Origin of the sequence: Pseudomonas petroselini (genome assembly GCF_045037875.1) — a bacterium.
Lineage (GTDB): Bacteria > Pseudomonadota > Gammaproteobacteria > Pseudomonadales > Pseudomonadaceae > Aquipseudomonas > Aquipseudomonas petroselini.
Map to the genome: position 1 here is coordinate 6487004 of NZ_CP173614.1, position 54948 is coordinate 6541951.

Consider the following 54948-nt stretch of genomic DNA (forward strand, 5'->3'; position numbering starts at 1 on the left):
ACCGGACTTGATCCTGTTGGGTAAAAGCATCGCGGGCGGTGTGCCGCTGGGCGCAGTCGTCGGACGCAAGGCGCTGATGGACAACCTGCCCAAAGGCGGCCTGGGCGGAACGTATTCCGGCAACCCTATCGCCTGTGCGGCGGCCTCGGCCACGCTGGATACAATGACCGATGAGCACTTGAAAACCTGGGGTTCACAACAGGAAGAGGCCATCGTCCGCCGTTATGAAACCTGGCGCGCACAGGGCCTGACACCCTACCTCGGCCGGCTCACCGGCGTCGGCGCCATGCGCGGTATCGAGCTGGCCAACGCCGATGGCACCCCAGCGCCAAAACAGCTGGCTCAATTATTGAGCCTGGCGCGGGACGCCGGGTTGCTGCTGATGCCCAGCGGCAAGGCGCGGCACATCATCCGTTTGCTGGCACCGCTGACCATCGAGCCGGCGGTGCTGGAGGAAGGCCTGGATCTCCTCGAGGCCTGCTTCAAGCAGTTGGACTCGTAACGCTTATCGACGGGTTTGCCGCCCTGCCCGACGGGAATGTCTCATGAACGCCGATCGGCAAACCGCCGGCCATCGCCTTGGGTTGCTTGGCGTTGTGGCAGGCGATGCCGTCGCCCGCCAGTTGAGGGCATTGTGCTGCCTTGACCTGATCCCCCTGCGCGCTGAAAATGCGCGACGCTTTTTTGTCCTCGTTTACTGAAGTAGTGAAATTTCAATGTCCGATTCTTACACCGAAAAATCCGCCCCCGAAGAATCCGTAATCGCCTTGCAGTCCAAAGCCGAGTACGAAAACGCCATCAATCTTTCACAGCATGTGCCGGCCGCCAAGATCATCAGCGAGATGGTGCTGGACGCTTTCCACACCTCCAAGGAAAGCGACCAGATCCGCGAGCTGCGCGTGGCGATCCGCCAGGCCCACGACGCCTTCGACGACGACAAGGCCTATGACCTGATGGGCCAGCTCAAGCAACTCAAGGATGCAGAAGCCGCGGACAACGCCGCCCTGGAAAACCTGAGCAGCCAGTTTTCCATCAGTCGCATCCTGTCCAGCTTCAAGGACGACCCCGAGTTTCAGGAGTTGGTCTACGGTTTGGCGTTGAAGGTGCTGAACCAGAGCCACCAGGCCATCAGCAACCCGAGCGCCGGCAAGAGCAAGGCGTCACGGCCCAAGAAAGAAGCCGAGGTGTTTGTGATCAGCAAGGATGGCATCAGCGTCACCCTGCCGTTGCGCACGCCGCGCTCGAAGCTGAACGTTGACCGTGAGGCGTTCGAGTTTTTGGGCTTCAGCTTTGTGGGTGAAGGCGATGAAGCGGAGCTGGAGGTGGAGAGCTTTGTGGATAACGCCGGCGCCGAGCAGCCGTTGAGCCGCAAGAGCGTGATCACTGCGTTGCAGCAGCAGACGGCGTTTGAGGGGTACAGCATCGCTCAGCAGTAACTGACACCACGGAGTAACTGTGGGAGCAAGCCCCCTCCCACAGTTTGAACGGTGTTGTGTCAGTTGATCGGTTCGATCTGCGCCGCAAACACTTCGCGAAACCGCTCCATCTCCCGCTTGTTCCCTACCGTCACCCGCACCCACTGCGGCCAGTCTTTCCACACCCGTCCGATCAGCACGCCTTGCGCGGCCAGTTTCTCGATCACCTGCGCCGCCGGTTGTTTCACGTCGATCATGAAACAGTTCGCCTGGGAGGCCGTGCAGGTGAACCCACGCCCTTTCAGCCAGGCTACCGTCTCGTCGCGCAGTTGGTTATTGAGCGCCTTGCGTTGCGGCAGCAGTTTCACATCTTCAAGGCTGGCGAGGCCGCCGAGCAGGGTGCAGCCCGCCGGGACGTTGTCGCCGCCAAACACGGCCAGCCGCTCCAACAGCGCCGGGTGGCCGATCGCCAAGCCCAAGCGAGCGCCGGCCATGCCGTAGATTTTCGAGAAGGTGCGCAGCACCAGCAGGTCGTCGTGGTCCTTGACCCAACTGACGACGCTGGGCACGTCGGCGAAGTCGATATAGGCCTCGTCCACCACCAGCACGCTGCCTTTGGGTTTATCCGCCAAGGCTTGGCGGATGGCGTCGATGGGAGTCACGGTGCCCGTGGGGTTGTTGGGGTTGCACAGGTAGAGCATGCCGGCCTGTGGATCGGCGGCGAGCATGGCCGGGATGTCGTGGGCGTGGTCGGCGTTCAGGCTGACCTCCTTCACCGGCGCCCTGCTCGACTCGGCGGCCTGGCGCGGCACTTCGTAAGACGGCGTGGGCATTACCAGGCCACGGGTTTCGCTGGTGAATGCCAGCACGGCATAACGCAACGCGGCCATCGAGCCTGCGAAAACGGCCACGTGCTCCTCGGCAATGCCTTGCTGCTGGGCAAACAACCCGGCCAGGGCGTACATGTGTTTGTAGGGATAACGCCCGGACGTGGCGATCCCTTGCTGCATTGCGTCACGGGCGGCGCGTGAGGGCCCGTAGGGGCTTTCGTTGTAGTTGAGCAGCACCTTGTCAGTCTTGGTCGGCGGTGGGCTGGCAACGGCCCAATCCAAGCGCCCCAGCATTGGCAGGGCTGCGCCCAAGGCGAGAAGGGACCGGCGACTGACGGTGACCATAGGGCTACTCCTTGTAAAGACGTCCTGGTAGACGGGCGATGGATTCGCACAACTCGTACAGAGGGGTATGACGAGATAAACCTGCGCAGATTTAAACCCGCGCCCAAGAAAAAGCCCCGCGCTTCTCTCGAAGGCGGGGCTTTTTCACTGCCAGACCACTCAGTGAGCGTAGGTCAGCAACAGCTCTTTCGGCACTTGGAAATCCAGGGACATCATCACGCTGAGCGCGGTGATGGTGAAGATCGAGAACACGAACAGCTTGCGGGCCCAGACGGTGTCGTCCACCGCCTTATAGCCGGTCCAGGCCATGTACAACCAGTACATGCCCATGGCCGCCGCGACGGCGAGGTAGCTCATGCCGGCGTAGCCACTGAAGGTCAACATCAAGGTCGCCACGAGGAAGGCCAGGATGTACAGCAGGATGTGTTTCTTGGCGACCTGGATGCCACGCTTGACCGGCAATACCGGAATCGACGCAGCCAGGTAGTCGTTGAAACGGAAGATCGCGATGGCGTAGGAATGCGGCATCTGCCACAGGCTGAACATCACCAGCAGCACCAGCGCAGCCATGTCGAAGCTATTGGTCACAGCCACATAACCAATCACCGGCGGCATCGCCCCCGACAGACTGCCCACCAGCGTGCCGTGAACCGACTTGCGCTTGAGGTACAGGCTGTAGAGGCCGACGTAGATGACAAAGCCGATCACGGCAAACAACGCCGCCAACGGATTGGCCACCTTGTACAACAACACCACGCCGGCAACACCCAGGACGGTTGCGAAGATCAGTGCCAGCTTCAGGGAGATCAGGCCCTGGACCAGCACACGATTCTTGGTGCGCTCCATCTTGATGTCGATATCGCGGTCGATGCAGTTGTTGAATACACAACCGGAAGCTACCACCAGGGACGTACCGATCATCGCAGCCAGGAAGATGGCCAGATCGACATGTCCCTGGGAGGCCAGGAAGAAACCGCCCGCCACAGAAAGCACGTTACCGAAAATGATCCCCGGTTTGGTGATTTGGATAAAGTGCTTAAGCGACATCGGGTCTTACCTCACTTCGCCATCATGAACGTATGGATGCTGAACATGATCCATATCGACAGGCCAACCAGCAGCAGGATTACTAAGCCTGCGAACACGAACGCAATCACGTTATCGCGCTGCTCTTTAGAGCGGTCCAAGTGCAGGAAGTACACCAGGTGAACCAGCACCTGAATCACCGCGAACGCCAATACGATCATCAAGGTGATCGACTTCGGCAGGGTCGGGTACATCACCAGACCGAACGGGATGAGCGTCAGGATTACCGACAGGATGAAGCCGATAGCGTAAGACTTAACGCTGCCGTGGCTCGCATCATGGCTGTCATGGTCATGGGAGTGTGCATTAGCCATTACAGAGTCCCCATCAGGTAAACAACGGTGAAGACGCAGATCCAGACCACGTCCAGGAAGTGCCAGAACAGGCTCAGGCAGCTCAGGCGAGTCTTGTTGGTGTTGGTCAGGCCGTGTTTATTGACCTGATACATCATCACCGCCATCCACAGCAGGCCGGCCGTTACGTGCAGACCGTGGGTGCCGACCAGCGTGAAGAACGCCGACAGGAAACCGGAACGGTGCGGGCCGTAGCCTTCGGAGATCAGCAGGTGGAACTCGTTGATCTCCATGCCGATGAAGCCCAGGCCGAACAGGAAGGTCAGTGCCAACCAGCTCAGTACGCCTTTTTTGTTGCCCTTGTAGAAGGCCAACATGGCGAAGCCGTAGGTGATCGAACTGAACAACAGCAAGGCGGTTTCGCCGAGCACGTAAGGCAGTTCGAAGATGTCGTGGCCCGACGGGCCACCCGCTACGTTGTTTACCAGTACCGCGTACACCGCGAAGATCGACGCAAACAAGATGCAGTCGGTCATCAGGTAGAGCCAGAAACCGAAAACGGTCATCGGCCCCGAGTCGTGGTGATGGTCATCGTGCCCATGGTCATCGACATGGGCGTGTCCAGCATTGGTCACTAAGTTCGACATGGTTTAAGCCTGTTCCAACGAGGTTTCTACACGGTTGGCCGGGATTTTCTTCTCGGCGACCAGACGAGCGTGTTGCTCGGCTTCGATGCGTTCGATCGTTTCGACCGGCACCATGTAGCCTTGATCATCACGTGCAGCGTGGACGATGAAGTAACCGATGGTGCCCACCAGGCCCACGATTGCCAGCCACCAGATGTGCCAGATCATCGCGAAACCGAACACGGTCAACAGCGCACCCATCACCACGCCAGTGGCGGTGTTGTTTGGCATGTGGATCGGTTCGTAGTGCTTAGGACGCTGGTACGCAGTACCGTCTTCCTTGGCTTCGGTGAACGCATCAATGGTGTTCGCAGTCGGGATCACGGCGAAGTTGTAGAACGGTGGTGGCGACGAGGTCGACCATTCCAGGGTGTGGCCATTCCATGGGTCGCCGGAGTCGCAAGCGTTCTGCTTACGGTCACGGATGCTCACGTACAGCTGGATCAACTGGCAGGCGATACCCACAGCGATCATGATTGCACCGAACATGGCGACGTACAGGTACGGCACCCACTCAGGGTTGGTGGTGGCGTTCAGACGACGGGTCATGCCCATGAAGCCCAGTGCATAGAGCGGCATGAACGCGACAAAGAAGCCCGAGATCCAGAACCAGAATGCAGCCTTGCCCCAGCCTTCGTGCAGCTTGAAGCCGAACGCTTTCGGGAAGTAGAAGCTGAAACCAGCGATGTAACCGAATACCGCACCACCGATGATCACGTTGTGGAAGTGAGCGATCACGAACAGGCTGTTGTGCAGGACGAAGTCAGCACCCGGGATGGCCAGCAGTACGCCGGTCATGCCGCCGATGGCGAAGGTCACCATGAAGCCCAGGGTCCACAGGACCTGGCTGGTCATGCGCAGACGGCCGTGGTAGATGGTGAACAGCCAGTTGAATAGCTTCACCCCCGTCGGGATGGAAATCAGCATCGTCGCCAGGCCGAAGAAGGCGTTGACGCTGGCCCCCGAACCCATGGTGAAGAAGTGGTGCAGCCACACCATGAAGCCCAGTACGGAGATTGCGCCCGATGCGTAAACCATCGAGTGGTGACCGAACAGGCGCTTGCCGGTAAAGGTCGAGATCACTTCGGAGAAGATACCGAACGCTGGCAGGATCAGGATGTACACCTCAGGGTGACCCCATGCCCAGAACAGGTTCACGTACATCATTGGATTGCCACCAAGTTCGTTGGTGAAAATGTGGAAATCCAGGTAACGGTCAAGCGACAGCAGCGCCATGGTAGCGGCCAGGATCGGGAACGAAGCCACGATCAGGACGTTGGCCCAGGTGCAGGTCCAGGTGAAGATCGGCATGTCCATCAGTTTCATGCCAGGGGCGCGCATTTTCAGGACGGTGGCCAGGAAGTTGACCCCCGTCAGTGTCGTCCCGAGTCCTGATAACTGTAGCGCCCAGATGTAGTAGTCCACACCCACGCCAGGGCTGTATTGCAGGCCCGACAATGGCGGATACGCAACCCAACCGGTCTTGGCGAATTCGCCGACACCCAGGGACACGTTGATCAGCACAACGCCGGAAACCAGCAGCCAGAAGCTCAGGGAGTTCAGGAACGGGTAGGCAACGTCACGGGCGCCAATCTGCAGCGGCAAGGCAAGGTTCATCAGGCCGGTGAAGAATGGCATCGCCATGAAAATGATCATGATCACACCGTGGGCGGTGAAGATCTGGTCATAGTGTTCAGGTGGCAGGTAGCCAGGCGAACCCTCGGTGGCCATGGCCAACTGGGTACGCATCATGATGGCGTCGGCAAAACCACGCAGCAGCATGACCATGGCCACGATGACGTACATGACACCGATTTTCTTGTGGTCGACCGACGTCAACCACTCGGTCCACAGGTAGGTCCACTTCTTGAAATAAGTGATTGCTGCAAACAGTGCCAGACCACCCAGCGCGATCATGGCGATGGTAATCATCACAATCGGCTCGTGGAACGGGACCGCATCCCAACTTAATTTACCAAACATCGTTTACTCCTCTGCCCCAGCAGTTGAATGCGAGCCCGTGTCAGAACCTTCAACCGCGGCCACTTCTTTCTTCTCGTGCTTGACCGGCTTGCCTGGTTTCATGCCTTCGTACTTGTCGACGATTTTCTGAAACAGGTTCGGCTCATACGTGGAGTACAGGGCGACTGGGTTGTTCTGGCTTGGTTTGGTCAGGGCGTCGTATTCAGCTTGATCAAGCTGTTTAGGTGCGGCCTTGACTTCGGCTACCCAGGCGTTGAAATCTTCCTGGCTCGTCGAGATGGCTTTGAATTTCATGCCGGTGAAGCCAGCGCCGCTGTAGTTCGCGGAGATGCCTTCCATTTCAGCTTTTTCGTTGGCGATCAGGTGCAGTCGGGTCTGCATGCCTGCCATCGCGTAGATCTGACCGCCCAAGGCAGGGATGAAGAACGAGTTCATCACGGCGTCGGAGGTGATCCGGAAATTAAGCGGGGTGTTTTCCGGGAAGCGGATCTGGTTAACGGTGGCGATACCCAGGTCCGGGTAGATGAACAGCCACTTCCAGTCCAGCGCGACCACTTCGATGTTGATCGGCTTGACGTCGGACTCCAGCGGACGGTACGGGTCCAGCTCGTGGGTCGACTTATAGGTGATGTAACCCAGGGCGATGATGATGAGGATCGGAACCAGCCACACCGCGATTTCGATCTTGGTGGAGTGCGACCACTTCGGCGCGTAGGTCGCGTTGGTGTTCGACGCGCGGTATTTCCAGGCGAAGGCGAAGGTCATGATGATCACAGGCACCACGACCAACAGCATCAGCAGGGTGGCGGTGATGATCAGGTTTCGTTGATCCAGACCGATCTGTCCTTTTGGGTCCATCAAGGTCCACTTGCAGCCTCCCAGCATTAACATCATGCCCAGCAGCGGCAAAAAGCCTAGTAATCGGGGGTACCTGTTTTTACTCATCTCACGACCTCTAAAGCAGCTTGCGCAATGCAGTTGGGTTTTGATCGCCAACACTTCACCCTGCCAAGGGTTGGCATTTCTCTTCGATTGAATAAGAGCCTGCCCGTCACGCCATAACTGTACGTTTCACGGACCTGCGGTGAGTTCTTATTCGATTTCGTGGTTAAAGGCCTTGTTACAGACCAATTCCATTTGGTGCGGATAGTTGAAAGGCTGCCGGAACCTTGGGGTCGCACAGAGCCATCCATCTGCCCCTCGACCGCTCCAGTGCTCAAATATTGAACAGCACAGGACATTCAGTGCGGGCGATTGTAGTTAGCTAGCGATGTATAAACCATGTCTTATAAAGAAATAATTTTTATCGATTACAGCAATAATCCTTCACCATTATTGCAAAGGTTCGCGATCTTATCGCGTTCAATTCTCAACAAAAACCACAAAAATTGCCGTGTTATAGGGCAATCCGCCACAGCCCTTACAGCGCGTAAGGGCATGCCAAACCGATGCAACCCCCCATAAAACAAGGCATTCGGACATCACCGAATCGCTGGTTCGGCGTGAGGTGCGTGGCATTGGCGCAACCACAAACTGACAGCACAACTTGGCCGCTTGATGCAAATTTAAGCAGCCGTTTGGCCGGTCAGAAACGTCCTGCGGACGCTTCCGTGTGACAACATGTCGCACGCTGCGCGCACCTGAAATTGTCCGGCGTCACGTTCTGTTCACAAATCCCCACACGCAAAAACGCCCCGGCCTTCCGCTAAGAAAGACCGGGGCGATTGGGTGATGGTCTCAGGCTGTGTGCTGGCGATTCCGGTAGATACCCAGCGGTACCAGGATCACCGTCAGCACGAAGGCGACCAATGCCCACTGCGCCAGGGACAGGCCGAGTACGGGTGGATAAGGGGTACTGCAGAAGCCGTCGACCTGGAAGCCCAGGGGAAACACCTTGGCCAGGGGCAGGTCATCGACAATCGGTTGCAGCACATCGATGCCGCAGCTCACCTGAGGGAAGAACTGGGTGTACACATGGTGGCCGGCGGCGGCCACCCCGCCGAGGGCGCTGAGTATCACCAGGCCTTCAAACAGCGTGAGGGCGCCTTTGGTGCGCATGGCTGCGCCGATGAACGCGAAGATCGCGATCAACAGCAAGGCGTAGCGTTGCAGGATGCACAGCGGGCATGGGGCCTCGCCCAGTACGACCTGCATGTAGAGCGCACCACCGATCAGCGCCAGGCAGATGATGCCCAGCAACACCAGAAAGCGCCGCTCCCTGCCTAAACGCAATTCGTCACTCATCTCCGTTTCCCTTTGCCTGATTATGGTTGTGGCGTATGGCCGCAAGTTTACACACAGGGAGTGGTTTAAACAGAGGGGGTTAACGGGGGATTAATCATGGGAAATGTTGTGGCGGACCTGTGGCGAGGGAGCTTGCTCCCTCGCCACAGGTTATGTGTACCTATTCCAGGGCCGCCGCTGGGCCGAAGAATTCATAGCGGCTTTGTTTTTCGGGGACACCCAAGGCTTTGAGGTGGCGTTTGATCGCGGCCATGAAGCCTTTAGGGCCGAGGAAGTAGGCATCGATGTCGCGCTGCTCGGGCAACCAGGCGGCCAGCTGTTCCTGGCTCAGCAGGCCGACGTTGTCCGCTGCGGGGCTCACGCCGTCGTCTTCGGCGTAGCAGTAGTAACGCTTGAGTTGCGGGTGCTGGGCCGCCAGGGCATCCACCCAGTCGCGGAACGCATGCACGGCGCCATTACGTGCGCAGTGGATAAAGTGCACCGGGCGCTCAGTGGCCAAGGCCGCTTCGAGCATCGGCAAGGTCGGCGTGATGCCTACCCCGCCGCTGATCAGCACCAACGGTTTGTCGCTGGCCGCCAGGGTGAACTCGCCCGACGGTGGGAACAGGTCGATGGTCGCCCCGACGTGCAGTTGGTCGTGCAGGTAGTTGGACACCCGCCCACCCGCTTCGCGCTTGACGCTGATGCGGTACTGGCCCGCATCGGTCAGGGCCGACAGCGAATAGTTGCGGCGTACTTCTTCACCCTCCAGCACCAGCTTCATGCCGATGTACTGGCCAGGCGCGGCGGCGAGGACCGGGCCGTTATCCACCGGGGCGAAATAGAAGGAAGTGATTTCAGCACTCTCCTCCACGCGCTTGACCAGCGTGAACGGCCGCGCACCGCGCCAGCCGCCGGGGGCCTGGGCTTTCTCTTCATAGATCGCCGCCTCGGCGCCAATCAGGATATCCGCCAATTGGCCGTAGGCTGCACCCCAGGCATTCATCACCTCGGGGGTCGCGATCTCGCTGCCGAGCACTTCGGAAATGGCGCGCAGCAGGCAGGCACCGACGATCGGGTAGTGCTCCGGCAGGATCTGCAGCGCCACGTGCTTGTTGATGATCTTGGCCACCAAATCGCCAAGCTGGTCCAACTGGTCGATATGCCGCGCGTACATCAACACGCCGTTGGCCAGGGCGCGAGGTTGGTCGCCGCTCGCCTGGTGCGCCTGGTTAAACAGCGGGCGAACCTCCGGGTACTCAGAGAGCATCATGCGGTAGAAATGGGTGATCAGCGCTTCGCCACCGCTTTCCAGCAGCGGCACGGTGGATTTGACGATGGCACGGTCTTGGGCACTAAGCATGGGAGCCTCCTGGGCTTCTTCACTGATTACCCTGACGCACTCAGTATTCGTGCCAACTTATAAACCTATATTTTTCAATGACTTAAATGACTAGTAGTCAATATGACTTCCTACAATCTATAGTCATAAGGACTACAAGGAGTCATTATGACTGCGAAATCACTGCTCACCACCCTGCTGCCCTTGGTCGCCGACCTGTCCCGCGAACTGCCCGAAGGCGAGCGTTACCGCCGCCTGCTGCAAGCCATGCGCGCCCTGCTGCCCTGCGACGCCGCCGCGCTGTTGCGCCTGGACGGCGACTCGCTGGTGCCGCTCGCCGTCGACGGTTTGAGCGCCGATACCCTGGGCCGGCGCTTCAAGGTCAGTGAACATCCCCGCTTCGCCGTATTGCTGAGCAGCCCCGGCCCCACGCGCTTCGACAGCGACAGCGAATTGCCCGACCCCTACGACGGCCTGGTCGATGGCCTGCACGGCCACCTGGAAGTGCACGACTGCATGGGCTGCCCACTGTTTGTCGACGACCATCCCTGGGGCTTGCTGACCCTGGACGCGCTCGACACCGAACGTTTCGAACGCGTTGAGCTGGATGCCCTGCAAGCCTTCGCCAGCCTCGCCGCCGCCACCGTCAACGTCGCCGAGCGCATCGAGCGCCTGGCCCTGCGTGCCGAAGACGAACACCAGCGCGCCGAGATCTACCGCCAAGCCAGCGGCCAGCAGCACAAGGAAATGATCGGCCAGAGCAAAACCCACAAACGCCTGGTGGAGGAAATCAAGTGGGTGGGCGGCAGCGACCTCACCGTGCTGATCACTGGTGAAACCGGCGTGGGCAAGGAACTGGTGGCCCAGGCCATTCACGCCGCCTCACATCGCGCGGACAAACCGCTGATCAGCCTCAACTGCGCCGCCCTGCCGGAAACCCTGGTGGAAAGCGAGCTGTTCGGCCATGTACGTGGCGCTTTTACCGGTGCGCTGAACGAACGCCGGGGCAAGTTCGAGTTGGCCAATGGCGGCACGCTGTTCCTGGATGAAGTGGGCGAGCTGTCGTTGACGGTACAGGCCAAGCTGCTGCGGGTGCTGCAAAGCGGCCAGCTGCAGCGCCTGGGGTCGGACAAGGAGCATCAGGTGGATGTGCGCTTGATCGCCGCCACCAACCGCGACCTCGCTGACGAAGTACGCAACGGCCGCTACCGCGCCGACTTCTACCACCGCCTCAGTGTGTACCCGCTGCAAGTGCCGGCGCTGCGCGAGCGCGGGCGCGATGTGTTGCTGCTGGCCGGTTTCTTCCTTGAACAGAACCGCTCACGCATGGGCCTGGGCAGCCTGCGCCTGACCAGCGATGCCCAGGCGGCACTGTTGGCCTATAACTGGCCAGGCAACGTACGAGAGCTGGAACATTTGATCGGACGCAGCGCGCTGAAAGCCCTCGGCAACTGTCGCGAGCGTCCGAAGATTCTCAGCCTGAGTGCACAGGACCTCGACCTGCCCGATGTCAGCGCGCCGGTGGTCGAAGCGCCGGTCGACACCGGCCTCGCCGTCACCGGCGACCTGCGCCAGGCCACCGAGCAATACCAACGCCAAGTCATCAGCGCCTGCCTGGAACGCCACCAGCACAACTGGGCCAGCGCCGCTCGCGAGCTGGGCCTGGACCGCGCCAACCTCGGCCGCATGGCCAAGCGCCTGGGGATGAAATAAAAGGATGCACCCCATCTAAATGGGGGCTTGCCTGCGATGGCGGTGAACCAATCAAAGATAAGCCGGCTGTCACACCGCCATCGGGGGCAAGCCCCCTCCCACACTAGACTGCCTTCGCCTCGAAAACCGGGCTAGTAACCTTAGGCTTACGAAACACCAACACATTCCCCACCATCACCAGCACCAACCCCGCCAACGCCGGCGCGGTCCACTGATAGCCCTCGGCAAACGCCGACACATTCAACGCCACCACCGGGAACAGCACCGTGCAATACGCAGCACGCTCCGGTCCCATGCGCCCCACCAGCGTCAGGTACGCCGTGAACCCGATCACCGACCCTGGGATCACCAAGTACCACAACGCCCCGACATACCGCGCACTCCAGTCCATCTCGAACGGGATCCCGCGCACCGCGCAATACGTTGCCAACATCGCCGCGCCATACGCCATGCCCCAGGCATTGGTGGTCAACGGCCTGAGCCCAGCCTTCTGCTGCAGACTCGAGAGCATATTGCCGGCCGAGAAACACATCGTCCCCAACAACGCCAAGCCCAGGCCAAGCAGGGTCTGCGGGCTAGCGGTATGCCCCACCACTTCCGGCCAGAACAGCAAGCCCAACCCGGCCAACCCCAGGCCGCCGCCCATCAACACATTGCGCGCGACCCGCTGGCCGAAAAACACCCGGGCATTGAGTGCATTCCACAACGTGGCCGTGGAAAACACCACCGCCACCAGGCCGCTGGGGATCCATTGGCTGGCGGTCAGGAAGCACATGAAGTTAACGCAGAACAGGCACAAGCCCTGGGCGACGCAGATCAGGTGCCCGCGGCGGTTCATCACCTGCAACTTGCGGCTCAGCAGCAACAGCGCAAACAGCACCAGCGCCGCCAGGCCGAAGCGATACACGATGGACACAGGAATCGCCACCACGCCCAGCTGCCATTTGAGGGCAATCCAGGTGGTGCCCCAGATCAGCACGGTGAGTAAGTAGAGGGAAAGGTTCATGACGGGCTCCGGTGATTGAGCCCCAGTGTCACCCTGCCCCCGTGGAAGGGTCTTGCACAATCTTGCGCTTTTGTCGGGCAGCGGGAGCACAGCGCCAGCATCGCGGAGTAGGATGCAAGGCGTCGGAGAGTATTCACCATGCCAGATCTGGAATCCCTGCAAGTCTTTCAAGCGCTTAACCGCTCGCCCAACGCACGGCTCGAAGCCTGCGCCGAGCTCGGTGACGGCTTGTCTGCAGCCTTGTGGAGCAACCACCACGACTCGCAGGATTACCAGGCGCCCAGCCATCACACCCTGTCGTGCTACATCGGCGGCGGCACCGGCACGTTCCGGCGCGACCAGCCCGGCACCAAGGGTGGGCCGGACAAGCTGTGCATCCTGCCCGCCGAGCATCAGTCGGCGTGGGTGATCAATGGCGAGATTCGCCTGGCCCATGTGTATTTCAGCCCGGAGCAATTTGCCCTCGGTTGCGTCACTCTGCTCGACCGCGAGCCCCGCGCGTTGCAACTGCGGGAAAGCACCTTTCTGGAGGACGCCAGCCAGGCCCGACGCTTTCACCAGTTGATCGCCCTCAACTGGCACGAACCCGCCGAGCGCCTGCTGACCAGCAGCCTGGCCCATGAAATGCTCAGCCATACCTTGCTCAGCCAGGTAGGCGCGCGCGAGGGGCTGCGTTTGAAAGGCGGGCTGGCGGCGCATCAACGGCGGCGATTGGTGGAGTACATCGACCAGCACCTGGAAGACCCGATCAGCCTGGGCCAACTGGCCGGGATGTGCGCGTTGTCCGAGTACCATTTCGCGCGGATGTTCCGCCAAAGCTTCGGCCTGCCGCCCCATCAATACCTGCTGGCACGGCGGCTGACCCGCGCCCAGGCGCTACTGCGCAGCGGCGCCTTGCCCCTGGGCGAGATCGCGTTGCTGTGCGGTTTCTCCAGCGCCAGCCACTTCACCCATCGTTTTCGCCAAGCCATGGGCGCCACGCCCGGCGAATACCGCCAGGCGCTCGGCACTTAGGTCATCAACCCCAGGGCCTTGGCCTTGGCCACCGCTTGTGTACGTCGCTCCACACCCAACTTGCTGTGGATGCGCCGCGCATGGGTTTTGACGGTGTGCAGGGAGATAAACAGCCGATCGGCGATTTCCAGGTTGGAGTTACCAAGGGCGATCAACTGCAGCACTTCCAATTCGCGCTGGCTCAGGGGATTGTCCACCGCGCCCGGCGTTGACGCCTGCGGCTCCATCCCCAGCTCACTCAACAACCCCGGGGAACGCAAACGCAGTTCACGAATCGCCTGCTGCACCTGACAACGACCGGCCAGTTCCAAGCCGGTTTGCAGCGAGCGACGCGCCAGGGCAGCGTCGCCCAATTGCCAGGCCACTTCACCCAACACCAGGTGCAGCTCGGTTTCCAGGCAGAGCATGCCGCGCTGGTGGGTGGTTTCCAGCAAGGCACTGAGCCGCGCCACCGGTTGCTCGGCGCAGCCCAGTTTGACCTCTGCCAGCACCAGCAAGTATTCCAGGCGCGGAATCAATTCCAGGGTGGCCGGCGGCGCCTGTTTGGCCAGGGGCCCACGGAAGTGGCGGAGCACACGGCGCACCGCTTCTGCCGTCAGTTCGGCGCGACCTTGCTGCAGCCAGAAATGCCCGCTGACCAACAGCAGCACCGCACGGTACACCGTCTCGGGCACCTGGCGTTGCTGCATCAGCCGTTCCGCGTCGCGCAGCTGCACAAAGGCCTGGGCGTAGTCGCCACGGTTGGCGGCCAGCAGGGCCAGGCCGAGAAACCCATAAAGGACGCGCTTATCCTGACTGTGCAGGCACATTTTCAAGCCTGCCTGGAAACAGGCGTCCGCCAGGCTGTCTTGCCCCTGGCGCAATGCCAAGTGCCCGCGCCGCAGGGCAATACGCCCCACCAATGGCCCGGCCTTGAGCCGCTGTTTGAGCAACATCGCCTGCACGTTTTCCAACAAACTCTGTGCCCGATAGGGTGCACCGCGCTGTTCCAGCAACTGTGCGTGATCCAGTTCGAGCAGGGCCTCGAGCAACAATGAACCCTGGGCGCGCGCCAGGCACAGCGCTTCACGGTTCAGGGCCTGGGCAACGTCCAGCTCGCCGCGCAGCAAGGCTTGCTGGGTCAGGCCCGACAGGCACATCAACCGTGAGGTCCAGGCGCTGTCGGGCAAGGCTTGCAACGCTTCAAGGAAATGCTCGCGGGAACGCTCGGCGTCACCGCCCAAGTGCAACAGCCAGCCCCACTGCGCTTGCCAGCGCGCGAGTAAATGCCGCTGCAGTGCCGCCGTCGGTTGCGGAGCGAAGCGCGCCAACTGGTCGATGCATTGCGCGGCCTGGTCGAAGCGCCCGGCGAACAGCAGCGCCGCCGTCACCAGCCCCACCAGTTGCGCCGAGCCGAGCATCAATTCGTCGCCGTGCTGTTCATGCAGGCGCAACAGCAACACCGCGTTCTGCTGACGGAACAAGTCCTCGAAACTGAAATGCTGTAACAGGCTCACCGCCACTTCATATTCTTCGGCCAGCAGCGCGTGTTCAAACGCAGCCTGCCAGTCCTGCTCGGTGGTGAACCACTGGCAGGCGCGACGGTGCCAGGAACGTTTGGCCGGCCAGGGCTCGTCGCGCAGCAATTGGGCAAGCGGTGGAAAAACCTGCAACCAGTCGGTGTCTTCCCAAGGCTGGATAAACGCACCGAGGGCCTGCAGGTCGCGCAGGTAGTGGTCACCGTCGCCAAAGCCGAACAGGTGCTCGCACAATCCGGTGTTGAAGCGCGGCAGATGGGCGAGCACGCGCCAGGCTTCGGCCAGTTCCGGCGGCAAGGTACTGAACAGTTCGTGCTGCAAATAGTCGAGCAAGGTCTTTTCCGGGTGCCCTTCCCCGAGCAAAGCGATACGCACACCGGCACACCAACCGCCGCTGAACTGCAGCACGCTGTCGACAGAAAGCCCCAGCGCCGGATTGAGCAATTGCTGAATCTCCTCTGGGCTGAACGCCAGATCGGCACCGCACTCCAGCAACTCATCGTCGAGCAGCAACCGTGGCCAATTGCACATCGGCCGGCGCCGCGCCCCCAGCCACCACGTCAACGCCGGGCTGCTGACGGTGAGCAAGCGGTCGAGCAACGCGTCGGTGTCGGGGGTGGGCAAGCGACAGAAGTCATCGAGAAACACCCACGCCGGCGTCTGCCACTGAGTGAGGTCCAGCAGCAGCGTCGCTTCATCGGTGAATGACAGGCCGAGGTTCTGCGCCAGGCGTCGGCAAACGTCGACCGGGCTTAAGGCAACACCGTTGAACGGCAGCCAGTACACCTGGCACCCCACCGGCGCCTGCAATGCACACTCGGCCAGCAACGCACTCTTACCGCTGCCACCCGGGGCGCACAGCAATTTGACCCTGACCTGCGCCGCCAGCAAAGGCTCGGCCAGGCGTGGGCGCAGCAGATGGTGGGCGGATAGCCGAGGCATGAATCCAGGACGGTCCAGGCAGCGTGTCATGGCGGTCATTGCTGCATCCTGCGTTCTTATTGTTATGCAACCAGGCACCTACCCTAGTCCTGTGGTTGGCGGTTGTTGAAGAAGTATTCAGCGGGGTGATTTCCAGCCATGCATAAAACCCCATGTGGGAGTTCAGGCTTGCTCCCGATGGCGGTGTATCAGTCGACCCATCCATTGACTGACACGCCCTCATCGGGGGCAAGCCCCCTCCCACCTGTTTGACCCTGCTTCGATCCGGATCAGCGCACCCCCTCAGCCCTCAGCGCAGCCGGCGTGTAGTCCGCCGCCTTGGCATTGAAACCAAACACAAAGCTGCTCTTCTCCTCGTTCTTCATGCCCAGCGCGATGTAGCGCCCGGCGATGATGTCGTAGAGGGTTTCCACGGTGTACGCCGGGGTCTGGTGGTTGTAGTAGAACTGCGCATGACCTTCGGCAACCCGCCACAGTTGGCCACGGCCGTCGTAGTGGTCCACCAGCGCCACCTGCCAGCTGTCCTCGTCGATGTACATGTGGCGCTTGGCGTAGATATGCCGCTCACTCGGCTTGACCGTGCCCACCACTTCCCACACGCGGTGCAGCTCATAGCGGGTCAGGTCCTGGTTGATGTGGCCGGCCTTGATGATGTCGTCGTACTTGAGCGTCGGTTGGTCGAGTTTGTAGCTGTTGTAGGGGATGTACATCTCCTTCTTGCCCACCAGCTTCCAGTCGTAGCGGTCCGGGGCGCCGGAGAACATGTCGAAGTTGTCGGAGGTGCGCAGGCCGTCCGAGGCGGTGCCCGGCCCGTCATACGCCACTTGCGGCGCACGGCGTACGCGGCGTTGGCCGGCGTTGTAGATCCAGGCCAGGCGCGGCTCTTTCACCTGGTCGAGGGTTTCATGCACCAGCAACACATTACCCGCCAAGCGCGCCGGCGCGGTCACCGACTGCTTGAAGAAGGTCAGCACGTTGGCGGCCTTGGCCGGGTCCATGTCGGGGATCAGTTGCGGCACGGCCACTTCTTCCTCGAAGCGGATCGGCGTGTAGCTGCCGTTGGTCTGCGGCGTGGCCTGGGTGATGATGCGCCGCAGGTTGCCGCCGTGATAACGGGTGATGTGGTTCCACAGCACCTCCACGCCATTCTTCGGAATCGGGAACGCGTAGTAGCGGTTGCCGGTGAAGTTCTCCAGGCCGTTGCCGTCGTTGATCGGCTTGACGTTCAGAGCGCTGCGCTTGATCGATTCGTAGATCTCCGGCGGCAGGTTGACCGTGCGGTGGGTCGGGTACACCGGGATCTTGTAGGTCTCGGGGTAGCGCTTGAACATCGCCACCTGGCCGTCGGAGAGTTTGTCCTTGTACTTGTCGACGGTGGCGGCGGTGATCACGAACAGCGGCTTTTCACTGGCAAACGGATCGGCCAGGAAACCCTTGCTGTCCACCGCACCGGCGTTTTTCGGAATGCCACCGGTCCAGGCCGGAATCGAGCCGTCGGCGTTGCCGGCTTTTTCGGCGCCTACCGGGGTCAGGGTGGTGCCGAGCTTGGCGGCTTCTTCCGGTGACACGGCGGCCATCACGTTGGCTGCCAGCAGGCTGAGGGCCATTACCGCAAATATCTTACGCATAGAGTCTTGTCCTTCTTTAAGCCAGATCAGAAGTTCACGCCGAAGCTGAGGGCGAGGAAGTCACGGTCGGTCAGGGTGTTGTAGTCGCCACCAAAGAAGTCGGTGTAGCTGAGGCTCGCGGTGTAGGTGTTGCGGTAGTCCGCATCCACGCCAACACTGATGGCCTTGGCGCCTTTGTTGAACAGGCCGTTGGGGCCGTAGCCGGCAACGTCGTGGGACCAGGAGAGGTTGGGCTTGAGGTTCACCCCGGCAATCGCGTTGTTGTAGTCCAGGATCGCCCGTGCGCGGTAGCCCCAAGAGGTAGAGGTGACAAAGCCGTCGGTATCACCCTGAAAACCGTAGGCACCGTAAACCGAGTCTCGGCCGTAACGCAGCTTGGATTTATCTTCCAGGCCGGCGACATGCACAACAGCCGCTTCGCCCACCAACGTCAGGCGCTCGGCGCCCAGGACCTGGTCGAAGAACTGGGTCATGGTGCTTTGGATCTGGGTGATTTCCTTGCGGCGGTAGCCTTTGTTGTCGTCGCCGAAATTGCTGCGAATGGGTGAGGCCAGTTGGCCGGAAGTGGGGTTGATCAGGGCCAGGGTGAGGTCGGTTGTATTCAGTTGCACCGGTGCGTTTGGCCGGTAGCTGATCTCGCCAGTCCACGCCGTACCGGTGGGCAAGGTGGTGGAGAAGCTGGCACCAAACAGGCGGATATCTTCCGGGTATTCAAGGTAATACTGGCCACGGCCGAGCATAGTGCTGGTGACCAAACCGTCTCCGGTTCCCGGCCGCAGGAAGTTGGCAAGGTTACGGATGGAAGTCATCGTCGTCGCGTTAGAGTTGTTGGTAATCGTGCCTACCGTGGGCGTTCGACTGTGGTAATTCATGAAGTACACGCCGTACTCGGTGTCATCGCCCAACCAACGCAGGGCGGCACCAAATTGGCCGGAGTCGCGTGCGTCACGGTCTCCGGCGCGGCGCACGATTACCCCCTCGTTGGTCACACTGAACCCTTGGCCAAAGTTCGCTGCCACCGGCTGCAAAGGCGCAATCGCCGGGTTCCCCACGGTGTAGTTGTTGGTGCAGCCGTCCGCCGCCACATCGCCACCAAAGAAGGTGCCGCAGTTGTCCAGCACCGTCTGGTCCCACTCCAATTGGTAGAAGCCTTCCAAGGTCAACTGGTTGGTCAGGCTCTGGGAAGCGAACAGCATGTTGACCGGAATCAACCCCTCCTTGATCTCGGCGCCCGGCCGACGAAATGCCGAGACGTCGATGGGGTTGATGCTGTTGATGGAGTTACCGATGAAGGTACTTTCGCCCCAGCTCACCACCTGCTTGCCCGCACGCACCGTGCCCGGCAAATCACCCAGCGAATAGTTGTGGTAGACGAAGGCGTCGAGGATTTGCGCGCCGCTGGACTTGGCGCCTTCCTTGCGGTTGTGGTTGCTGATCGGCTTGAACTCGCGGTCTTCGTCCTGGAGCTCGAAGTCGTACCAGTATTTACCCCGCACAAACACGCCCGTATCGCCGTACTTCAATTCAAGGTCGTGCAGGCCCTTGAAGATCTTGGAAAAGGTTTCGCCCTTCTTGAAGTTCAGCCGGCCGTCATCCCCGGTGGACGCTTGCCCGGTGCCGCCATTGACGGTGCCCACCAGCTTCTTGTCCGCATTGCGCATGCCCCAACTCGCGCCCACCGACAGCGAGGAATCGAATTGCCCTTCGATCTCGCCAATGTTGAACGAAACAGCCTGTGCCTGCGCACAGCAACCCAACGCAACCGCAGCGGCCAGCGCCTGTGGCTTGAAGATGGCGCGCATTGTTGTTTTTGTCATGCGTCTTCCCCGGTGAGTGACAGAAGGCCCCACCCTACTGCCGACTATCGGGAGCGATAAGCGCACCAAGGAGGGATTCGTGTTGTCGCTCGAAAGGATGACAAGGCGCTCTGGCCGGGGTCTGGGCGCACGCATGCGTCGGGTGGATGGCGGGCTATCAGGAGAATGGATGGAGCGCAGCGTGATTGTTGCCGATTCAGCAACAGTCCTTGTCATGAATGGGCATTACTCATTTTGTTACAAGCAGCTATTCTTGCCGGGCTTTCAGGGCACACCGCTCGCTTCCGCCTCCGGAAGAAAAGCCAGCCTCAAGATGGATTGATGTCTCTATTCAATCTGTTACCTGTGTTAACGGACGTTGATTTGTCGCTCCTTGATCCAACGTCTTACTTCAGCCGCTGCCTTTGCAGCGGCTTTTTTTTGCCAAAAATAAAACGGGGCGCTATCAGCGCCCCGTAGGATTAAAGCTTTTTCAAGCAATGATCACAGGCTGTACTTCTGCAAATTGGCCATCATTTCCTTCAAGGCCTCGATGTTGTCCTTGGGGTGAGCCGCCCCTTCGAAGTCGCAGATCTGCTGCCAGTGCGCCGCCACATCCTCGGGTGAAAAACCGGCCTCTGGATCAAAGCCTACACCCAGGCTGCGCTCCCAGCGGGTCTTGCCGATCCAGCCGCCGCCCACTTCAAACAGGCCCGAAGTTTCCTGGCACGCCTCACTGCCCAGGTACACCACCAATGGGCTGACCAGCTCCGGCTTGAGGCGCTCGAATACTTGCGGCGGGATCAGGCCTTCGGTCATGCGCGTTCCGCCTGTTGGGGCAATGGCGTTGACCAGGATGTTGTTCTTGCGCCCTTCTAGCGCCAGGGTGCGGGTCAACCCATACAGCCCAAGCTTGGCCATGCCGTAGTTGGACTGACCGAAGTTGCCGTAGATGCCCGAGGTGGACGCGGTGAAGATCACCCGGCCATACCCTTGCTCGCGCAGATGCGGCCAGGCGGCGCGGGTGACTTTGTAGGCGCCTTCGACATGCACCCGGTAAACCAGGTCCCAGTCGCTGTCGTCCATTTTGTGGAAGGTCTTGTCACGCAGAATACCGGCGTTGTTGACCACCACGTCGACACGGCCGAAGGCGTCGAGGGCGTTCTGCACGATCTTGTCACCGTCGGTGACAGAGTCATGGTTGGCTTCGGCGATACCGCCGGCTTCGCGAATCTCAGCCACCACGCGGTCGGCGGCCGAAGCATTGGCACCTTCGCCCTGGGTGGAGCCGCCCAGATCGTTGACCAACACTTTGGCGCCATGCCTGGCGAACAACAGCGCATGTGCCCGGCCCAATCCGCCGCCGGCACCGGTGACGATCACGACCTTATCCTGGAACTGCACTGAATCACTCATACCAAACTCCAATGGCGACAATGGGAATGGGTCGAGTGTCAGGCACAGGGGCCATGGTCACAATAACCACGACTGAGCCTGAATGGTGCTCGATAAGGCAGAGGGATGATCATGCGGGCGCAGGCGTACCTACGATGCAAGCGCCTCGGTCTTTCAGTTGAACCGCCGCGATGCTATCGCAGGCAAGCCACACCCCACACTGGGCCAGCAATGCGCTCACGAAACACCAGATAGTGCTTGAGCACCTGCACCGGCGCCTCGATCTGCGGGTAGTGACCGATATTGGCCAGCAGCACCGTATCCGCGTGGGGCACCAATTCGCGGTAACGCTCGACCATATGGGCACCGGAGATCGGGTCGATCTCGCCATCGATCACCCGCAGCGGCACGTCATCCCGTTGCATCGCCTGCACCCAACGCTCACGCAAGCGGCGCCGTTGTGGGATGTAGGCGATGAGTTTGTGCAGGATGCGCGTGCCTTCGTGACTATTGATCAGGCTCCAGAAGTCATCCAGGGCGCTCTCACTCGGGCGGGTATTGGGGCCGAATATCTGGCTGAAGCTGTCCGCCAGGGCATTACGCCCGAAGGCTCGGCCGATCATCCAACCCAGCGGGCTGAGCAAAAGCTTTTGCACCAGCGCGGTGCGATGAGTTTCAGGGAACAACCCACCATTGAGAAACACACAGCTGGCCATGTGAAAACGGCCCTCGTAGTGCCGAGCCAGCAACTCCTGGGCGACGCTGTCGCCGTAGTCGTGGGCCAGCACGTGCACCGGTTGCTTGACGCGCAGGTGTTCCAGCAGCGCCTGTTGCAAATCCGCCTGTTCCAACAGGCAATAACCGTGGTCCAGGGGTTTTGCGGAATCGCCAAAGCCGAGCATGTCGCAGGCGATCACCAGGTTGCGCTGGGCCAGCGGTTGCCACAGGTAATGCCAGTCCCAACTGGCGGTGGGAAAACCATGGATCAACAGCAACGGCTCACCCTGCCCTGCCACCCAGTAACGGATGGTGCGGCCATGGAAGTCGAAGGTCTGGCTGCGTTTGCGCCAGACACTGAGGGGGATCTCGGCGAGTGGCATCAGGTTTTATACTCAGGATCGACGCGGCCCAATTTGCGCAGCAACGCCGGCCAGGCCAGCGCGCCCCCCATACCTTGAGCACTCTTGGTGACCGCCGCCGCCATCACCTTGGCACCGGCGAGTATCTGCGGCCCGATGGCGATCAATTCGGCACCGCCGTTTTGCGCCAGCACCTGGATATCGCAGGCGCGCTGGAAGATAAACATCATCAAAAAGGTGTCGGCGATGGTGTCGCCGCAGGTCAGCAGACCGTGGTTGTGCAGCATCAGGAAATTGTTGTCGCCCAGGTCGGCCTGCAAACGGGCCTTCTCTTCGTGGTTCAGCGCCACCCCTTCGTAGGCGTGATAGGCCAGGCTCGACAAGACAAATATCGACTGCTGGCTGATCGGCAATACGCCCTGTTTCTGCGCCGCCACCGCGACACCGGCAGCGGTGTGGGTGTGCAGCACGCAGGTCACGTCGTGACGCACTTCATGGATGGCGCTGTGGATGGTGTAGCCCGCAGGGTTGATCTCGTAGGGGCTGTCCATCAGCTTGTTGCCGGCCTGATCGACCTTGACCAGGCTCGACGCAGTGATTTCGTGGAACATCAGCCCATAGGGGTTGATCAGGAAATCATCGGTACCCGGCACCTTCGCCGAGATGTGGGTGAAGATCAGGTCATCCCAGCCATGCATCGCCACCAGGCGATAACAGGCGGCCAGGTCGACGCGGGTTTGCCACTCGGCGGCGCTGACCTGATCTTTGAGACTCAATGACGATAGGACCGGGGCTAGACTCACAATAATGACCTCCTTGGCGCATTTTCTTATTGTTTTTTTGACTGATGGGCCAGTCTAGTCAGAGGTCGTGGCTGGAGGAGTTGCCTTGGCAGCCAGCTTGATGACCGTGCGGGTCAGCGTTGAGAATAGTTTAAATCCTCACAAGCGGCGTCAGAGAAGTGCCGCCAATAAAGGCGCGGCGCGGGCGGTTTCCATGGGCACCGTCACCGCCAGCAACCGCACTGGATGCCTGAGAATCAAGCGAACTTACGCTAAAGCGCGCAGTGCAGTGACCAGCTCAGCCAGCCAGGGCTCGGCGTCGGTTTCCGGGGTGACGCTTTCGCTGGCATCCAGGCGCAGCATCGGCAGCACTTCACGCACGCCCAGTTCGCCGAACAGCTCGCGCATCTGCTCGCCGCCACCACAAAAGGTATCGCCATAGCTGGCGTCGCCCAGGCCGATCACCGCACCGGGCAGGCCGCGCCAGGCGGCGGGCAATTGGTCGCGAATGCTCGAATACAGCGGTTGCAGGTTGTCGGGCAGTTCGCCCATGCCGGTGGTAGAGGTCACCGCCAGAAAGGCCTGCGGGGCAAACGCCTGTACATCCGCCAGGCTGGCACGGGGGTTATGCCAGGCTTCGAAGCCGGCCTCTTTGAGGAGGTCGGCAGCGTGACGGGCGACTTCTTCAGCGGTGCCGTAGACCGAGCCGGAAAGGATGGCGACTTTCATCAATCTAATCCTGTAGTTGAGCGAAAGCCTGGGATATTAACAGCTGACGCAAATATTTCGGCGCACCCCGTGCAACATTCAGAGCATGTCATAAACTGCCAACTCCAATCACAAGCCATGGACCGCTCAATGATTAACGCCAAGCTGATGCAACTGGTCATCAACGCTTCCAACGACGGCATCGTCGTCGCCGAACGCGAAGGCAAGGACAAGCCGCTGATCTATGTCAACCCGGCATTCGAACGCCTGACCGGCTACACCCTGGATGAAATCCTCTACCAGGATTGCCGCTTCCTGCAATCGGGCGACCGCGATCAGCCGGCCCTGATGGCAATTCGGGAAACACTGGAGAGCGGTGGCGCATGCCGGGAAATCCTGCGCAATTACCGCAAGGACGGCAGCCATTTCTGGAACGAACTGTCGCTTTCGACGGTGTATAACGAAGCCGACAAGCAGACGTATTTTGTGGGTGTACAGAAAGACGTCACCTTGCAAGTCAAGGCCCAGCAGCGGGTGGGTCAACTGGAAGCCGAACTGAACCAGGTAAAAGCCGAACTGGCTGCGCTCAAAGCGACGAGCGGATTCAACAAAATTTAGGAGATGTCATCATTAGAGGCGATAATGGCATTTTAACACCTCCTACCATTGAGCAAGAGCGATGCAACGCGACGCGCTTCTGACCCAGGATGAGTTGGATTTCATTCAGAATATGCAGCACAACCCGCAGCTCAACCTGCGGGATACTTCGTCGAGCCTGACAGTCAACGGTGGTGCACAGATTCGCGATTTGCTCACGCGACTCGCCGCCCACGACCATCTCACTATCCAGGCGCAGTTCGATAACCAGCAACTGACCTTCCCGCTGCACCTGGTGGAAGATGAGTTTCACGCCGTGCACCTTCGCCTGGGGGTGCCGAGTATCTTCGAAGACGGGCCCATGATCCGTCCGTGGCGTCTCGCGCTTGAGGCCCCGGTGGCACTGGAAAACGTCAACGGCATCGCCGGCGCACTGTGGGTGCACGAAGTGTCATTCAAGGGCGTACTGGTGGAAGTTCGTGGTCGGGTCAAGCCGCCGAAGACCTTTTCGCTTTGGTTCAGCCCATCCGGCTACGAGCGCATCGCATTGCGCGGGACACTGGAGCGGGAAACCGCCCGGGGCTTGTTTGCCTACCGCCTGAGCCAAAGTGATGCAGATGAAATCGAGCGCCTGCGCCAATTCATTCTGCATCAGCACCGCATGGTGCACCCGCAGGCGCACGCCTGATTTCAGGTATCCAGGTTACCGCTGAGAAACTGCTGCAAGCGGCGCTGCATCAGGCGCCCTTCACTGCCCAGGCAACCGATCGACGAACCTGCCAGCTCTTTCTGCGCCAGGTCTGACGCAGCACCCGCCAGGAACAGCGGGCAATCCAGGGTCAATGCCAGGCGATTGAGGCGCCCAGGCAGGTCATGGTTATGTGCGTGGTTGGAAAAGATGATCAGTGCCTGGGGGCGAGTCTTTTCACAGACCAGGGTTAATTCATCAAAAGGCTGGCCCATGCCCAGCACCTTAACAGCCAGATCATCCCGACTGATCAACAGCGCCGCCACCAGCAGCTCCAATTTGCGGCACTCGCCAGGCATGGCCGTCAGCAATACACGGGGCGCAGGCGACAGGGTCGCGGTTTGCAGGCGCTGGAAGGTATGGATACGCAGGAAGGCGTCGAAGAACAGCCACTCACTGGCTTGGCCAAAACGCCCCTGGTGACGCAACAGCTCGTTCCATAAGGGCATAAGAATGTCCTGGAACGCCACGCTGATGGGGTAGAGCGCAAAAATCTGGCCGTACAGGCTCTCCAGTTGGCGGTCGTCAAAGGCGCTGACGGCGTGTAACAGCCGCGTCCGCCATTGTGGCAATTCACCTTCCTCGATCACATCGTGCCCAGCGCGAACCACGCTGGCCTGCAAATCGTCGCGGGCGAGAATCTTGCCGACCTTGCTCACCGATACACCTCGCTCGATCCAATCGAGGATGCCATTAACGGTCGCAATATCGGCCTTGGAGTAGAGCCGGTGCCCACTCTCGGTGCGCACGGGCTGGATCAGACCATAACGCCGCTCCCAGGCACGCAGGGTGACTGGATTGATGCCTGTCATTCTCGAGACTTCACGAATCGGAAACAGCTCATCCGAATCGAGCGATTCTAGATGCAAATTGCTATCACTTGAGGCAGTAATCACGGGTATGAGAGACCAAAAGACCAACGAAAATTGGATCCTCATTTAACGCCTTTAGACCTGTCTTTTTCAAGGTCCCTGCTTATTCGGACCAATGCCGCTGGTGTATTTCTACAAAACGGGAATAATCCTTGCGTGTTTTTACGTAGCGGCAACACCCCGCCGCTATGTTTGTGCGCCCCCTACCCGGCCCAGCGCACCCGAATACTTGGAGATACACAATGTCTACCTCTCCCGTCACCTTGATGGTTGCGCGTCGCGTGGCCAAGGGTCGCTACGAAGAACTCATGGCCTGGCTGCGCGAAGGCGAGCAATTGGCCACGGACTTTCCCGGCTACCTGGGCTCAGGCGTACTTGCCCCGCCGCCCAACGATGATGAATTCCAGATCATTTTCCGCTTCGCCGATGAAAAAACCCTGCATGCCTGGGAGTTTTCAGCCTCGCGCAGTACGTGGCTGAGCCGTGGCAGTGAACTGTTTGCCGACCCTTCCGAGCACCGCGTACGCGGCATTGATGGTTGGTTCGGCGCGGCAGGTGCACGCCCTCCTCGCTGGAAACAGGCCGTGGCGATCTGGCTGGCGTTTTTCCCGGTGTCGCTGCTGTTCAACTTTGTGCTGGGACCACTGCTCGGCGGGCTGGACCTGGCGCCGCGCGTACTGGTCAGCACCCTGGCGCTTACGCCGCTGATGGTTTATTGGTTCATCCCATTGTCGACCCATCTGCTGGCAAACTGGCTGCATCCTGCCCCGGCACCGCGCAAGGCCACTGAAGCTGCGGCGTGAATACAGGGGCGGCCGGTCGCTGGTATAGTTTCAATCTGCCAGCGATTCGAGCTCCCCATGACCGCAACAAACGCCCCGATCCTGATCACCGGCGCCGGCCAACGTGTCGGCCTGCATTGCGCCCAGCGCCTGTTGGACGAGGGCCACTCGGTTATTTTCAGCTACCGCAATGAGCGCCCCGGCGTACATGCCCTGCGTGAACGCGGCGCGATCGGTGTGTATGCCGACTTCTCCAGCGAGGCCGGGATTCTGGCGTTTATCGCTGAGCTCAAGACCCGGACCGACAGTCTGCGCGCGATCATCCATAACGCCTCGGCCTGGGTCGCGGAAACGCCTGGCGACGAAAGCCGCGCTTTTACCGACATGTTCAGCGTACACATGCTTGCACCGTACCTGATCAACCTGCATTGTTCGCCTTTGCTGCAACGCTCTTCACCCGCCGATATCGTGCATATCAGCGATGACGTGGTGCGCAAGGGCAGCCGCCGACACATCGCCTATTGCGCCACCAAGGCAGGGCTCGACAGCCTGACGCTGTCGTTTGCCGCGCAGTTTGCGCCGTCGATCAAGGTCAACGGCATCGCGCCGGCCATGGTGATGTTCAACGACGGCGACGACGCAGCCTACCGCGCCAAGGTACTGGCCAAGTCGGCACTGGGCATCGAACCCGGGCCCGAGGTGATCTACCAGAGCGTGCGCTACCTGCTGGACAACCCCTATGTCACCGGTACCACCCTGACCGTCAACGGCGGGCGGCATATCAAGTAAGCCGTTTGTGAGGATGTTGTATGACCGTATCCCTGCCCCACCATTACCGCGAGATCCTCAAGGGCTTGGGCGAAGACCCCGAGCGCGAAGGCTTGCTCGACACCCCCAAGCGCGCCGCCAAGGCCATGCAATACCTGTGTCATGGCTATGAGCAGAACCTGGAAGAGATCGTCAACGGCGCGCTGTTTACCTCTGACAATGACGAGATGGTGATCCTCAAGGACATCGAGCTGTACTCGCTGTGCGAGCACCACCTGCTGCCCTTTATCGGCAAGGCCCACGTGGCCTATATTCCGACCGGCAAGGTATTGGGCCTGTCGAAACTGGCGCGCATCGTCGATATGTTTGCACGCCGCCTGCAGATCCAGGAAAACCTCACCCGGCAAATTGCCGACGCTATCCAGGACGTGACCCAGGCAGCCGGTGTGGCGGTGGTAATCGAAGCCAAGCACATGTGCATGATGATGCGCGGGGTGGAAAAACAGAATTCAACCATGAACACCTCGGTGATGCTCGGCGCGTTCCGCGAGTCGAACACCACGCGCATGGAGTTCCTGCAACTGATCGGACGGAGCAAGTAGCAATGCCACAACTTCAACCAGGCATGGCGCGCATCCGGGTCAAGGACCTGTGCCTGCGCACCTTTATCGGCATCAACGAGGACGAGATCCTCAACAAACAGGATGTGCTGATCAACCTGACCATCCTGTATGCCGCCCAGGAAGCCGTGCGCGACAACGATATCGACCACGCGCTGAACTACCGCACCATCACTAAGGCGATCATCGCCCACGTCGAGGGCAACCGTTTTGCCCTGCTGGAGCGCCTGACCCAGGAGCTGCTGGATTTGGTGATGAGCAATGAGTCGGTGCTGTACGCCGAAGTCGAAGTGGACAAGCCCCATGCGCTGCGCTTTGCCGAATCGGTTTCGATTACCCTGGCAGCCAGCCGCCACCCCTGAATTGTCAGTGAGCCCTATGAACGACCAACAACGCCTCGAACTCGAAGCCGCCGCCTTCCGCCGGCTGGTGGCCCACCTGGACAGCCGCAAGGATGTGCAGAACATCGACCTGATGAACCTCTCGGGCTTCTGCCGTAACTGCTTGTCCAAGTGGTACAAGGCCGCGGCCGATGAACGCCAGATCGACGTCAGCCTCGATGACGCCCGTGAAGTGGTGTACGGCATGCCGTACGCCGAGTGGAAAGCCCAGTACCAGAAAGAAGCCAGTGCCGACCAGCAGGCGGCGTTCGCCAAAGGCGTCAATGACCCTGCGCCCGTCAAAGGCTGAATTCGGCAATAGCGAATTAACGTTAAAACAACCAAAGGAAGGTTAAGTGAAGCACTCTGTATACACACTCGCTTTAACGCTGGGCCTGTTATCGTTATGCGCTTGCTCCACCGCTGACAAATACGCCAGCGGACGCTATTACGAAATTTATTCGGTGAGCGGCTTGGGCGCTTGTGAATTCAAACCGGCGTTCAACGATTGCGCCGAGCAACGTGTTTTCGACGTAAAGATATCGGACAACAAAGAGAAAATTGCGTTAGCGAAGTTTATCAACCCCAGTGACAATGTCAGCTTCTTTGGCTTTATCCGAAACGATTACCCGGCACAAGTTAAACCGGTACGTGACTTTCTACTGTGGGCGCAGGCCGATACGCACACCGCCAAACATTTAACGATGAAACGGCCTGCGGGTAACGCCTATGGCTATCTCTTCGAAAACAGAGAGGTCGAGTATCAGTTTGACTTTACTCAGACCCGCGCGGGCGTGCCGATGCTGGTGATTCACATCGATGGCAAGGATCGCTACTTCGGGCTGACGGTAGAACAGGCAAAAAAACTGCTTTCCACCCTGGATGCCTGGTACGAAAATCGTGCTGTGGGGTACAAGCTGACGTAATACTGCGGGCAGGCAGCCGCAACGGCTGCCTGCCACGCTCGAATCAGAACCTCTGCAACCTTGAAGTGCCCTCATCACAGTTTTTCAAGGCCAGGTCGGTGACCGGCTTTTTATCGTAGTAGCCCTTCTCGGTTTTATAGACTTCATAAACAGTGAGCTTGCGCGGTGCATACTGATTAACGAAGAGCCCGGTCACATAATAGTAAGAGCCTACGACCGGTCTGAATGTAACGGTACTGTACGAACCATTAGCGGTAATCATGCGCACTGCAATATTTCGCTGTGCACTGACCCAAAACTCGCGGCGTAGCGGAGGCGTTTCAGGGATCTCGGGAAACCCTTCGATTTTATTATTCAATGCCGTCTGAAAACCGACCGCATTATTGGTGTAGCCATTTTGCGGGTCATCCAGGTTGATACACGTAGCGGTATTGGGGTAAACACGAACATAGTCAATATTACGGTTATCAAAACTCACACCGACACGTTCGCCGCCCTGAACGTCCTCCAGCTTATGGCTGTAGGTAGCGACTGAACAACCACTTAACACGATCCCCGCAATCGCCGCAGACAGCATTATCCTTAACACAGCAACTCCTACTGTTATTCAAACCCCGCACTCCTTAAACCGAGCCGAGTGACTGCACGGATTCTAGGAAGCACCAAGACGAAAACGCAAACGCTTTAAAATATCCTGGCATGGAATGATCTCAACAAGCAAAAAAGTTACCATGGGCGCGCGTGCACATACGCTGATGAATACTGATTCCGAACGTTAATAAGGCTCCATACCCATGACCGACCTGACCACTCTGCGCGCCAGCCTCAACAGCGGCGAACACGTTTTTGCCGATACCTTGGCGTTTGTTGCCGCAGGTTATGACTACCAGCCCCAAGCCTTTACCAATGGTGATGTAGAAAATGCGGCGGGGCAGAACGAAGGGTCGTGCAAGACCTTGGGCCTGGCACTGCTGGAAGGCTTGAGCGACCAGGAAGCGCTGTTGGCATTTGGTGAGCATTACCGTTCGGTGGTGGCGACGCCTGAGGGCAATGACCATGGCAATATCCGCGCGTTGATCGCGCATGGCCTGGCAGGCGTTAAGTTCACTGCACAGCCACTGACCCGCAAGTCCTGAGTCAGGTGCAGATCAACATGTGGGAGGGAGCTTTTCCCCTCCCACAAAAAAACCGGCCTCTCAGCCCAATGCCAGTCAGTTAAGAAGCAGCAAGAACGAAAAGTAACCCGTGGCGAGGGAGCTTGCTCCCGCTGGACTGCGCAGCAGTCCCAGTCTTTTGAAACAAAGAGCTGGGGCCGCTTCGCGACCCAGCGGGAGCAAGCTCCCTCGCCACAGGTACGGTGCTCACCCTTAACTGACGGGCATTAGCCTCTCAGCCGGTTTTTTTATTTCAACGAGTTCAGAACGAAGCGTTCTGCAGGCCGTCGAGGTAACGCTCGGCATCCAATGCCGCCATGCAGCCGGCACCGGCCGAGGTGATGGCCTGACGATACACGTGGTCAGCCACGTCACCGGCGGCGAAGATACCTTCGATGTTGGTGGCAGTGGCGTTGCCTTCGCGGCCGCCCTGCACCACCAGGTAACCGTCTTTGGCGTCCAGCACGCCTTCGAACAACGAAGTGTTCGGCGTGTGGCCGATGGCGATGAATACGCCGTCGACTTTCAGCTCGTCGAAGCTGCCGTCGTTGTTCTTCAGGCGCGCACCGGTCACACCCATGTTGTCGCCCAGGACTTCATCCAGGGTGGCGTTGAGCTTGAGGATGATCTTGCCTTCAGCGACACGGGCGTGCAGCTTGTCGATCAGGATCTTCTCGGCACGGAAGGTCTCGCGGCGGTGAACCAGGGTCACAGTGCTGGCGATGTTGGCCAGGTACAGTGCCTCTTCCACGGCCGTGTTACCACCACCGACCACGGCGACCGGCTTGTTGCGGTAGAAGAAACCGTCGCAGGTCGCACAGGCGGAAACGCCCTTGCCCATGAACGCTTCTTCCGATGGCAGGCCCAGGTAACGGGCGCTGGCGCCGGTGGCGATGATCAGCGCGTCACAGGTGTACACACCGCTGTCGCCGGTCAGGCTGTAAGGTTTCTTGGAGAAGTCGACCTTGTTGATGTGATCAAACACGATTTCGGTTTCAAAGCGCTCGGCGTGCTCTTTCATGCGTTCCATCAGCACCGGGCCGGTCAGACCGTGGACGTCGCCCGGCCAATTGTCGACTTCGGTAGTGGTGGTCAATTGACCGCCCGCCTGCATGCCGGTGATCAGCAGCGGCTTGAGGTTGGCCCGGGCAGCGTAGACCGCAGCGCTGTAACCGGCAGGGCCGGAACCGAGAATAATCACTCGCGAATGACGGGTATCAGACATGACTCACTCCTATCGACCGCCCGGACTACAAGGCGGCTGGAATAAAAAAGGGACTACGAAGCACTTGGGGAAGGCTTGAACTCGCAGGCCCTGAAAAATAATGGGTGCAGCGTATCGAGGGGGGCAAGATTAAGGAAATACGGAATAACAATCCAGCTCATAGGTGGTCTCTATGCAGTCGACCAGGTTGATCGACAGGATTCTTGCCTAGATGTTACTTATGATGTCGCCGCTTTCACCCAAGGTTTAAAGCCGGTAAGGTCGGCGCGTTCGTCCCCCTTGCTCGGAGTTCTCCATGCCCGCCCCTGCTCTTTCCGGCCCGCAATACCTGCGTGAAGGCCTCAAACTGGTGTTGAGCCCCGGCCTGCGCCTGTTTGTGCTGCTGCCGCTGGCGATCAACGTGGTGCTGTTCGTCGGCTTGATCTATTTCGCCGGCCATCAGTTCAGCCTGTGGGTCGACCACTTGATGCCGACACTGCCGAGCTGGCTGAGCTTTCTGAATTACCTGCTATGGCCACTGTTTGTGGTGCTGGTAGTGCTGATGGTGTTTTTCACCTTCACCATGCTGGCCAATATTATCGCGGCGCCGTTCAACGGTTTTCTTTCGGAAAAAGTGGAAGTGGTGGTGCGCGGCACCGATGACTTCCCGGCCTTCAGCTGGGGTGAGTTGATCGCCATGGTCCCGCGCACGCTGGCGCGGGAAATGCGCAAACTGGGCTACTTCCTGCCACGGGCCATCGGCCTGTTTATCCTGTCGTTCATTCCGGTGGTCAACCTGATCGCTGCGCCGCTGTGGCTGTTGTTTGGCGTGTGGATGATGGCGATCCAATACATCGACTACCCGGCCGACAACCACAAGCTGGGCTGGAACGAAATGCTCGCTTGGCTGCGCCAGAAGCGCTGGCAGAGCATGAGTTTCGGCGGCATCGTCTACCTGGTGCTGCTGGTGCCGGTGGTCAACCTGCTGATGATGCCGGCGGCGGTGGCCGGGGCCACACTGTTCTGGGTGCGCGAACAAGGCGCCGAGGCCATGGCATCGCAGCAAAAAGTGACCCGGTCATAAATCCATCATCTCGATGACACAATGACGACATGGCCCACAGTGACACTGTGGGTCATGACGACAGCCTCGCTTCACATCACCCTCATTACCGAAACCTTCCCGCCAGAGATCAACGGGGTGGCCAATACCCTTGGCCGCCTGTGCGAGGGTTTGCGTTCACGTGGCCACCAAGTCGAACTGGTGCGCCCGCGCCAAGGCGTCGATCAGAGCCGTCCCAGCGATGACGAATTGCTGCTGTGTCGCGGCTGGCCGCTACCGGGTTATCCGGGCCTGCAATGGGGGCAGTCGTCGATGCACAAGTTGCTGCGGCGCTGGACACGCCAGCGCCCGGACGTGCTGTACATCGCCACGGAGGGGCCATTGGGCCTATCCGCCTTGCGCGCCGCGCGGCGTCTGGGGATCAGTGTGGTCAGCGGCTTTCACACCAACTTCCAGCAGTACTCGAACCAATACGGCCTGAGCCTGCTGAGCCGGATGGTCACCCACTACCTTCGCTGGTTTCATAACCGTTCGACCCTGACCCTGGTGCCCAGCGCCAGCCAGCGCCTGGAACTGGAACGCCGGCATTTCGAGCGTCTGGGGATGTTGGCGCGCGGGGTAGACAGCCAACTGTTTCATCCCGCCAAGCGCGACAATGCGCTGCGGGAAAGTTGGGGGTTGAACAGTGAGCAAACCGCCGTGCTCTATGTCGGCAGGCTGGCGCAGGAAAAGAACTTGGGACTGCTCAAGCGCTGCTTCGAGACCTTGCAGGACAGCTACCCGCTGCGTCAGATGAGACTGGTCGTCGTCGGCGATGGGCCACAACGCGCGATGATGGAAAAGGAACTGCCGGAGGCGATCTTCTGCGGCACCTTGCGCGGTGAAGAACTGGCACGTCATTACGCGTCAGGCGATGTGTTTCTATTCCCCAGCCTGACCGAAACCTTCGGCAACGTGGTACTCGAAGCGATGGCGTCGGGATTGGGCGTGGTGGCCTATGACCAGGCCGCAGCGACCCAGCATATACGCCATGGCTACAACGGCGTGCTGGCGATGCCGGGGGACGAGGATGCATTCTGCGATGCCGCCAACTGGCTGCTGGAGGACGCCGAAAGCCTGCGCCGCATGCGCCTGAATGCACGCCAGCATGCGAGCCGCCAGGGCTGGCCGGCGATTATCGAGCAGTTCGAGCGCCAACTGCGCGGGGTCTGCAAGGACGGGCACCCGGTGCCCGCCCTGTCGCCGCTTACACCAGGCTCGTCAACGCCTCACGACTGAAGGGCAGGATGTCGCCTTCGCGGCCTTCGCGCACCTTCACGGCCCAATCCGGATCCACCAGCAGGGCTCGGCCCACGGCGACCAGGTCGAATTCGTCGTTGTTCAAGCGCTCCAGCAACTTCTCCAGGCTGGCCGGTTGCGCGACCTTGTCGGTGTTGACCATGAACTGCAGGAACTCGCCATCCAGGCCGACGCTGCCCACGGTGATGGTCGGCTTGCCGGTAAGCTGGCGGGTCCAGCCGGCCAGGTTGAGGTCGGAACCGTCGAATTCAGGCTCCCAGAAGCGGCGGGTGGAGCAGTGGAAAATGTCCACACCCGCGTCAGACAGTGGCTTGAGGAACTCACCCAGCGCCTCGGGGGTTTGCACCAGGCGCGCGGTGTAGTCCTGCTGTTTCCACTGGGAGAAACGCAGGATGATCGGGAAGTCCGGGCCAACGGCGGCGCGGGTGGCCTGGATCAGCTCGATGGCAAAACGTGAGCGCTTGGCCAAGCTGCCGCCGTATTCGTCGGTCCGCTGGTTGCTGCCTTCCCAGAAAAACTGGTCGACCAGATAGCCGTGGGCGCCGTGGATCTCCACGCCGTCCATGCCGATACTCTGGGCATCCTTGGCGGCTTGGGCGAAGGCGTCGATCACCGCCTTGATGTCTTGCTGGGTCATGCCGTGCACGACCACGTTGCCATCTTTGAGTTTTTCCATCGGGCCGTAGGCTGGCACGCTGGCGTCAGGCTCAGTGCCGATACGCCGTACGCTGCCCACGTGCCACAACTGCGGGACGATCTTGCCGCCTTCGGCGTGCACGGCGTCGACCACTTTCTTCCAGCCAGCCAAGGCAGCCTCACCGTAGAAGTGTGGAACATTGGGGTAGCCGTTGGACGCCTGATGGCCGACCACGGTGCCTTCGGTGATGATCAGGCCCACGCCGGCGGCAGCGCGGCGGCGGTAGTACTCGATCACCTTGGAATTGGGCACGCCGCCTGGGGAGAACGAGCGCGTCATGGGCGCCATGACGACGCGGGTCGACAGTTGCAATGCACCGAGCTGGAAGGGTTTGAACAAGGCCTGGACGGGCATGGGAGCACTCCACGAGAGACGGGGTTTATGACGTGGATAATATGGACAGCGCAAAGCGCTGGGTAGCACTATTGATCTGAGTGATTAAGAGGTAAAAGTGGGATAGCCCGGTTGCCGCTGACCTGTAGTGAGCGGGCTTGCCCCGCGCTGGGTGGCGAAAGCCGCCCCAATAAAAACGCCGCATTCTGTCTAGAAATGCGGCGTCTGATTTTAGGGCGGCTTCGCCACCCAGCGCGGGGCAAGCCCGCTCACCACAAAAGCCTCCTGGACGTATTCAGGCCAAGGCTTTTTCGATGGCTTGGACGACCGTGGGGTCATCCGGCGCGGTGCGCGGGGAGAAGCGTGCGAGCACTCGCCCATCCTTGCCCAGCAGGAATTTTTCGAAGTTCCAGGTGATATCCCCAGGAAACTCGGCGCCTTCGCCCGCCAGCAGGCGGTACAGCTGATGACGATCGGGGCCGTTGACCTCAAGCTTGCTGCCCAGCGGGAACGTCACCCCGTAGTTCAGGCTGCAGAACTGCTGGATCTCTTCTTCGGTACCCGGCTCCTGGCCTGCAAATTGATTGCACGGCAGGCCGAGCACGGTAAATCCCTGGGCCTTGTACTGCTGGTAGAGGTTTTCCAGCGCAGCGTATTGCGGGGTCAAACCACATTTGGAGGCTACGTTGACCACCAGCACCACTTGCCCCTTGAAGGGCGCCAGCGGCAGCTCTTGTCCGTCCAAAGCTTTGAGTTTCAGGTCGTGGAAAGCACTCATGACGAACTCCAGATATCCCATGTTCTTCGCATTGCGGCCCTTCGAGATTACAACCCGCAAGCCTGCAATCATAGACGCCGATTGCAAAACTCGCCTGGGGGTTACTGAGCGGTCGGCCAGGGCAAAATCGGAATGGCCGTCACGGCGTTCTGCGGGCTGCCTTCGATCAGGCGGTCGCTGTAGACCAGGTACACAAGCGTATTGCGCTTCTTGTCGAGGAAGCGCACCACTTGCATGGTCTTGAACACCAGCGAGGTGCGCTCCTTGAACACTTCGTCACCGTCCTTGAGCTCGCCCTTGAAGCGGATCGGGCCCACCTGACGGCAGGCAATCGAGGCTTCGGCGCGGTCTTCGGCCAGGCCGAGGCCGCCTTTGACACCGCCGGTCTTGGCGCGGGACAGGTAGCACGTCACGCCGTCGACCTTGGGGTCGTCGAAGGCTTCGACCACAATGCGGTCGTTGGGGCCGACAAACTTGAACACCGTGGACACTTGGCCAATTTCTTCGGCCGAGGCCAGCAGCGGCATGGCCAGCAGCAGGCCGAGCAATCCCTTCATGACACGCATTGTGTATTCCTTTGGTTAGACCAGAATCAGGTTATCGCGGTGCACCAGTTCCGGTTCCGCCATGTAGCCTAATAGTCCGACAATCGCGTCAGACGATTGTCCAATAATTTTCTGCGCTTCAAGGGCACTGTAGTTGGCCAGGCCGCGAGCAATCTCACGACCGTCCGGCGCCACGCACACCACCATTTCCCCACGGCGGAAACTGCCCTGCACCAACTTGACGCCGACCGGCAGCAAGCTCTTGTTACCCTGGGACAAGGCCGATACCGCGCCATCGTCCAGCACCAGGGTGCCACGGGTTTGCAGATGACCGGCCAGCCATTGTTTGCGCGCGGCGAGCATGCCGCGTTCCGGCGACAGCAGCGTGCCGATGCGCTCACCGGCCTTGAGACGATCCAGCACGCGCTCCAGGCGCCCACCGACGATGATCGTGTGGGCACCAGAGCGTGCGGCCAGGCGCGCTGCGCGCAGCTTGGTCTGCATGCCACCACGGCCCAGGGCGCCGCCAACGCTGCCGGCCACGGCGTCCAGCGCCGGGTCATCGGCACGCGCTTCATAAATAAGCTGGGCGTCGGGGTTGTTGCGCGGGTCGGCGTCGAACATGCCGTCGCGGTCGGTGAGGATCACCAGCAGGTCAGCTTCCACCAGGTTGGCAACCAGGGCGGCCAGCGTGTCGTTGTCGCCGAAGCGGATTTCGTCGGTGACCACGGTGTCGTTCTCGTTGATCACCGGGATCACCTTCAGCTCCACCAGCGCGCGCAAGGTGCTGCGGGCATTGAGGTAGCGCTTGCGGTCGGACAGGTCGTCGTGGGTCAGCAGGATCTGCGCCGTGTGGCGGCCGTGCTCGGCAAAGCTGGATTCCCAGGCTTGCACCAGGCCCATCTGGCCGATGGCGGCGGCGGCTTGCAGTTCGTGCATCGCGCTGGGTCGCGCGGTCCAGCCGAGGCGGCTCATCCCGGCGGCAACCGCCCCGGACGACACCAGCACCAACTCAACACCGGCCTCATGCAAGGCCACCATCTGCTCGACCCAGACGCTCATGGCTGCGCGATCCAGCCCCTTGCCATCTGCCGTCAGCAACGCACTGCCGATCTTTACGACCCAGCGCTGCGCACCTGTCACTTTGCTCCGCATCATCTTCAACCTTAGATTGAGGGTTGCGCGACCCAGCGCCGCCCATAACGTTAAACCCGGATACTAAAACGCCGCTCTATAAGGAGCGGCGTTCAAGTTTATCGCAACGGATCAGTCACGCACGTAAATGATTTCCGGACCGTCTTCATCATCCACGTCTTCTTCGTCCCAATCATCGTCGCCGATGTCGTGGACCGACTTCACGCCGCTGCGGCGCAGGGCACGCTGGTCGTCCAGGGCTTGCAGCTGGGCACGGGCTTCGTCTTCGATCTGTTGGTCGAGCTCGGCGAGTTCGGCCTTGAATACCGGGTCGGCCGCCAGGCGGTCGGCGCGGTCTTCGAGGTAGCGCATGATGTCGCGGGTCAGGCGCTCGGTGCCTTCTTTCGCGATGGCCGAGATCACGTAGACCGGGCCGGTCCATTCCAGGCGATCGACGATTTCCTTGACGCGCTCCTCGTGTTCTTCTTCGAGGATCTGGTCGCACTTGTTCAGCACCAACCAGCGATCACGCTCGGCCAGGGCCGGGCTGAACTTGGTCAGTTCGCTGACGATCACTTCGGCGGCGTCCGGTGCGCTGGTGTCATCCAGCGGCGCCATGTCCACGAGGTGCAGCAGCAAACGGGTGCGCGACAAATGCTTGAGGAAGCGGATGCCCAGGCCGGCGCCATCGGAGGCACCTTCGATCAGGCCGGGAATGTCGGCGATCACGAAGCTTTTCCAGCGGTCGACGCTGACCACGCCCAGGTTGGGTACCAGGGTGGTGAACGGGTAATCGGCAACCTTTGGCTTGGCAGCCGAGACCGAGCGAATGAAGGTACTTTTGCCGGCGTTCGGCAGGCCCAGCAGGCCCACGTCGGCGAGCACTTTCATTTCCAGCTTGAGGTCACGCTGCTCGCCCGGCTTGCCTGGCGTGGTCTGGCGCGGTGCACGGTTGGTACTGGACTTGAATCGGGTGTTACCCAGACCGTGCCAGCCGCCCTGCACAACCATCAGTTTCTGGCCGGCCTTGGTCAGGTCGCCAATCACTTCCTGGGTAGCGGAGTCGATGATCGTGGTGCCGACCGGCACGCGCAGTACCAGGTCTTCGCCTTTTTTACCGGTGCAGTCGGTGCTGCCGCCGTTGGAGCCACGCTCGGCATCGAAGTGCCGGGTGTAACGATAGTCGACCAGGGTGTTGAGGTTTTCGTCGGCCATCATGTAGATGGAACCGCCGTCACCGCCATCACCGCCGTTTGGGCCACCGTTTTCGATGAATTTTTCGCGACGGAAACTCATGCAACCGTTACCGCCGTCGCCTGCTTTTACTCGGATGGAAACTTCATCAACGAACTTCATAACAAAACGCCTCTCGCCGCACGGACGAGCTTAAGAAACCAAGACATAAGACTCTTGCAAAAATGAGCGCAGCGACCTCAATCAACGACCGCAAATCCAGCGCTTGAGCCCATTACAAACAGCTTTGCAAGAGACTCACCCCACAAACGAAAAAGCCCCGTCGCAAGACAGGGCTTTTCCAGCGATCTCGCAATTAAGCTGCGACAACGCTCACGTAACGGCGGTTGAAAGCGCCTTTTACTTCAAACTTGATCACGCCTTCGATTTTCGCGAAGAGGGTGTGATCTTTACCCATGCCAACACCGTAACCGGCGTGGAATTGGGTGCCGCGCTGACGCACGATGATGTTGCCCGGAATGATTTTCTGGCCGCCATACATCTTAACGCCAAGGCGTTTGGCTTCTGAGTCGCGACCGTTACGGGTACTACCACCAGCTTTTTTGTGTGCCATGAGTCAATTCTCCTAGTGAGGAATTAGGCTGAAATTAAGCCTGAATACCGGTGATTTTGATCTCGGTGTACCACTGGCGGTGGCCCATACGCTTCATGTGGTGCTTACGACGACGGAACTTGATGATGCGGACTTTATCGTGACGACCTTGGGAGATCACTTCAGCCACAACGGTAGCGCCAGCAACAACTGGAGCGCCGATGTTCACGTCATCGCCATTGGCGACCAACAGAACGCGATCAAAAGTAACGGATTCGCCGGTAGCGACTTCCAGTTTTTCGATCTTCAGGTATTCACCTGGGGCGACTTTGTATTGCTTGCCACCAGTAACAATTACTGCGTACGACATGGTATTTCTCCGATAATCCTGCTCACCCAGCGCTTTATAAGAAGAGGTATTGGCTGGCATGGCTGCATGGGATGGACGTCCCGAATGCAATTGCGTAAGGCAGGTGCTGCCCAGGAAGTTCAGGGTGCGCGATTGTACGCAAGCTATGGGAGGCTTGCAAGTGGCCGTCTATCGCGCCTTGACACCTGGGGGCCTGGGTCCTAGCATGCCGCGCAACCCTTCTGGAGCGACTGTCGCTGATGCAACCCCAAGCTTTCTACCGCGCGGTCGCGGACGATTTTAGCGCCGTCGACGGCATCATCAAGAAGCAGCTGACTTCTAAAGTGCCGCTGGTCTCCAAAATTGGCGACTATATTACGTCGGCGGGCGGTAAGCGCCTGCGTCCTTTATTAGTGTTGCTGTGTGGCAAGGCCTTGGGCCGCGAAGGCGATGACCTGCGCCTGCTGGCGGCCACTATCGAATTCCTGCACACCGCGACCCTGCTGCATGACGACGTGGTCGACATGTCCGGCATGCGCCGTGGCCGCGAGACCGCCAATGCCATGTGGGGCAACGCCCCTAGCGTGCTGGTGGGCGACTTCCTGTACTCGCGCTCGTTCGAAATGATGGTTGAACTCGGCTCGATGCCGGTGATGAAGATTCTTTCACAGGCCACGCGCATCATCGCCGAAGGCGAAGTGCTGCAACTGTCAAAGGTCCGCGACGCCAGCACCACTGAAGAAACCTACATGGAAGTGATTCGCGGCAAAACCGCGATGCTCTTCGAAGCCTCCACCCACAGCGCCGCCGCGCTGTGCGGCGCAACGGTCGAACAGGCCGAAGCCCTGCGCACCTTTGGTGATCACTTGGGCGTGGCCTTCCAACTCGTGGACGACCTGCTCGACTACCGTGGCGATGCCGAGACCCTGGGCAAGAACGTCGGTGACGACCTGGCCGAAGGCAAGCCGACCTTGCCGCTGATCTACACCATGCGCGAAGGTACGCCGGAACAGGCTGCCCTGGTGCGCAAGGCGATCCAGAAAGGCGGGATCGAAGACCTGGAGGCCATCCGTACCGCTGTCGAAGCGTCGGGTTCCCTGGAGTACACCGCGCAACTGGCACGCGATTACGTGGCCCGTGCGATCAAGTGCCTGGAAGCCCTTCCAGCCAGCGAATACCGGGACGCCCTGGTTGAGCTGAGCGAGTTTGCGGTCGCGCGTACGCACTAAAATAATGTGGGAGGGGGCAAGCCCCTCCCGCATTTAGTTTGCATTACCTATCCAAGACCACGCCCTGCCTTGGCTCAATTCCCTATATAATGTGCGACTTTTAGCCATCCTGACTTTCAAGGAGCTGTAGTGAGCACGTTGCCACCCTGCCCGAAATGCAATTCCGAATACACCTACGAAGACGGCGCCCAGCTGATCTGCCCGGAATGCGCCCATGAGTGGTCCGCCAGCGGCGAGGCCGACACGGCCAGCGACGAAACCGTGAAGAAAGACTCTGTGGGCAACGTCCTGCAGGACGGCGACACCATCACCGTGATCAAGGACCTCAAGGTCAAGGGCACCTCCCTGGTGGTCAAGGTCGGCACCAAGGTCAAGAACATCCGCCTGTGCGACGGCGACCACGATATCGATTGCAAGATCGACGGTATCGGCCCGATGAAGCTCAAGTCCGAGTTCGTGCGTAAAGTCTGAACCTGTTGCTTCCATCCCGCGCCCGCCGCGGGATGGCGTTTCGCCCTCCCCGTTGATCGAACGCAATATCCACACAGAAAAAAACACAAATCGCCAATAGGTACTTGCTATTCTACGAATAAGAATTATTCTCATTGAGCCCATCAAGGAGAACGACCATGACTTATTTGATAGATGCCTGGCTGGACCGCCCACACCCTTACCTGCGGATCCTGCATCGGGAAACCGGTGAAGTCTGTGCGGTACTGGAAGAAGAAGCGCTGAATGAACTGCAGGACCAGGGCGACCTGGACGTCAACGGGCTGAGCTCGAGTGAACCTGGGGTGCTGAAGGAGGTGGTGCGTAATCTGTTTCTGTTCTGCTATGCCCGAGCGTTGCGCCCGGCGACGGAGCTGAATGGCAAGTTCCATCCATGAACCACCACGCACATTCTGTGAGTACGGACCTTATGTGGGAGCGGGCTTGTTGTGGCGAGCACGCTTGCTTGCGCTGGGGTGCGAAGCGCCCCTGACTGCCGACGACTGCTGCGCAGCCGAGCGGGAGCATGCGCCCTCGCCACAACAAACCCGCTCCCACACAAGCCCAACACCCACAGAGATCAGCAGGTCTTACAGAACGTCGAGCAGCTCGACGTCAAACACCAGAACGCTGTGCGGCGGGATGCTGCCAACGCCTTGAGCGCCGTAAGCCAGTTCGCTCGGCACGTACAGGCGCCATTTGCTGCCGGCATTCATCAGTTGCAGGGCTTCGGTCCAGCCAGCGATCACGCCGCCCACCGGGAATTCTGCAGGCTGGCCGCGATCGTAGGAGCTGTCGAACACAGTGCCATCGATCAGCGTGCCGTGGTAGTGAGTACGCACTTGGTCTTCACGGGTCGGCTTGGCGCCGTCACCGGCAGTCAGCACTTCAAATTGCAGGCCGGAAGCCAGGGTGGTGATGCCATCACGCTTGGCGTTTTCAGCCAGGAATGCCAGGCCAGCGCCAGCCGCCGCTTCAGCCTTGGCGGCCGCTTCGGCTTGCATGATTTCGCGGATCACCTTGAAGCTGGTGGCCATTTGTTCTTGGTCGACACGGCTTGGCTTGCCGGCGAATGCGTCGGTCAGGCCAGCCAGGATCGCGTCCAGGCTGACGCCCGGTGGTGGGTTGTCGCGCAGTTGGTCGCCCAACTGACGGCCGATACCGTAGCTGACGCGGGTTTCGTCGGTGGACAGATTAACTTCGGACATGAAGAGGCTCCGCTGTAGGACAGCACGGTTTCCCGCGCCATCCAGAACTAAAAGGGCCCGCAGACTAGCACACAAGACCCGCCCATGATCAGCCCCCTCCCCCGTCAGCCACCGCGCTGGCACCCCTTCGTCGATCTGCGACGAAATAGCATTTCAGATTCATCTCTTGTCGCCGATACAGCCCTACACAGCAGCTGGCTCCAAAATCAATAACCGTCCAGCACACCCCCATTTTTTCCTGCGGAGCATTCAATGAACAGCTGGTTCGGCAACATCAGCGTCAACCTCAAACTCGGCCTGGGCTTCGGCCTGGTGCTCGTCCTCACCTCGATCCTGGCCCTCACCGGCTGGACCAGCCTCGGCGGCCTGATCGACCGCAGTAACTGGATGAGTGATATCACCCAGCTCAACGCGTCGTTGACCAAACTGCGAATCGTGCGCCTGCAATACATGCTCGCCAACGGCGACGAAGCCGTGGCCCAGAATGTACAGACCAGCCTGGATGCTTTCGCGGCCCAGCAACAAAAACTCCTGGACAGCTTCAAGAGCCCGGAAAACCTCAAGCTGCTCAACGAGCAGAAAGGCGTCATTACCGCCTATCAACAGTCCCTGAACAAAATGCGTGAGGCCTACCGTAACGGCAATGCCTCTCGCCAGGTGATGGGCGACAAGGCCGATATCGCCAACGCACAGATCGAAGCGTTGGACACCAAAGTGCAGCAGATGCCCGAAAGCCCGGAGCGTTTCAGCCAATTCCAGGCCGTGACGCGAGCCAAAGAAGAGTTCATGTTGGCCCGCTATGAAGTGCGTGGCTACATCGCCAACGTCAGCCCGGACACCGAAGCCCGTGCCGCCGCACAAATTGAAAAAGCCATCAGTGGCTTGAAAGGTCTCAGCGCCGTATTCGGTGCGAGCGAGCAAAGCGCTTTGACTGCGCTTGAAACCGCCCTTGGCGCCTACCGCACGGCCGTGCAGAACTACAAGGCAGCCAACGCCAACATCGTCACCGCCCGTGCCGAGATGACCACACAGGGTGCCGACATCGTCACCATCAGCGACAAGCTGTACGAAATTCAACTGAACCGCCGCGATGCCGAAAGCGCCCAGGCCCGTAGCCTGCAATTGATCAGCACCTTGCTGGCGCTGCTGGTTGGCGTCATCGCCGCATGGGTCATCACCCGCCAGATCACCCGACCGATCCAGGAAACCCTGGCCGTGGTGGAACGCATTGCCTCCGGCGACTTGAGCCACAACATCCAGGTCACGCGCCGTGATGAACTGGGCGTGCTGCAACAAGGCATCCAGCGCATGGGCACTACCCTGCGCGAATTGATCAGCGGTATTCGCGACGGCGTGACGCAGATTGCCAGCGCCGCTGAAGAGTTGTCGGCGGTGACCGAGCAAACCAGCGCCGGCGTGAACAGCCAGAAGATCGAGACCGATCAAGTCGCCACCGCGATGCACGAAATGACGGCCACTGTGCAGGAAGTCGCGCGTAACGCCGAACAGGCGTCCCTGGCCGCCGCAGATGCCGATGGTCAAGCCCGCGCAGGCGACAAAGTGGTCGCTGAAGCCATCGCTCAGATCGAGCGCCTGGCCGCGGAAGTGGCCCGTTCCACCGATGCCATGACCCACCTGCAACAAGAGAGCAACAAGATCGGCAGCGTGATGGACGTGATCAAGGCTGTGGCCGAACAGACCAACCTGCTGGCCCTCAACGCGGCGATTGAAGCGGCGCGTGCCGGTGAAGCCGGCCGTGGGTTTGCTGTGGTGGCTGACGAAGTGCGCGGCCTGGCCCAGCGCACGCAAAAATCCACCGAGGAAATCGAAGGCCTGGTCGCCGGCTTGCAGAACGGCACCCAGCAAGTGGCCAACGTGATGAACAACAGCCGCAGCCTCACCGACAGCAGCGTTGAGCTGACGCGCAAGGCCGGTGTGTCGCTGGAGAACATCACCCGTACGGTGTCGAACATCCAGTCGATGAACCAGCAGATCGCCGCCGCCGCAGAACAGCAAAGCGCCGTGGCGGAAGAGATCAGCCGCAGCATTGTGAATGTGCGTGATGTGTCGGAGCAGACTGCTACGGCGAGCGATGAGACGGCCAAGTCGAGTGTGGAACTGGCGCGGTTGGGTAGCCAGCTGCAGCAGATGGTCAGTCACTTCCGGGTATAAAACCGCAATCCCTGTGGCGAGGGAGCAAGCTCCCTCGCCACAGGCAAACAACCCCAGCCACTCACGGGGATTGCAAAAAAACCGCCCTACCCAGGCGGTTTTTTATTGCCTGCGATTTGCCCTTCAGCCCTCGCCTTCCTCTACAAACACCACCCGATTTCCAAACGGATCCTTGATGCTCATCTCCCGCGATCCCCAAGGCGTTTCCTCAACCCCGGGCTTGGCATACCGATAGTCCTTGCCCGCCAACTGTTGCTGATAGGCATCCACGCCTTGCGCTTGAATCCGCACCGCCGCACCCGGCGAGGCATCGCCATGGTGCTCAGTCAAATGCAGCACACATTCGCCCAGCGACACCTGCAAATACAGCGGGAAATTCGCCTCGAAACGATGCTGCCAATCCACTTTGAACCCCAGGAAGTCGACGTAGAACTCCAAGGCCTTGGCCTCGTCGAAAATTCGCAGAATGGGGGTGACTTTTCCTAAGTGCATGGTGACCGCTCCGTGTATGAGAACGCCCACTATAGAGACGAAAACCCACGACGCAAATCCCCACTGCGTGCCAGGAAACGACCCGGCCGCTGGCCATTCGCCTGCCCGTCGCTGTAGCTCAACACGCCGTTGACCCATACCCCATCAATGCCCTCGGCCGCGCGCTGCGGTTCCTTGAAGTCCGCCACATCACGCACGCGCAACGGGTCGAACAACACCAGGTCAGCCCAGTGTCCCTCGCGGATTTCACCCCGATCAGCCAGGCCAAAACGCGCCGCGGACAAGCCGGTCATCTTGTGCACAGCGGTGTGCAACGGGAACAACCCCACATCGCGGCTGAAATGCCCCAGCACCCGTGGAAACGCGCCCCACAACCGCGGATGCGGGAACGGATCCTCAGGCAAACCATCCGACCCCACCATCGATAACGGATGCGCCAGGATCCGCCGCACATCCGCCTCGTCCATCCCGTAATACACCGCCCCTGCCGGTTGTAGCCGGCGTGCGGCGTCCATCAACGAAACGTCCCACTCAGCGGCAATCTCCTGCAAATCGCGCCCGCCCATTGCCGGGCACGGCGTCGACCAAGTAATGGTGATACGAAACGCGTCCGTCACTTGTTTGAGGTCCAGGGTCGAAGAACTCGCGGCATAGGGGTAGCAATCACAGCCCACCGGATGGGTTTTCGCCGCCCGCTCCAGCGACGCCAACAGCTGCGGACTACGCCCCCAATTACCGGCACCCGCACATTTGAGGTGGGAAATGATCACCGGCACCTTGGCATGTCGGCCAATCAGAAACGCCTCGTCCATCGCCTCCAGCACCGGTTCGAATTCACTGCGCAAATGGGTGGTGTACACCGCACCGAACGCGGTGAGGGCCTCACTCAGTTGCAGCACTTCGTCGGTCTCGGCATTGAATGCACTGGCGTAGGCCAGGCCTGTGGATAAACCGAGGGCGCCGGCTTCGAGGCTCTCTTGCAACTGCACGCGCATGGCGGCGATTTCATCCGCCGAGGCGGTGCGGTGCAGGTCGTCCATGTGGTTGCTGCGCAACGCAGTATGGCCGATCAACGCCGCGACGTTCACCGCAGGATGTGCGCTTTCTACTGCAGCCCGGTAATCGGCAAAACGCGGGTAAGCAAAGGCCTCACGCGTGCCCAACAGGTTCATCGGGTCCGGCGGATCGCTGCGCAAACTCACAGGCGACGCGCTGATGCCGCAGTTGCCGACAATCACCGTGGTCACGCCCTGGCTGAGCTTGGGCAACATCTGCGGGTGGCGGATCACCACCGTGTCGTCGTGGGTGTGCACGTCAATGAAACCCGGCGCCAACACGCGGCCGGTGGCGTCAACTTCATGCTCGGCCATGGCCGTCGACAAATCGCCAATCGTCTCGATGCGCCCGTCGCGCAGCCCCACATCAGCGACGTAGCCGGGCGTGTTGCTGCCATCAATGATCAGCGCCTGGCGTATCAACGTGTCGTACTTCATTTCAGTCTCCAAGCGGCAGGCTGTCAGGGCCGCCGCGATAATCGTCCAGGGCCAGCTTGATCCGGCGCAGGCGCTCCTGGTTGTCGTCCGGCAGGGCCAAGGCCAGCTCGGTAGCGAGCAGGTCGATGGCCAGCAGCATGCCGTAGCGCGCCGCCGTGGGTTTGTAGATAAAGCTGGTTTCGGCCGGTTGCAGCGGCAGCAGCACATCTGCCAGTTGCGCCAAGGGTGAATCCGCAAGGGTGATGGCGACGATGCGCGCGTCGTAGTTGCGCGCCAGTTCCACCACGTCCAGCAGTTCGGGGGTGAGGCCGGTCAAGGAGCACACGATCAGCGCATGCTCCGGCCCCAGGGTCGCGGCCGTGACACGCATCATCACGGGGTCATGACAGGCGGCAATCGGATAGCCCAGACGCACCAGCCGTACCTGCAACTCATCGCTGCACAGGCTCGACGGGCCGCCCATACCGAACGCATGGATCATCCGCGCCTTGCCCAGCAGGTTGACCGCATCAACAAAGCTCGCCTGGTTGAACCCCGACAAGTGCTGCCGCAACGTCGCCTCGATATCCCCCAGGATCTGCCGATGAAACGCCGATTGCTCCGGTAACCCCGCAGGGTCGAGGAAGCGACTGCCGACCCCACTGGCCTGCGCCAATTGCAGGCGCAAGTCACGCAAGTCCCTACACCCCACACTGCGCGCGAACCGCGACAAGGTGGCCGTGCTGACCTCGGCCCGTTGGGACAGTGCCTCCAGGCTGGCCGACGCGGCAAAGCCCACATCATCGAGCATCAGCTTGGCGATACGCCCTTCGCCGGCGCTGAAGGAATCCTGACGGGCGCGGATCTGGTAGAGGATGTCCATGGGGTCTCCGGGTTACAAAATGAGGCTCATAAAACAAGAGACAGGCCGTAGGTGAGACCGAATGCCACCACAGAAATCAACGTCTCCAGCACGGTCCAGGTCTTGAAGGTCTGGATCACCGTCATATTGAAGTATTCCTTGATCAGCCAGAAGCCGCCGTCGTTCACGTGGGAAAAGATCACCGAGCCCGCACCGGTGGCCAACACCAGCAATTCGGGGTGTGGATAACCCAGGCCCATGGCGACCGGTGCTACAACACCGGAGGCGGTGGTCATGGCAACGGTGGCCGAGCCCGTGGCGATCCGCATCAACGCGGCAAACAGCCACCCCATCACCAGCGGCGACAAGTGGAACGCGTGGGCCAGACCAAGAATTTCGTTAGTCACTCCGGCGTCCACCAGGATCCGGTTCAAGCCGCCCCCCGCCCCCACCAGCAAGGTGATGCTCGCGGTCGGCGCGAGGCATTCATTGGTGAACTTGAGGATCGACTCGCGGTTGAAACCCTGCGCAATACCCAAGGTCCAGAAGCTCACCAAGGTCGCCACCAGGAGCGCAATCACCGAGTTGCCGATAAACAGCAGGAACTGGTTGAAACCGGTGCCCGGCGTGGAAATCACGTTGGCCCAGCCGCCGATCATCATCAGCACCACCGGCAACAGAATGGTGCCCATGGTCAGCGTAAAGCTTGGCAAGCGTGTACGCGGTTCGCGGTCGATGAACTGGCGTTCCAGCGGATTTTCCGCCGGCAGGTGAATGCGCGGCACAATGAATTTGGCGTAGAGCGGGCCGGCGATGATTGCCGTGGGGATACCAATGAGGATCGCATACAGCACGGTCTGCCCCACCGATGCGTTATACGCCAGCACCGCCATCATCGCGGCCGGGTGCGGCGGCACCAGCGCATGCACCACCGACAAGCCGGCGACCATCGGCAAACCGACCATCAGGATCGACACGCCCACACGCCGCGCCACGGTAAAGGCGATCGGCACCAGCAGCACAAAACCCACCTCGAAAAACAGCGGCAATCCCACCAGGAAGGCGATGCACACCATGGCCCAGTGCGCATTGCGCTCGCCAAACCGGTTGATCAACGTACGCGCCACCTGCTCGGCACCGCCGGACTCGGCCATCATCTTGCCAAGCATGGTGCCCAGCGCCACGACCAGGGCGATGTGCCCCAGGGTCTTGCCAACGCCCGCTTCGTAAGAGCCCATAATGGTGTCCGCCGGCATCCCGGCCATCAGCGCCAGGCCGATGGACACCAGGGTGATGACGATAAACGGATTGAGCCGGTAACGTGCAATCAGCACGATCAAAGCAATGATGGCGATGGCAGCGTATGCCAATAGCCCGAAGCCCGGTGATGCGGCCATGCGGTACTCCTCGGAAAGGGTCACGTCGAATGAGTTGTGAAACTCATAAATCATTACCGAGGAGTGTTTTCAATTTTTATGAAAGTAATTTTCGCCCACGGACAAGCGGTGTCGCGCTGGGATATGCCCGACAACCGTGTATGAAAATTCGAGGGGTGTTCTTACATGAAGATCAGACGATGCCGGAAACTCAACGTGCGCCATCGAGTCATAGAATGCGCCTACACTCATGCCCAGGAACACCGACCATGATTCGCACCGCCCTTGCCGCCAGCGCTATGCTTCTCGCCCTCTGCGGCACCGCCTTGGCCGCCGACAACGCCGCCTTGAAAAAATGCATGGACAGCGCCAATACGACCGCAGACATGGTCGGTTGCAACGCCAAGGAAACCAAGGTGCAGGATGCGCGCCTGAACAGGGCCTACAAGACCGCCCTCGCCGCCCAGGAAGGCGCGCGCAAACAGCAACTGCAAGACGTGCAGCGCCTGTGGATAAAATACCGTGACGCCAATTGCGGTTTCGCAGGCTCCGCCACCGGCGGCACCCTCGACCAGGTCAACGGCTCCGGCTGCGTGCTCGACATGACCCAAACCCGCGCCCAAGAGCTGGAAGACCTGGTCGGGCCATAACTGCACAAGCCGACCTCCCGTGGCGAGGGAGCTTGCTCCCGCTGGGCTGCGCAGCGGCCCCAAAAACCTTCGCGGCGCTGCGCTCTGCAGACCAGCCCGGTAAGGCGGGAGCGGCTCAATCAGTCGTGGTGAACCTTGGCACGCTTGAGCAACTTCTTGCAGCGCTCGGACAAATGCAGCACCCGTAAGTGCTTGCCCGCCTTGGTGTAACGCTCACGCAGGGTCATCAAGGCGGCAATCGCTGAATAGTCGACAAAACTCAGGTGACGGCAATCCAGCGTCACCTGGTCCGGGTCGTTGGCCGGGTCGAATTGATTCAAAAACGGCGTGGTCGAGGCAAAGAACAACGTGCCATGCAGGCGATAGAGCTTGCCGCCATCGGCTTCCAGGTGCTCATCCGCATACAGCTCCCGCGCTTGTTGCCAGGCGAAATTCAGCGCCGCAATCACGATCCCGCACAGCACCGCCGTGGCCAGGTCGGTGAACACGGTGATCACCGTCACCGCGATGATCACCAGCACGTCATTGAGCGGCACCTTGTTGATCACCCGCAGCGACGCCCAGGCAAAGGTCTGCTGGGACACCACGAACATCACGCCCACCAACGCCGCCAGCGGGATCCGCTCGATCAACGGCGACAGGAACAGAATGAACAACAGGATCATCACCCCGGCAAACACCCCGGAGAAACGCCCGCGCCCGCCGGAGCTGAGGTTGATCACGGTTTGCCCAATCATCGCGCAACCGCCCATGCCGCCGAATACGCCCGAAACCATGTTAGCCGCGCCCAGCGCCACGCTTTCACGGTCCGGGTAGCCACGGGTCTCGGTGATTTCATCGGTGAGGTTGAGGGTCAGCAGGGTTTCCAGCAGGCCGACCATGGCCATCAGGAACGCGTAGGGGGCAATGATGCCCAAGGTTTCCAGGTTCCACGGAATCTGCGGTAGCGCGAAGGTCGGCAGGCCGCCGGCGATGTGGGCCATGTCACCCAACGTGCGGGTCGGCAGGCCGAGCAGGTACACCGCCAGGCCGACGCCCAGGATCGCCACCAGCGCGGGCGGCACGGCGCGGGTGATGCGTGGCAGCAGGTAGACGATGGCCATGGTCACCAGCACCAGGCCGGTCATCACGTACAGCGACGTGCCCGTGAGCCAGTGTTCACCGCTCTTGAAATGCTCCAACTGCGCCAGGGCAATGATGATCGCCAGGCCGTTGACGAAGCCCAGCATCACCGGATGCGGCACCATGCGCACCAGCTTGCCCAGGCGCAGCAGGCCGAAGGCGACCATGATCAGCCCGCCCAGCAATACCGTAGCCAGCAGATACTCCACGCCGTGCTGAACCACCAACGCGACGATCACCACCGCCATCGAGCCTGCCGCACCGGACACCATGCCAGGGCGACCGCCGAATAACGCGGTCAGTGTGCAGATGATAAAGGCGCCATAGAGCCCCATCAGCGGGTTGAGGTGAGCCACAAGGGCGAAGGCGATGCATTCGGGCAGCAGCGCAAAAGACGTAGTGAGGCCGGCCAGGGCATCGGCGCGCAGACGGGTGAGGTTCATGAGGTACCAGGGTCATGCGGGGGATAAGGCGGGGAATGGTACGGAATTGCGGCGAGGGGAGCTAGTCAGGGAGACCAAGTCGAACCCATCGGGGGCAAGCCCCCTCCCACAGTTGACCGAGTTCCACGCTTGGAATGCCAACACATGTGGGAGGGGCGTGCCACAGATGGCGACACCTCGGACTAGGTGAACATCACACCATTTCGTGGCGAATCCACTCCACGACCGACGTACGCTTGGGCACCCAGCCCAGCAACTCACGGGCATGCTTGCCACGCACCCGGCTGTTGGAGCCCAAGCCATAGTTGGCCATTTCATAGCCCCACTCGGCTTCAGCGTCGGCCAAAGGCCAATCCTGCGGTTTGCCCAGGTTCAGGGCTTCGGCAATCGCGGTGGTCATGTCGATAAACGACGCCTCGCCACTTTCCACGAAGTAGAAGGTGCCCGGCACGTTCTTGGTCAGTGCCAGCAGGTACAGCGCCACCACGTCATCGATGTGCACGTTGGACCAGATGTTCTGCCCGCTGCCCACATGACGCACCACGCCGCTTTTGCGTGCCTGCTTGAGCAGACGCGGCAATTGCACGCTGTCGCGCTTCACGCCCAGGCTGTGACCGTAGATCAGGGTGTTGCAAATCACCGCTGAATTCACGCCGTCCTGGGCCGCCGCCAGGATCAGGTTGTCGATGGCCACGCGGGCAGCCTTGTCGACGGTCGGCTCCGGCAGATTGTCTTCAACGTAGATGACATCGCTGGACTTGCCACCCGACGCATCACCGACAATGCTCGAACCGCTGGTGTGCAGGAACGGCTTGTTCGAGCCCTGCAATGCCGCCAACAGGGTTTCCACGGCGACGCGATGGTCGCTGCTCGCGGCATTGATCACCGCGTCGGCCTTCTGCGCTTGTTCGGTCAACACGGCGTCGTCGTCAAGGGTGCCGATCACCGGGGTGATGCCCAAGGCGGTCATCTCAGCCGCTTGCTCAGCGCTGCGCACCAGGCCGGTTACCGTGTGGCCAGCCTTGACCAGGCCGGTGGCGATGGAACCACCGATAAAACCGGCGGCGCCGGTAACGAATACGTTCATGGAGAGTGCTCCTGACTGGGTAAGTGATGAGCTCAGTATCAAGGGCTCATCCCTGACGAATAAGCCCCTGCAGCCCAATTCACTCTTGCGTGCAGATCACGAATCAGCAGGCATACCGCGCCAGTTTGGCCTGGATAAAGTCGAGGAAACACTGGATGCGCAACGCCAACTGCGAGTTGCGATAGAACACCGCGTGGATCGGCTGGCGATAACCGCTGTTGAACGCCTCCAGCACCGGCACCAGGCGACCGGCGTCAATATCGTCGACGGTCATGAAGTTCGACAGGCAGCAGATGCCCTGTCCTTCCAGCGCCAATTGCCGCACGGTTTCGCCGCTGGACGCCGCCACGCGGGGCTGGATCAACCAGCGGTCGCCTTCCACATGGCGCAGCGGCCAGTGGTTGAGGGTTTCGGTCTGGGTGAACCCCAGCAGCGTGTGGCCCGCCAACTCGGCGACCGTGGTTGGCGTGCCGTGTTGCTTGAGGTACTCGGGGCTGGCGAGGATATGCAACGGCGTAGAACCGAGCGCGCGCGCATGCAGGGTGGAGTCAGCCAGGGCGCCAATGCGAATGGCGATGTCCGTGCTCTGTTCCAGCAGGTCGATGATCAAGTCATCGCTGTTCAGCTCCAGCAGGATCTCCGGGTAGAGGCTGCGAAACTCGGCGATGTACGGCACGATCCCATGCAGCATGAACGGCACGGCAGCATTGATGCGCAGGCGCCCCGCCGGTGTCTTCTGGCGCGACGACAGGCGCTCTTCCAGCGCCTCCATCTGCGCCAAGATCACCTTGGCCTGTTCGAAGAAGTACTTGCCCTCCTCGGTCAGGTCCATGCGCCGCGTCGTGCGGTTGATCAGCGTGGTGTCGAGCTTGGCCTCCAGGCGCGACAAGGTGCGGCTGACCGCCGATGGCGTCTGCCCGACCTGCTCGGCGGCAGCGGAAATCGAACCGCATTCAATCACGCTGACGAAGATCTGTAGCTCATCGGATCGGGCTTTCACGGGCGCGCCTCGTTATCGGTTCACAGCAGCTTACACCGAGAAATTGAACACCTGCGCCAGATGCTGCTCGTAGCGCACCACATGAGCCTCGATCGCCGGGCGCTTCATCACGTCCCACTGATCAGCAGATGGCCGCCGAGCAACGCCATGCCGATGAAGAACACGCGCTTGAACAACAGCGCACTGATGCGCTGGCGCACCACTTGGCCCAGCCACATGCCCAACAGTGCCGGCACCAGCGCCAGCAATGACGCGTTCAGCTCTCCACCGCCCAAAGTGCCGCGCCAGGCCAGACCGGCAGCGAGTGCCAGCGTCGACACGGTGAATGACAGCCCCAGCGCTTGCACCAACTGATCACGGCTCAAGCCGAGGGCTTGCAGATACGGCACGGCAGGAATCACAAACACACCGGTCGCCGAGGTGATGATGCCGGTGATCCCCCCGCACAGCGGGCCCAGCCAGCGTTCGGTGTGCGGCGCTACCTTGAACGAGGGCAGGAACAAGCCGCTCAGTGCATACACCAGCAACGCCCCGCCCAACGCATGAACGACCCAGCCACCCCCGTCCATGCCCAGCCATAACGTGCCAAGCCCGGTGCCGAGGAAAATCAGCAGCAGCATCGGCCAGAGGCGCTTGATCAAGGCGCTCAGGTGACCGCCGAATGCCAGTTGCCACAGGTTGGTGACGGTCGAGGGAATGATCAGCAATGCGGCTGCCTGCGCCGGGAGCATAGCCAGGCCGAGCAGGCCCATGGCGACGGTGGGCAGACCGAGGCCGATCACGCCTTTGACAGTACCGGCCAGCAGGAAGGTGCCGATCACCAGCAGCGTCAAGGCGGGGCCGATATGTTGGTAGAACGCGAGGAAGGTATTCATGGGCGGATTGTCGAGCATTGAGGCGCGTTGGAAAATGCGCCATATACTGAGGCAGAATCTCGTTTTGCCTGAGGCTGGTGCCCATGCACTTTGACCTGATAGACCTGCGCCTTTACCTGCACGTCGTCGACACCGGCAACATCACCGCCGGGGCGGCCCGCAGTCATTTGTCCCTGGCCGCCGCCAGTGCGCGTATCCGTGCAATGGAGGCGTCGCTGGGTATCGAGTTTCTTCAACGCGGCCGCCGTGGCGTCACACCCACGCCCGCCGGTAAAGCCCTCGCCCGTCACGCCCGGCTGTTGCTGCAACAGGCCGAACACCTGCAACAGGACCTGGCGGAATACGCCAACGGCGTCAAAGGCCAGGTGCGCCTGCTGTGCAACACCACCGCCCTCAGCGAATACCTGCCCGAACTGCTGGCGGACTTTTTGCGCGAGCATCCCAACCTCGATATCGACCTGCAGGAGCTGCCGAGCCTGCGCATTACCCAGGCCTTGCGCCAGGGCACGGCAGACCTCGGGATCATTTCCGACGCCATCGACACCCACGGCCTGCAAACCCTGCCGTTTCGCGATGACCCGCTGGTATTGATCATGCCGCTGGACCATCCGCTCACCACGCAACACGTGAGCTTCATCGACAGCCTTCAACAC

58 protein-coding genes and 2 pseudogenes (2 of these 60 only partly in view) are annotated in these 54948 nt (G+C 60.4%); 24 read left to right on the forward strand and 36 right to left on the reverse strand.

Features of this window, described 5'->3' with window-relative positions:
• The 3 genes in view from ACI512_RS30005 to ACI512_RS30015 are tightly spaced (at most 43 nt apart) and all read left to right on the forward strand, a layout consistent with a single transcriptional unit that may run on beyond the window.
• Window positions 1-502, forward strand: partial view of an aspartate aminotransferase family protein gene (locus ACI512_RS30005; RefSeq protein ID WP_405121475.1) — the 3' portion only. 752 nt of this gene lie to the left of the window's left edge; 502 of the gene's 1254 nt are visible here — the last part of the coding sequence; the start codon falls outside the window, past its left edge; the stop codon is at window positions 500-502.
• Between the two features lie 43 nt (window positions 503-545).
• The gene (locus ACI512_RS30010) at window positions 546-701 is read left to right on the forward strand and encodes a hypothetical protein (protein ID WP_231809101.1); all 156 of its coding nucleotides are present in this window, start codon (window positions 546-548) and stop codon (window positions 699-701) included.
• A 15-nt stretch (window positions 702-716) separates the two neighbouring features.
• The gene (locus tag ACI512_RS30015; RefSeq protein WP_064055169.1) at window positions 717-1436 is read left to right on the forward strand and encodes a hypothetical protein; all 720 of its coding nucleotides are present in this window, start codon (window positions 717-719) and stop codon (window positions 1434-1436) included.
• A 59-nt stretch (window positions 1437-1495) separates the two neighbouring features.
• Here the strand turns inward: ACI512_RS30015 and ACI512_RS30020 are convergent, their stop codons facing one another.
• The 8 genes from ACI512_RS30020 to hmpA form a co-directional block, all read right to left on the reverse strand.
• The gene (locus ACI512_RS30020; RefSeq protein WP_236379698.1) at window positions 1496-2590 is read right to left on the reverse strand and encodes a pyridoxal phosphate-dependent aminotransferase; all 1095 of its coding nucleotides are present in this window, start codon (window positions 2588-2590) and stop codon (window positions 1496-1498) included.
• A 159-nt stretch (window positions 2591-2749) separates the two neighbouring features.
• On the reverse strand, window positions 2750-3637 hold the full coding sequence (gene cyoE / locus ACI512_RS30025; RefSeq protein WP_015885812.1) for a heme o synthase: 888 nt from the start codon (window positions 3635-3637) through the stop codon (window positions 2750-2752).
• Window positions 3638-3648: 11 nt separating this feature from the next.
• The gene (cyoD, locus tag ACI512_RS30030) at window positions 3649-3990 is read right to left on the reverse strand and encodes a cytochrome o ubiquinol oxidase subunit IV (RefSeq protein WP_010206434.1); all 342 of its coding nucleotides are present in this window, start codon (window positions 3988-3990) and stop codon (window positions 3649-3651) included.
• Window positions 3990-4616 (reverse strand): cytochrome o ubiquinol oxidase subunit III, encoded by a 627-nt coding sequence (locus ACI512_RS30035; RefSeq protein ID WP_010206435.1) that lies wholly within the window; start codon window positions 4614-4616, stop codon window positions 3990-3992. The genes cyoD and ACI512_RS30035 overlap by 1 nt, the downstream gene beginning before the upstream one ends.
• Before the next feature lie 3 nt (window positions 4617-4619).
• Window positions 4620-6638 carry a cytochrome o ubiquinol oxidase subunit I gene (gene cyoB / locus ACI512_RS30040; protein ID WP_015885813.1) on the reverse strand — a complete coding sequence of 673 codons (2019 nt, stop codon included), beginning with the start codon at window positions 6636-6638 and terminating at the stop codon, window positions 4620-4622.
• 3 nt (window positions 6639-6641) lie between these two features.
• Window positions 6642-7583 carry a ubiquinol oxidase subunit II gene (gene cyoA, locus ACI512_RS30045; protein ID WP_043205874.1) on the reverse strand — a complete coding sequence of 314 codons (942 nt, stop codon included), beginning with the start codon at window positions 7581-7583 and terminating at the stop codon, window positions 6642-6644.
• A gap of 792 nt (window positions 7584-8375) precedes the next feature.
• Complete coding sequence (locus ACI512_RS30050) at window positions 8376-8882, reverse strand: disulfide bond formation protein B (protein WP_015885815.1); 507 nt, start codon at window positions 8880-8882, stop codon at window positions 8376-8378.
• A gap of 160 nt (window positions 8883-9042) precedes the next feature.
• On the reverse strand, window positions 9043-10224 hold the full coding sequence (gene hmpA, locus ACI512_RS30055) for an NO-inducible flavohemoprotein (RefSeq protein ID WP_064055171.1): 1182 nt from the start codon (window positions 10222-10224) through the stop codon (window positions 9043-9045).
• Window positions 10225-10371: 147 nt separating this feature from the next.
• On the opposite strand from hmpA, the gene norR reads away from it, so the two are divergent.
• A complete protein-coding gene (gene norR, locus ACI512_RS30060) occupies window positions 10372-11916 on the forward strand; it encodes a nitric oxide reductase transcriptional regulator NorR (protein WP_231809104.1) in 1545 nt (514 codons plus the stop codon).
• A gap of 103 nt (window positions 11917-12019) precedes the next feature.
• On the opposite strand, the gene ACI512_RS30065 is transcribed toward norR, so the two are convergent.
• Window positions 12020-12922, reverse strand: coding sequence for a DMT family transporter (locus tag ACI512_RS30065; RefSeq protein WP_043205876.1), 903 nt, complete (start codon window positions 12920-12922; stop codon window positions 12020-12022).
• A 138-nt stretch (window positions 12923-13060) separates the two neighbouring features.
• Between ACI512_RS30065 and ACI512_RS30070 the strand changes: the two genes are divergently transcribed.
• Window positions 13061-13936 carry a helix-turn-helix domain-containing protein gene (locus ACI512_RS30070; protein WP_064055174.1) on the forward strand — a complete coding sequence of 292 codons (876 nt, stop codon included), beginning with the start codon at window positions 13061-13063 and terminating at the stop codon, window positions 13934-13936.
• On the opposite strand, the gene ACI512_RS30075 is transcribed toward ACI512_RS30070, so the two are convergent.
• The 3 genes from ACI512_RS30075 to ACI512_RS30085 form a co-directional block, all read right to left on the reverse strand.
• Complete coding sequence (locus tag ACI512_RS30075) at window positions 13933-16434, reverse strand: LuxR C-terminal-related transcriptional regulator (RefSeq protein ID WP_231809106.1); 2502 nt, start codon at window positions 16432-16434, stop codon at window positions 13933-13935. The two genes, ACI512_RS30070 and ACI512_RS30075, sit on opposite strands and share 4 nt — an antisense overlap.
• 230 nt (window positions 16435-16664) lie before the next feature.
• Window positions 16665-18023, reverse strand: coding sequence for a DUF1329 domain-containing protein (locus tag ACI512_RS30080; protein WP_015885821.1), 1359 nt, complete (start codon window positions 18021-18023; stop codon window positions 16665-16667).
• 26 nt (window positions 18024-18049) lie between these two features.
• Window positions 18050-19840: a DUF1302 domain-containing protein gene (locus tag ACI512_RS30085; protein WP_236379697.1), complete on the reverse strand. Its 1791-nt coding sequence runs from the start codon at window positions 19838-19840 to the stop codon at window positions 18050-18052.
• 79 nt (window positions 19841-19919) lie between these two features.
• On the opposite strand from ACI512_RS30085, the gene ACI512_RS30090 reads away from it, so the two are divergent.
• A complete protein-coding gene (locus tag ACI512_RS30090) occupies window positions 19920-20162 on the forward strand; it encodes a hypothetical protein (RefSeq protein WP_236379696.1) in 243 nt (80 codons plus the stop codon).
• A gap of 161 nt (window positions 20163-20323) precedes the next feature.
• On the opposite strand, the gene ACI512_RS30095 is transcribed toward ACI512_RS30090, so the two are convergent.
• The 4 genes from ACI512_RS30095 to ACI512_RS30110 form a co-directional block, all read right to left on the reverse strand.
• The gene (locus ACI512_RS30095; RefSeq protein WP_064055178.1) at window positions 20324-21235 is read right to left on the reverse strand and encodes an SDR family oxidoreductase; all 912 of its coding nucleotides are present in this window, start codon (window positions 21233-21235) and stop codon (window positions 20324-20326) included.
• 173 nt (window positions 21236-21408) lie between these two features.
• Window positions 21409-22314, reverse strand: coding sequence for an alpha/beta fold hydrolase (locus tag ACI512_RS30100; protein ID WP_231809109.1), 906 nt, complete (start codon window positions 22312-22314; stop codon window positions 21409-21411).
• Window positions 22314-23096: a class II aldolase/adducin family protein gene (locus ACI512_RS30105; RefSeq protein WP_236379695.1), complete on the reverse strand. Its 783-nt coding sequence runs from the start codon at window positions 23094-23096 to the stop codon at window positions 22314-22316. The genes ACI512_RS30100 and ACI512_RS30105 overlap by 1 nt, the downstream gene beginning before the upstream one ends.
• A 246-nt stretch (window positions 23097-23342) precedes the next feature.
• A complete protein-coding gene (locus ACI512_RS30110; RefSeq protein ID WP_015885826.1) occupies window positions 23343-23804 on the reverse strand; it encodes a flavodoxin in 462 nt (153 codons plus the stop codon).
• 129 nt (window positions 23805-23933) lie between these two features.
• Between ACI512_RS30110 and ACI512_RS30115 the strand changes: the two genes are divergently transcribed.
• Together ACI512_RS30115 and ACI512_RS30120 are read left to right on the forward strand one after the other, a co-directional pair.
• On the forward strand, window positions 23934-24401 hold the full coding sequence (locus tag ACI512_RS30115; RefSeq protein WP_015885827.1) for a PAS domain-containing protein: 468 nt from the start codon (window positions 23934-23936) through the stop codon (window positions 24399-24401).
• A 61-nt stretch (window positions 24402-24462) separates the two neighbouring features.
• Entirely contained in the window at window positions 24463-25068 is a 606-nt protein-coding gene (locus ACI512_RS30120) for a hypothetical protein (RefSeq protein ID WP_015885828.1), read from the forward strand.
• A gap of 2 nt (window positions 25069-25070) precedes the next feature.
• Here the strand turns inward: ACI512_RS30120 and ACI512_RS30125 are convergent, their stop codons facing one another.
• Window positions 25071-25940, reverse strand: coding sequence for a MerR family transcriptional regulator (locus ACI512_RS30125; protein WP_236379694.1), 870 nt, complete (start codon window positions 25938-25940; stop codon window positions 25071-25073).
• 302 nt (window positions 25941-26242) lie between these two features.
• Between ACI512_RS30125 and ACI512_RS30130 the strand changes: the two genes are divergently transcribed.
• The 6 genes from ACI512_RS30130 to ACI512_RS30155 are packed head-to-tail and all read left to right on the forward strand — an operon-like array spanning window position 26243 to window position 29476.
• Window positions 26243-26803, forward strand: a complete 561-nt coding sequence (locus tag ACI512_RS30130; RefSeq protein ID WP_064055182.1) for a hypothetical protein — start codon at window positions 26243-26245, stop codon at window positions 26801-26803.
• Window positions 26804-26860: 57 nt separating this feature from the next.
• On the forward strand, window positions 26861-27571 hold the full coding sequence (gene folM, locus ACI512_RS30135; RefSeq protein ID WP_122811848.1) for a dihydromonapterin reductase: 711 nt from the start codon (window positions 26861-26863) through the stop codon (window positions 27569-27571).
• 20 nt (window positions 27572-27591) lie between these two features.
• Window positions 27592-28152 carry a GTP cyclohydrolase I FolE gene (gene folE / locus ACI512_RS30140; RefSeq protein ID WP_064055184.1) on the forward strand — a complete coding sequence of 187 codons (561 nt, stop codon included), beginning with the start codon at window positions 27592-27594 and terminating at the stop codon, window positions 28150-28152.
• A gap of 2 nt (window positions 28153-28154) precedes the next feature.
• Window positions 28155-28532: a dihydroneopterin triphosphate 2'-epimerase gene (gene folX, locus ACI512_RS30145; protein ID WP_043205882.1), complete on the forward strand. Its 378-nt coding sequence runs from the start codon at window positions 28155-28157 to the stop codon at window positions 28530-28532.
• A 16-nt stretch (window positions 28533-28548) separates the two neighbouring features.
• Window positions 28549-28860: a DUF1244 domain-containing protein gene (locus tag ACI512_RS30150; protein ID WP_064055185.1), complete on the forward strand. Its 312-nt coding sequence runs from the start codon at window positions 28549-28551 to the stop codon at window positions 28858-28860.
• 46 nt (window positions 28861-28906) lie between these two features.
• Window positions 28907-29476: a hypothetical protein gene (locus ACI512_RS30155; RefSeq protein ID WP_082893994.1), complete on the forward strand. Its 570-nt coding sequence runs from the start codon at window positions 28907-28909 to the stop codon at window positions 29474-29476.
• Window positions 29477-29519: 43 nt separating this feature from the next.
• Here ACI512_RS30155 and ACI512_RS30160 read toward each other — a convergent pair whose 3' ends face one another.
• Entirely contained in the window at window positions 29520-30065 is a 546-nt protein-coding gene (locus ACI512_RS30160) for a hypothetical protein (RefSeq protein ID WP_208602921.1), read from the reverse strand.
• Window positions 30066-30270: 205 nt separating this feature from the next.
• Here ACI512_RS30160 and ACI512_RS30165 point away from each other — a divergent pair, with 205 nt between their 5' ends.
• Window positions 30271-30612, forward strand: coding sequence for a HopJ type III effector protein (locus tag ACI512_RS30165; RefSeq protein ID WP_236379693.1), 342 nt, complete (start codon window positions 30271-30273; stop codon window positions 30610-30612).
• A 280-nt stretch (window positions 30613-30892) separates the two neighbouring features.
• On the opposite strand, the gene trxB is transcribed toward ACI512_RS30165, so the two are convergent.
• Window positions 30893-31855, reverse strand: coding sequence for a thioredoxin-disulfide reductase (trxB, locus tag ACI512_RS30170; RefSeq protein ID WP_046035192.1), 963 nt, complete (start codon window positions 31853-31855; stop codon window positions 30893-30895).
• 295 nt (window positions 31856-32150) lie between these two features.
• Between trxB and cysZ the strand changes: the two genes are divergently transcribed.
• Together cysZ and ACI512_RS30180 are read left to right on the forward strand one after the other, a co-directional pair.
• Window positions 32151-32918 carry a sulfate transporter CysZ gene (gene cysZ, locus ACI512_RS30175; protein ID WP_405121476.1) on the forward strand — a complete coding sequence of 256 codons (768 nt, stop codon included), beginning with the start codon at window positions 32151-32153 and terminating at the stop codon, window positions 32916-32918.
• A 54-nt stretch (window positions 32919-32972) separates the two neighbouring features.
• Complete coding sequence (locus ACI512_RS30180) at window positions 32973-34175, forward strand: glycosyltransferase family 1 protein (protein ID WP_015885838.1); 1203 nt, start codon at window positions 32973-32975, stop codon at window positions 34173-34175.
• Here the strand turns inward: ACI512_RS30180 and ACI512_RS30185 are convergent.
• The 7 genes from ACI512_RS30185 to rplU all read right to left on the reverse strand — a co-directional run bounded on the left by ACI512_RS30185 (window position 34144) and on the right by rplU (window position 39839).
• The gene (locus ACI512_RS30185; protein WP_236382511.1) at window positions 34144-35247 is read right to left on the reverse strand and encodes an NADH:flavin oxidoreductase; all 1104 of its coding nucleotides are present in this window, start codon (window positions 35245-35247) and stop codon (window positions 34144-34146) included. The two genes, ACI512_RS30180 and ACI512_RS30185, sit on opposite strands and share 32 nt — an antisense overlap.
• Before the next feature lie 274 nt (window positions 35248-35521).
• The gene (locus ACI512_RS30190) at window positions 35522-36004 is read right to left on the reverse strand and encodes a glutathione peroxidase (RefSeq protein ID WP_043205883.1); all 483 of its coding nucleotides are present in this window, start codon (window positions 36002-36004) and stop codon (window positions 35522-35524) included.
• A 101-nt stretch (window positions 36005-36105) separates the two neighbouring features.
• On the reverse strand, window positions 36106-36570 hold the full coding sequence (locus ACI512_RS30195) for a CreA family protein (protein WP_015885841.1): 465 nt from the start codon (window positions 36568-36570) through the stop codon (window positions 36106-36108).
• Between the two features lie 15 nt (window positions 36571-36585).
• Complete coding sequence (gene proB / locus ACI512_RS30200; protein WP_026013771.1) at window positions 36586-37704, reverse strand: glutamate 5-kinase; 1119 nt, start codon at window positions 37702-37704, stop codon at window positions 36586-36588.
• Between the two features lie 111 nt (window positions 37705-37815).
• Window positions 37816-39039 carry an Obg family GTPase CgtA gene (cgtA, locus tag ACI512_RS30205; RefSeq protein WP_015885843.1) on the reverse strand — a complete coding sequence of 408 codons (1224 nt, stop codon included), beginning with the start codon at window positions 39037-39039 and terminating at the stop codon, window positions 37816-37818.
• 193 nt (window positions 39040-39232) lie between these two features.
• The gene (gene rpmA / locus ACI512_RS30210; protein ID WP_003176049.1) at window positions 39233-39490 is read right to left on the reverse strand and encodes a 50S ribosomal protein L27; all 258 of its coding nucleotides are present in this window, start codon (window positions 39488-39490) and stop codon (window positions 39233-39235) included.
• Window positions 39491-39524: 34 nt separating this feature from the next.
• Window positions 39525-39839 (reverse strand): 50S ribosomal protein L21, encoded by a 315-nt coding sequence (gene rplU, locus ACI512_RS30215; protein ID WP_007950961.1) that lies wholly within the window; start codon window positions 39837-39839, stop codon window positions 39525-39527.
• 239 nt (window positions 39840-40078) lie between these two features.
• Here rplU and ACI512_RS30220 point away from each other — a divergent pair, with 239 nt between their 5' ends.
• The 3 genes from ACI512_RS30220 (at window position 40079) to ACI512_RS30230 (ending at window position 41934) form a co-directional block, all read left to right on the forward strand.
• The gene (locus ACI512_RS30220; protein ID WP_236382513.1) at window positions 40079-41047 is read left to right on the forward strand and encodes a polyprenyl synthetase family protein; all 969 of its coding nucleotides are present in this window, start codon (window positions 40079-40081) and stop codon (window positions 41045-41047) included.
• A 129-nt stretch (window positions 41048-41176) separates the two neighbouring features.
• Window positions 41177-41518 (forward strand): zinc ribbon domain-containing protein YjdM, encoded by a 342-nt coding sequence (locus ACI512_RS30225; RefSeq protein ID WP_015885845.1) that lies wholly within the window; start codon window positions 41177-41179, stop codon window positions 41516-41518.
• 158 nt (window positions 41519-41676) lie between these two features.
• Complete coding sequence (locus tag ACI512_RS30230; RefSeq protein WP_003194088.1) at window positions 41677-41934, forward strand: hypothetical protein; 258 nt, start codon at window positions 41677-41679, stop codon at window positions 41932-41934.
• A 192-nt stretch (window positions 41935-42126) separates the two neighbouring features.
• On the opposite strand, the gene ACI512_RS30235 is transcribed toward ACI512_RS30230, so the two are convergent.
• Entirely contained in the window at window positions 42127-42744 is a 618-nt protein-coding gene (locus tag ACI512_RS30235; RefSeq protein ID WP_236382514.1) for an FKBP-type peptidyl-prolyl cis-trans isomerase, read from the reverse strand.
• A 387-nt stretch (window positions 42745-43131) separates the two neighbouring features.
• Here ACI512_RS30235 and ACI512_RS30240 point away from each other — a divergent pair.
• Window positions 43132-44013, forward strand: a pseudogene (locus ACI512_RS30240) (methyl-accepting chemotaxis protein); the annotation flags it as partial.
• Between the two features lie 198 nt (window positions 44014-44211).
• Window positions 44212-44916: a methyl-accepting chemotaxis protein gene (locus tag ACI512_RS30245; protein WP_371318427.1), complete on the forward strand. Its 705-nt coding sequence runs from the start codon at window positions 44212-44214 to the stop codon at window positions 44914-44916.
• 123 nt (window positions 44917-45039) lie between these two features.
• Here ACI512_RS30245 and ACI512_RS30250 read toward each other — a convergent pair whose 3' ends face one another.
• The 4 genes from ACI512_RS30250 to ACI512_RS30265 are packed head-to-tail and all read right to left on the reverse strand — an operon-like array spanning window position 45040 to window position 49139.
• Window positions 45040-45408 carry a glyoxalase superfamily protein gene (locus tag ACI512_RS30250; RefSeq protein ID WP_010206499.1) on the reverse strand — a complete coding sequence of 123 codons (369 nt, stop codon included), beginning with the start codon at window positions 45406-45408 and terminating at the stop codon, window positions 45040-45042.
• Between the two features lie 29 nt (window positions 45409-45437).
• Window positions 45438-46901, reverse strand: a complete 1464-nt coding sequence (locus ACI512_RS30255; RefSeq protein WP_236382562.1) for an amidohydrolase family protein — start codon at window positions 46899-46901, stop codon at window positions 45438-45440.
• 1 nt (window position 46902) lies between these two features.
• Window positions 46903-47763 carry a MurR/RpiR family transcriptional regulator gene (locus tag ACI512_RS30260; protein ID WP_064055190.1) on the reverse strand — a complete coding sequence of 287 codons (861 nt, stop codon included), beginning with the start codon at window positions 47761-47763 and terminating at the stop codon, window positions 46903-46905.
• A gap of 26 nt (window positions 47764-47789) precedes the next feature.
• Complete coding sequence (locus ACI512_RS30265) at window positions 47790-49139, reverse strand: gluconate:H+ symporter (RefSeq protein WP_236382538.1); 1350 nt, start codon at window positions 49137-49139, stop codon at window positions 47790-47792.
• Window positions 49140-49387: 248 nt separating this feature from the next.
• Between ACI512_RS30265 and ACI512_RS30270 the strand changes: the two genes are divergently transcribed.
• Window positions 49388-49768 carry a lysozyme inhibitor LprI family protein gene (locus ACI512_RS30270; RefSeq protein ID WP_236382536.1) on the forward strand — a complete coding sequence of 127 codons (381 nt, stop codon included), beginning with the start codon at window positions 49388-49390 and terminating at the stop codon, window positions 49766-49768.
• Between the two features lie 119 nt (window positions 49769-49887).
• Here the strand turns inward: ACI512_RS30270 and ACI512_RS30275 are convergent, their stop codons facing one another.
• The 5 genes and pseudogenes from ACI512_RS30275 to ACI512_RS30295 form a co-directional block, all read right to left on the reverse strand.
• Complete coding sequence (locus ACI512_RS30275) at window positions 49888-51333, reverse strand: SulP family inorganic anion transporter (RefSeq protein ID WP_236382526.1); 1446 nt, start codon at window positions 51331-51333, stop codon at window positions 49888-49890.
• A gap of 193 nt (window positions 51334-51526) precedes the next feature.
• Window positions 51527-52420 (reverse strand): NAD-dependent epimerase/dehydratase family protein, encoded by an 894-nt coding sequence (locus ACI512_RS30280; RefSeq protein WP_043205888.1) that lies wholly within the window; start codon window positions 52418-52420, stop codon window positions 51527-51529.
• 103 nt (window positions 52421-52523) lie between these two features.
• Entirely contained in the window at window positions 52524-53420 is an 897-nt protein-coding gene (locus ACI512_RS30285) for a LysR family transcriptional regulator (protein ID WP_046035186.1), read from the reverse strand.
• A gap of 30 nt (window positions 53421-53450) precedes the next feature.
• Window positions 53451-53534: pseudogene (locus ACI512_RS30290) on the reverse strand (NADPH quinone reductase MdaB); the annotation flags it as partial.
• Window positions 53528-54295 carry a sulfite exporter TauE/SafE family protein gene (locus ACI512_RS30295; protein ID WP_064055222.1) on the reverse strand — a complete coding sequence of 256 codons (768 nt, stop codon included), beginning with the start codon at window positions 54293-54295 and terminating at the stop codon, window positions 53528-53530. The pseudogene ACI512_RS30290 and the gene ACI512_RS30295, both read right to left, overlap by 7 nt.
• A gap of 83 nt (window positions 54296-54378) precedes the next feature.
• Between ACI512_RS30295 and ACI512_RS30300 the strand changes: the two genes are divergently transcribed.
• Window positions 54379-54948: the 5' portion of a LysR substrate-binding domain-containing protein gene (locus ACI512_RS30300; protein ID WP_236382524.1), read on the forward strand. 327 nt of this gene lie beyond the right edge of the window; only the first 570 of its 897 coding nucleotides appear in the window; its start codon is at window positions 54379-54381; its stop codon lies beyond the right edge, outside the window.

What these genes read in the sequence shown, in the direction of transcription:
- ACI512_RS30010 (WP_231809101.1), top strand. Translation starts at nt 546, where the DNA reads ATGAACGCCGATCGGCAAACCGCCGGCCATCGCCTTGGGTTGCTTGGC.
- ACI512_RS30015 (WP_064055169.1), top strand. Translation starts at nt 717, where the DNA reads ATGTCCGATTCTTACACCGAAAAATCCGCCCCCGAAGAATCCGTAATC.
- ACI512_RS30020 (WP_236379698.1), bottom strand. Translation starts at nt 2,590, where the DNA reads ATGGTCACCGTCAGTCGCCGGTCCCTTCTCGCCTTGGGCGCAGCCCTG.
- cyoE (WP_015885812.1), bottom strand. Translation starts at nt 3,637, where the DNA reads ATGTCGCTTAAGCACTTTATCCAAATCACCAAACCGGGGATCATTTTC.
- cyoD (WP_010206434.1), bottom strand. Translation starts at nt 3,990, where the DNA reads ATGGCTAATGCACACTCCCATGACCATGACAGCCATGATGCGAGCCAC.
- ACI512_RS30035 (WP_010206435.1), bottom strand. Translation starts at nt 4,616, where the DNA reads ATGTCGAACTTAGTGACCAATGCTGGACACGCCCATGTCGATGACCAT.
- cyoB (WP_015885813.1), bottom strand. Translation starts at nt 6,638, where the DNA reads ATGTTTGGTAAATTAAGTTGGGATGCGGTCCCGTTCCACGAGCCGATT.
- cyoA (WP_043205874.1), bottom strand. Translation starts at nt 7,583, where the DNA reads ATGAGTAAAAACAGGTACCCCCGATTACTAGGCTTTTTGCCGCTGCTG.
- ACI512_RS30050 (WP_015885815.1), bottom strand. Translation starts at nt 8,882, where the DNA reads ATGAGTGACGAATTGCGTTTAGGCAGGGAGCGGCGCTTTCTGGTGTTG.
- hmpA (WP_064055171.1), bottom strand. Translation starts at nt 10,224, where the DNA reads ATGCTTAGTGCCCAAGACCGTGCCATCGTCAAATCCACCGTGCCGCTG.
- norR (WP_231809104.1), top strand. Translation starts at nt 10,372, where the DNA reads ATGACTGCGAAATCACTGCTCACCACCCTGCTGCCCTTGGTCGCCGAC.
- ACI512_RS30065 (WP_043205876.1), bottom strand. Translation starts at nt 12,922, where the DNA reads ATGAACCTTTCCCTCTACTTACTCACCGTGCTGATCTGGGGCACCACC.
- ACI512_RS30070 (WP_064055174.1), top strand. Translation starts at nt 13,061, where the DNA reads ATGCCAGATCTGGAATCCCTGCAAGTCTTTCAAGCGCTTAACCGCTCG.
- ACI512_RS30075 (WP_231809106.1), bottom strand. Translation starts at nt 16,434, where the DNA reads ATGACCGCCATGACACGCTGCCTGGACCGTCCTGGATTCATGCCTCGG.
- ACI512_RS30080 (WP_015885821.1), bottom strand. Translation starts at nt 18,023, where the DNA reads ATGCGTAAGATATTTGCGGTAATGGCCCTCAGCCTGCTGGCAGCCAAC.
- ACI512_RS30085 (WP_236379697.1), bottom strand. Translation starts at nt 19,840, where the DNA reads ATGACAAAAACAACAATGCGCGCCATCTTCAAGCCACAGGCGCTGGCC.
- ACI512_RS30095 (WP_064055178.1), bottom strand. Translation starts at nt 21,235, where the DNA reads ATGAGTGATTCAGTGCAGTTCCAGGATAAGGTCGTGATCGTCACCGGT.
- ACI512_RS30100 (WP_231809109.1), bottom strand. Translation starts at nt 22,314, where the DNA reads ATGCCACTCGCCGAGATCCCCCTCAGTGTCTGGCGCAAACGCAGCCAG.
- ACI512_RS30110 (WP_015885826.1), bottom strand. Translation starts at nt 23,804, where the DNA reads ATGAAAGTCGCCATCCTTTCCGGCTCGGTCTACGGCACCGCTGAAGAA.
- ACI512_RS30115 (WP_015885827.1), top strand. Translation starts at nt 23,934, where the DNA reads ATGATTAACGCCAAGCTGATGCAACTGGTCATCAACGCTTCCAACGAC.
- ACI512_RS30120 (WP_015885828.1), top strand. Translation starts at nt 24,463, where the DNA reads ATGCAACGCGACGCGCTTCTGACCCAGGATGAGTTGGATTTCATTCAG.
- ACI512_RS30125 (WP_236379694.1), bottom strand. Translation starts at nt 25,940, where the DNA reads ATGACAGGCATCAATCCAGTCACCCTGCGTGCCTGGGAGCGGCGTTAT.
- ACI512_RS30130 (WP_064055182.1), top strand. Translation starts at nt 26,243, where the DNA reads ATGTCTACCTCTCCCGTCACCTTGATGGTTGCGCGTCGCGTGGCCAAG.
- folM (WP_122811848.1), top strand. Translation starts at nt 26,861, where the DNA reads ATGACCGCAACAAACGCCCCGATCCTGATCACCGGCGCCGGCCAACGT.
- folE (WP_064055184.1), top strand. Translation starts at nt 27,592, where the DNA reads ATGACCGTATCCCTGCCCCACCATTACCGCGAGATCCTCAAGGGCTTG.
- folX (WP_043205882.1), top strand. Translation starts at nt 28,155, where the DNA reads ATGCCACAACTTCAACCAGGCATGGCGCGCATCCGGGTCAAGGACCTG.
- ACI512_RS30150 (WP_064055185.1), top strand. Translation starts at nt 28,549, where the DNA reads ATGAACGACCAACAACGCCTCGAACTCGAAGCCGCCGCCTTCCGCCGG.
- ACI512_RS30165 (WP_236379693.1), top strand. Translation starts at nt 30,271, where the DNA reads ATGACCGACCTGACCACTCTGCGCGCCAGCCTCAACAGCGGCGAACAC.
- trxB (WP_046035192.1), bottom strand. Translation starts at nt 31,855, where the DNA reads ATGTCTGATACCCGTCATTCGCGAGTGATTATTCTCGGTTCCGGCCCT.
- cysZ (WP_405121476.1), top strand. Translation starts at nt 32,151, where the DNA reads ATGCCCGCCCCTGCTCTTTCCGGCCCGCAATACCTGCGTGAAGGCCTC.
- ACI512_RS30180 (WP_015885838.1), top strand. Translation starts at nt 32,973, where the DNA reads ATGACGACAGCCTCGCTTCACATCACCCTCATTACCGAAACCTTCCCG.
- ACI512_RS30185 (WP_236382511.1), bottom strand. Translation starts at nt 35,247, where the DNA reads ATGCCCGTCCAGGCCTTGTTCAAACCCTTCCAGCTCGGTGCATTGCAA.
- ACI512_RS30190 (WP_043205883.1), bottom strand. Translation starts at nt 36,004, where the DNA reads ATGAGTGCTTTCCACGACCTGAAACTCAAAGCTTTGGACGGACAAGAG.
- ACI512_RS30195 (WP_015885841.1), bottom strand. Translation starts at nt 36,570, where the DNA reads ATGCGTGTCATGAAGGGATTGCTCGGCCTGCTGCTGGCCATGCCGCTG.
- proB (WP_026013771.1), bottom strand. Translation starts at nt 37,704, where the DNA reads ATGCGGAGCAAAGTGACAGGTGCGCAGCGCTGGGTCGTAAAGATCGGC.
- cgtA (WP_015885843.1), bottom strand. Translation starts at nt 39,039, where the DNA reads ATGAAGTTCGTTGATGAAGTTTCCATCCGAGTAAAAGCAGGCGACGGC.
- rpmA (WP_003176049.1), bottom strand. Translation starts at nt 39,490, where the DNA reads ATGGCACACAAAAAAGCTGGTGGTAGTACCCGTAACGGTCGCGACTCA.
- rplU (WP_007950961.1), bottom strand. Translation starts at nt 39,839, where the DNA reads ATGTCGTACGCAGTAATTGTTACTGGTGGCAAGCAATACAAAGTCGCC.
- ACI512_RS30220 (WP_236382513.1), top strand. Translation starts at nt 40,079, where the DNA reads ATGCAACCCCAAGCTTTCTACCGCGCGGTCGCGGACGATTTTAGCGCC.
- ACI512_RS30230 (WP_003194088.1), top strand. Translation starts at nt 41,677, where the DNA reads ATGACTTATTTGATAGATGCCTGGCTGGACCGCCCACACCCTTACCTG.
- ACI512_RS30235 (WP_236382514.1), bottom strand. Translation starts at nt 42,744, where the DNA reads ATGTCCGAAGTTAATCTGTCCACCGACGAAACCCGCGTCAGCTACGGT.
- ACI512_RS30245 (WP_371318427.1), top strand. Translation starts at nt 44,212, where the DNA reads ATGACGGCCACTGTGCAGGAAGTCGCGCGTAACGCCGAACAGGCGTCC.
- ACI512_RS30250 (WP_010206499.1), bottom strand. Translation starts at nt 45,408, where the DNA reads ATGCACTTAGGAAAAGTCACCCCCATTCTGCGAATTTTCGACGAGGCC.
- ACI512_RS30255 (WP_236382562.1), bottom strand. Translation starts at nt 46,901, where the DNA reads ATGAAGTACGACACGTTGATACGCCAGGCGCTGATCATTGATGGCAGC.
- ACI512_RS30260 (WP_064055190.1), bottom strand. Translation starts at nt 47,763, where the DNA reads ATGGACATCCTCTACCAGATCCGCGCCCGTCAGGATTCCTTCAGCGCC.
- ACI512_RS30265 (WP_236382538.1), bottom strand. Translation starts at nt 49,139, where the DNA reads ATGGCCGCATCACCGGGCTTCGGGCTATTGGCATACGCTGCCATCGCC.
- ACI512_RS30270 (WP_236382536.1), top strand. Translation starts at nt 49,388, where the DNA reads ATGATTCGCACCGCCCTTGCCGCCAGCGCTATGCTTCTCGCCCTCTGC.
- ACI512_RS30275 (WP_236382526.1), bottom strand. Translation starts at nt 51,333, where the DNA reads ATGAACCTCACCCGTCTGCGCGCCGATGCCCTGGCCGGCCTCACTACG.
- ACI512_RS30280 (WP_043205888.1), bottom strand. Translation starts at nt 52,420, where the DNA reads ATGAACGTATTCGTTACCGGCGCCGCCGGTTTTATCGGTGGTTCCATC.
- ACI512_RS30295 (WP_064055222.1), bottom strand. Translation starts at nt 54,295, where the DNA reads ATGAATACCTTCCTCGCGTTCTACCAACATATCGGCCCCGCCTTGACG.